Below are 55,941 nucleotides of genomic sequence, written 5' to 3' on the forward strand. Positions count from 1 at the left end.
TGCCAGGGGATGAAGTGGTGGTGGAAGTGCAAGGCGTCGGCCGCCTGGTCAACCGAATTGTCAGCGAGGCGGACTTTTTCGCCGCCCGGAAAGAGGCTTGAACCCCATGATCAAACACTGGATCAACGGCCGTGAGGTCGAAAGCAAAGACACCTTCATCAACTACAACCCCGCCACCGGCGAGGCGATTGGCGAAGTGGCCAGCGGTGGCGCCGAAGAAGTCGCCCAGGCCGTGGCTGCGGCCAAGGAAGCCTTCCCCAAGTGGGCCAACACCCCGGCCAAGGAGCGCGCGCGCCTGATGCGCAAGCTCGGTGAGCTGATCGAGCAGAACGTGCCGCACCTGGCCGAACTGGAAACCCTGGACACCGGCCTGCCGATCCACCAGACCAAGAACGTGCTGATCCCACGGGCTTCGCACAACTTCGATTTCTTCGCCGAAGTCTGCACGCGCATGGACGGCCACAGCTACCCGGTGGACGACCAGATGCTCAACTACACCCTGTACCAACCGGTAGGTGTGTGTGCGTTGGTATCGCCGTGGAACGTGCCGTTCATGACTGCCACCTGGAAGACCGCACCGTGCCTGGCCCTGGGCAACACGGCGGTACTGAAGATGTCCGAGCTGTCGCCTTTGACTGCCAACGAACTGGGGCGCCTGGCCCTGGAAGCGGGGATTCCCAAGGGCGTGCTCAACGTGATCCAGGGCTACGGCGCCACCGCCGGCGATGCCCTGGTGCGTCACCCGGATGTGCGGGCGATTTCCTTTACCGGCGGCACCGCCACCGGCAAGAAAATCATGCAGACCGCCGGCCTGAAAAAGTACTCCATGGAGCTGGGCGGCAAGTCACCGGTGCTGATTTTTGAAGACGCCGACCTCGAACGGGCCCTGGATGCCGCGCTGTTCACCATCTTCTCGCTGAACGGCGAGCGCTGCACCGCCGGCAGCCGGGTGTTCATCCAGCAGAGCGTGTACCCGCAGTTCGTCGCCGAGTTCGCCGCCCGCGCCAAACGCCTGATTGTCGGTGACCCGCAAGACCCGAACACCCAGGTGGGCTCGATGATCACACAAGCCCACTATGACAAAGTCACCGGCTACATCAAGATTGGCCTCGAAGAAGGCGCCAACCTGGTGGCAGGCGGCCTGGAGCGGCCGGCGAACCTGCCGGCGCACCTGGCACGCGGGCAGTTTATCCAGCCGACCGTGTTCGCCGACGTCAACAACAACATGCGCATCGCCCAGGAAGAAATTTTCGGCCCGGTGGTGTGCCTGATTCCCTTCAAGGACGAAGCCGAGGCCCTGCAACTGGCCAACGATACCGAATATGGCCTGGCGTCCTACATCTGGACCCAGGACATCGGCAAGGCTCATCGCCTGGCCCGTGGCATCGAGGCCGGTATGGTGTTTATCAACAGCCAGAACGTGCGCGACCTGCGTCAGCCGTTCGGCGGGGTAAAGGGCTCGGGGACCGGTCGCGAAGGCGGCCAGTACAGCTTCGAAGTATTCGCAGAAATCAAGAACGTGTGCATCTCCATGGGCAGCCATCACATCCCGCGCTGGGGCGTGTAACTGTGGAAGCGGGCTTGCCCGCGATGCTCGTCAACGATAACGCTGACTTTCAGGGTTAACGCGCTGACCTTGGGTTTTTCGCGAGCAAGCTCGCTCCTACATAGTCCATAGCGCACCAACAAGAATAATGAAATCAGGAGAATGATCATGGGTGAAGTAGTCCTGGCGGCGAAAATCTGCCACGTGCCTTCCATGTACCTGTCGGAACTGCCGGGCAAGCACCACGGTTGCCGCGCCGCAGCGATTGCCGGGCACAAGGAAATCGGGCGCCGCGCCCGTGAATTGGGGGCCGACACCGCCGTGGTATTCGACGTGCACTGGCTGGTCAACAGCGGTTACCACGTCAACAGTGGCGAGCGATTCCAGGGCACCTACACCAGCAACGAACTGCCGCACTTCATCAAGAACATGGAATACGCCTACCCCGGTTGCCCGCAGCTGGGCGAGCTGATTGCCGCCGAAGCCAACCTGGCCGGGGTGCGCACCATGGCCCACAACATCCCGAGCCTGGAGCTGGAATACGGCACCCTGGTGCCCATGCGCTATATGCACATGGACGTGCCCCAGGAGCAGAAATTCAAGGTGATCTCCATCGCCGCCTGGTGCGCCTGGCATCGCCTGGAAGACAGCTTCGCCTTCGGTGCCGCCGTGCGCCGGGCCATCGAGAAGAGTGATCGCAAGGTGCTGGTGCTGGCCTCCGGCTCCCTGTCGCACCGCTTCTCCGACGACCGCGAAGCCGAAGCCAACATCCACAACTGGACCCGCGAGTTCGACAAGCAAGTGGACATGCACGTGGTGCAGATGTGGCGCGAAGGCCGCTTCAAGGAGTTCTGCGCGATGCTCCCGGACTACGCCGAACACTGCTTTGGCGAGGGCAAGATGCACGACACCGCGATGCTCCTGGGTTTGCTCGGCGGGCCTGAGTACAACCGCCCGGCAGAGATCATCACCGAGCCGTTCGGCAGCTCCGGCACTGGCCAGATCAACGCCATTTTCCCGATTTAACACGGTAGGAGCCGGCTGCCGGCGATCGCGGTGTGCCTGGCACCCACGCGCCTGCAGTCCGGCCGCCATCGCCGGCAAGCCGGCACCTACAAGGAGAGCAAAATGCCGCATTTCATCGCCGAATACACCGACAACCTCGAACACCAGGCCGACCTGCCGGGGCTGTTTGCAAAGGTCCACCAGGTGCTGGGAGACAGCGGCGTGTTCCCCCTGGGCGGCATCCGCAGCCGCGCGGTGCGCCTGGACACCTGGCGCATGGCCGATGGCAAGCACGACTACGCCTTCGTCCACATGACCCTCAAGGTCGGCCACGGTCGCGACCTGCCTACCCGTCAGGCGGTGGCTGAAGCCCTGTTCAGGGTGATCACCGAGCACTTCGCCGTCCTGCAGGCACAACGGCTGCTGGCCCTGTCCTTCGAGATGGTCGAGTTGCACCCGCAGTTGAATTTCAAACAGAACAACGTCCACGCGTTTTTAAGCAACCAGGCGGGTTGACCCCGCCTCCCCCAACGGCCTCTCAGACAAAAAGTACAACATCATGAGCACAGCCAATACCGCCCACAGCGTCACCCTTGCCGAGCATGATCGCACCCACAGCACCGTCACCTGGCGCCTGATGCCGTTGCTGCTGATCTGTTACCTGTTTGCCCACCTGGACCGGATCAACATCGGGTTCGCCAAGATGCAGATGAGCAGCGACCTGCACTTCAGCGACACGGTGTATGGCTTCGGTGCCGGTCTGTTCTTTATCGCCTACGCGCTGTTCGGCGTGCCCAGCAATATCGCCCTGGACCGCGTCGGGCCACGGCGCTGGATCGCCTGCCTGATGGTGGTGTGGGGCATCCTGTCCACCAGCATGCTGTGGATCGAAAGTTCCACCGGCTTCTATGTCCTGCGTTTTTTGCTGGGCGTGGCCGAGGCGGGTTTCTTCCCGGGGATCCTGGTGTTTCTCAACCGCTGGTACCCGGCGCGCCGACGCGCGCAGATCACCGCCCTGTTCGCCATCGCCGTGCCCATGGCCGGGGTGATTGGCGGGCCGCTCTCGGGGGCGATCCTGGAAAACTTCCACGACTTTGGCGGCATGCGCGGCTGGCAGTGGATGTTCCTCATCGAAGGCGCCCCCGTGGTGCTGCTGGGCCTGGTGGTGCTCAAGTACCTGCCGGACAGTTTTGAAACGGTGAAGTGGCTGGAGCCTGCGCAAAAGCAACAATTGCGCGAGCAACTGAGCACCGAGGAAAAGCGCAAGTCCATCACCTCCTTCGGCGGCATCCTGCGCGACCCGCAAGTGTGGCTGCTGGTGGCGATTTACTTTGCGGTGATGCTGGCGGTCAACACCCTGGCGTTCTGGATGCCCACCCTGATCCATGGCGCCGGCATCGGCCGCGACAGCCAGGTCGGCCTGCTGAGCGCCGTGCCGTATCTGGCCGGCTGCTTCTTCATGATCGGCTGCGGGCGCTCTTCGGACCGCAACCGCGAACGCCGCTGGCACTTGTGCGTGCCGCTGCTGATGGCCGCCGCCGGGATTGCCGTAGCCGGCCTGGCACCGGGCAACTCGCTGGTGGTGATGGGCGGCCTGATCGTCGCCGGCATGGGCGCCAGCGCCGCGCTGCCGATGTTCTGGCAACTGCCGCCGGCCTTCCTGTCCAACTGCACCCAGGCGGCCGGGATCGCCATGATCAGCTCGTTTGGCAGCATCGCCTCGTTCCTTGCGCCCTACCTGATCGGCTGGATGCGCGACACCACCCAAAGCGCCAGCCTCGCCCTGTACGTGCTGGCGCTGTTTATCGCCCTTGGCGGCCTGCTGGTGTTGCGCACCAACGCCGCCATCGTCAACCCTCAGTAAGAGACCCTTGTCATGCTCGATCCACAGCTCATCCTGCAAGCCGCTGCCCAACTGGACCATGCCGAACGCAGCCGCGAACAGGTACGCCAGTTTTCCCTCGATCATCCGGCGATCACGATCGAGGACGCCTACGCCATCCAGCGCGCCTGGGTCGCCCAGAAGATCAAGGGCGGGCGCAAGCTGGTCGGGCACAAGATCGGCCTGACCTCGCGGGCGATGCAGGTGTCGTCGAACATCACCGAACCGGACTACGGTGCGCTGCTCGATGACATGCTGTTTGAGGAAGGCACCGACATTCCATTCGAGCGCTTTATCGTGCCGCGGGTCGAGGTCGAACTGGCCTTCATCCTCGGCAAGCCGCTCAAGGGCCCCAACTGCACGATTTTCGATGTGCTCGACGCCACCGAGTGGGTGATCCCGGCCCTGGAGATCATCGACGCGCGCATCCAGCAGGTCGACCCGCACACCAAGGCCACGCGCAAGGTGTTCGACACCATCTCCGACAACGCCGCGAATGCCGGCGTGGTCATGGGCGGCCGCGCGGTGCGGCCAACCGAGATCGACCTGCGCAAAGTGCCGGCGGTGCTGTATCGCAACGGCGTGATCGAAGAGTCCGGGGTCTCGGCCGCCGTGCTCAACCACCCGGCCAAGGGCGTGGCGTGGCTGGCGAACAAGCTGGCGCCCTACGACGTCACCTTGCTGCCAGGGCAGATCATCCTCGGCGGCTCGTTTACCCGGCCGGTGGCGGCCAGCCCGGGCGATACCTTCCATGTCGACTACGACATGCTCGGCTCGATTTCCTGCCGATTCGTCTGACACCTGGAGGACTGATTCATGGACATGCCTGTCAACCGCTTCAAACAGCGGCTCACCTGCGGGGAGCCGCAGATCGGCCTGTGGCTGGGCCTGGCGCACGCGTACTGCGCGGAACTGGCGGCCAATGCCGGTTTCGATTGGCTGCTGATCGACGGCGAACACGCCCCCAACGACTTGCGCGGCATGCTCGGCCAATTGCAGGCCGTGGCGCCCTACGCCAGCGAGGCGGTGATTCGTCCGGTCCTTGGCGACACCGCATTGATCAAGCAGGTGCTGGATATCGGCGCGCAAACCTTGTTGGTGCCGATGGTCGAAAGCGCCACCCAGGCCCGGGAACTGGTGCGCGCCATGCGCTATCCACCCCAGGGCATCCGCGGCGTGGGCAGCGCCCTGGCGCGGGCTTCACGCTGGAACAGCATCGACGGCTACCTGGACCAGGCCGACGCACAGATGTGCCTGCTGGTGCAGATCGAAAGCTTGCAAGGGCTGGCCAACCTCGACGCGATAGCGGCTGTCGAAGGCGTGGATGGCGTGTTTATCGGCCCGGCGGACTTGAGTGCATCCATGGGCCACCGGGGCAATCCGGGGCACCCTGACGTGCAAGCGGCAATCGAAGATGCCATTGCGCGGATCCGCCAGGCGGGCAAGGCGGCGGGGATTCTCAGTGCCGATGAGAAACTCGCCCGGCGGTACATCGAGCTGGGCGCGGGGTTTGTCGCAGTGGGGGTGGATACCACGGTGCTGATGCGTGGGTTGCAGGGGTTGGTGGGCAAGTTCAAAGACAAACCCGCGCCAGCGAGCACTGGCGGCGTCTACTAATCACCTTCAAACGCCGCAGGACCCGATGTGAGAGCGGGCTTGCTCGCGAAAGCGGTGTGTCAGTCAATATATTCGGTGACTGAACCACTGCTTTCGCGAGCAAGCCCGCTCCCACATTTTGGATGTGTGGTGTTTGAGAGATCGTGTTTCAGCGCCTGATGTTTTTCAGCTCATCCAACAACCCCAGCAAGGTCTGCAACTTTTCCTCCCCCAACTGCTCCTGCAAACGCTGGTAGTTGGCCTCCATGCACTGGCTCATGGACGCAAAACTCGCCCGGCCCTTGTCCGCCAGGGTCACCAGTACCCGTCGCTGATCCTGCTCGGCCTTGCGCCGATGGATCATCCCCGCCGCTTCCATGCGTACCAGCACGCCAGTCATGCTCGGCTTGAGGATGCAGGCCAGTTCCGCCAGTTGGTAAATCTCCAGTTCGTCGTGTTGATTGAGGATGCGGATCACCCGCCATTGCTGCTCGGTCAGGCCGTGTTCGTTCAGCGAGGGGCGGAAAAAACTCATGGCCGCTTCGCGGGCCTGTAACAGGGTGAGGGTCAGGGACTGCCGGGGTTTGAGCATAGAGTCAGGGTCACGTGATATTTAGTTAATGTTTTAACGAAACTCTAACATCCCCGCTCCACGCTCGCGCTATAACTTAAGGGTCGCGCACGTCCATGGCGCGCTGAATCAAAAGCCCCGGCAGGCAGGATCAAGACATTGATCGCGCCAAGGCCCCTAATGAAGACATCTGCTTTAGAGCCTTCCTTCACTTTTCAGGCTGCGCCATGATCACTATTGAAACCCCCACGTATTACACCGCTACCAAGAAGTACAACCTGAGCTTTCCCACCCTGGAACAGGACATCGAGGCCGACATCGTGGTAATTGGCGGCGGCTTTTCCGGGATCAACACGGCTCTGGAACTGGCAGAAAAGGGCATCACCAATATCGTCGTACTGGAGGCGCGCTACCTGGGTTTTGGCGGCACCGGGCGCAATGGCGGGCAGATCATGGCCGGCATTGGCCACGACCTCGAGAAGATCAAGCAAGACGTCGGCGAGGATGGCCTGCGCCAGGTGTTCGAGATCAGCGACCTGGGCGCCGACATCATCAAAGACCGGATCGCCAAGTACAACATCGATGCCGACTTTTGCCACGGCTACGGCTATATGGGCTTCAACGCCCGCCAGGAAAAAACCCTGCGGGCCTGGGAAAAAGACTTCAAGTCGATCAACAGCAAGCACGAAATCCGCTTCCTCGGCGGCTCCGACGTGAAGCAGATCATCGGCTCCGACGCCTACGGCAGCGCCCTGCTGCATATGGGCGGCGGGCATGTGCATTCGCTGAACCTGCTGCTGGGCGAAGCCAGCGCCCTGGCTGGCCTTGGCGTGCGGATCTTCGAGAACAGCCCGGCGCTGGAAGTCAGCTATGGCGAGCGCATCACCGTGCGCACCGGACGCGGCTCGGTCAAGGCCAGCAAGCTGTTGTGGGCGTGTGACAGTTTTCTCAACAAGCTGGAGCCGGAGCTGCATCGCTCGACCATCAACACCTACGCGTTCCAGATGATGACCGAGCCGTTGAGCGAAGAGCTGATCCAGCGGATAAGCCCGATTCGCGGGGCCTACAGCGATATCCGCCCGGTGATCGACTACTACCGCGTGACCAATGAAAACCGCCTGCTGTTCGGCGCCGCCACGCCATTGGTCGAGCACATTCCCGGCGATTTGAAAGCCTGGAACCGCAAGCTGATGCTGAAGATTTTCCCCTACCTCAAGGACGTGAAGATCGACCTCGCCTGGGGCGGCCCGATGGCCTGCAGCCCCAACCTGTTCCCACAGATCGGCACCTTGCCGGGGCGCAGCAATGCGTTCTTTGTCCAGGGTTACTCGGGCTTTGGCGTCACCCCCAGCCACATCATCTGCAAGGTCCTGGCCGAAGGCATGAGCGAAGGCTCGGCGCGCTATGACCTGGTCAGTTCGATCCACCGTCCGACGATCATCGGCAAGGACGCAATCCGCCCCTTGCTGCTGACCGCCGGCAAATCCTGGCACCAACTGTCCGGTTACTGGAATGGTCGCCGCTAACCCCGTTTTTATCCCTATGGAGCAACTGCCATGACCCTCGTCACCCTCAAGAAAGATATCCAACTGTCTGAACTCGATGCCTGGGGCACCGTTGCCGATCTCGGCAGCGAAATCCTCGCCGGCGAACTCAAGGCCTTCGGCAAAATGACCTTCGGCGCGCCGACCGACCCGGTCAGCAGCGCCTACTTCGGCACCACCCAGGGCACGTTCCGCATGGTCTACCCCTTTAACGAACAGGCCACCGTGGTCACCGGCGAGGTGCGCCTGACCGACGAGTCCAGCGGCCAAACCACCACCTATAAGGCGGGCGACAGCTGGTTCGTGACCAAGGGCACGCCAGTGCTGTGGGAAGTGCTCAGCGCAAGTTTCGTCAAACACTACTTCGCGGTCGTATGAACGGAGGCCGGTGATGACTCACCCATCTGACTGGATCACCGTCGGCGCCCTCGCCGACGGCTTTGCCCCCCAGGCCTTTATCCTGCCCAACCTGGCAGACCTGGACGGCAAGACGTTCACCCTGCACTTCGCCAATGGCTGGCAGATAGCGCATCATTTCGCTCAGCAGAGCCTGTCCTGGAGCGCCCTGGACGGGCACTCCAGCGGCACGGCGCCCTACCGTGCCACGTCGATCCGCCCCGGCCTGTACCTGGTGGACTTCATCAAGCATGAAGGCGGGCAGGACTGGTCCATCAGCCTGGTGCTCGACACCCACAGTGCCTCGTTCACCGCCGTCATCGGCCGCCTGCCCTCCCCGGCAGACACCGCCGAGGGCCTGTACAGCCGCGCCCTGGCGGGCAAGCCGTTAACCGCGGTGGCCGTGGACTTCCTGCATGGCAGCCTCGACCGCCCGTGGCAGGAAGGGTTGTGCCCCCACACGCCGACACGCGAGTTGGTGGGCCTGCGCAACCAATACCGCTACAGCCCGAGCGAGGTCTACGAGCACCTCTACCTCAACGACCAGTTCTATGCCTGGCAGTGCCTCAAGGGTGTCGAGCAAGGCCTGTGCGACACCGATCGCTGCCATTACTACAAGATTGCCGATGAGCTGTACCTATTTGTCTGGCGCGAAAAAATCATTCCCACCCTGGGCCTGGTGCTGATTGACCTGCAACAGCACCGCAGCGACGGCAAGATCTTCGGCTACGCCGGTTCCTCGTTCGATGCGCTGTCGAACTTCCCCATCAGTTCCTATTGCCAGGTGCTCAACCGCACGGAGTATGCCGATGACTGAGCCACGCACGGTGCTGATCACCGGGGCCGGCACCGGTATCGGCGCCGCGTGTGCCCGGCTGTATGCGGGCGAAAAGACACAACTGGTACTGATCGGCCGGCGTCGCGAACCGCTGGAGCAGGTGGCCGCAGACACCGGCGGGCTGATCCTGGTGGGCGACGCGGCCTGCCCCGTGACCTGGGAAGGGTTCATCACGCAGATCCGCCAGCGCTATGGGCGTCTCGATGTGCTGCTGGCCTGCGCCGGCGGCCATGGCGTGGGCAGTGCCACGCAAACCCCACCGGCCACCTGGGAAGCAGCGTTGCGCGGCAATCTCGACAGCGCCTTCTACAGCGCGCGGGCCTGCCTGCCGCTGTTGCTGGAAAGCGCTGGCAATATTGTGCTGATCGGCTCCATCGCCTCACTAGCGGCAGGCCCCGAGGTGTGCGGCTACACCACCGCCAAACATGCGCTGCTGGGGCTCAACCGCTCGTTGGCCCGGGATTACGGGCCGCGCGGGGTGCGGGTCAATGCGGTGTGTCCGGGCTGGGTGCGCACGCCCATGGCGGATCAGGAAATGCAGCCGTTGATGCAGGCCTATGACGAGAGCCTGCAGCAAGCCTATGCCCGCGTGTGCGCCGATGTACCGCTGCGCCGCCCGGCCAGTGCCGACGAGATCGCCAAGGTCTGTCGCTTCCTGGCATCGGCTGACGCGTCGATCATCACCGGCGCAGCCCTGGTGGCCGACGGCGGTTCAAGCATTGTCGATGTGCCGACACTGGCCTTCGCCCATCTGGAGCCCACTCATGCCCCATGACCTGGACTTCAGCGGCCAAGTGGTTCTGGTCACTGGCGGCGCCCAGGGCATCGGTCGTGGGATTGTCGAAGGGTTTGCCAGGCGCGGCGCCCAGGTGCTGATTGCCGACCGACAAATCGCCACGGCCCAGGCCCTGGCTGACGAACTTATAGCCCATGGTTGCCAAGTCGCGGCCGTTGGTATCGACCTGGCGGATGCCAGCGCGGTGTTCGCGCTGATGCAACGCCAGGAACGACTCGACGTACTGGTCCACAACGCCGGGTATTTCCCGCTGACCTGCTTTGAGGACATCACCCCGGCCATTCTCGAGCGCACCCTGGCGGTGAATCTCTCGGCCCTGTTCTGGCTGACCCAAGGCGCCCTGCCGATGTTCCGCCGCCAGGGCCGCGGCTGTGTACTGGTGACTTCATCAGTGACCGGCCCCAGGGTGGCGTACCCCGGGCTGAGCCACTATGCGGCGTCCAAGGCCGGGGTCAACGGCTTCATTCGCAATGCTGCGCTGGAACTGGCGGGGTTGAATGTACGGGTCAACGGGGTTGAACCGGGCATGATCGCGACACCGGCAATGAGTAACCTGGGAGATGGCCAACTCAACGCCAGTATTGCCAGCCGCGTGCCGTTGGGACGCTTGGGCAGCGCCGCCGATATCGCCGGGGCCATGCTGTTTCTGGCTTCGGGGCTGGCCACCTATATCACCGGGCAAACGCTGGTGGTAGATGGCGGCTCAACCCTGCCGGAAGTCTGAAACCCAACCTGTAGGAGCCGGCTTGCCGGTGATGGCAGTCTGTCAGCCGGCTCCTACGTTCCATCTACTGGGCGGGTCAGATCCTGTTCAGGCCATTCGGCTGGATCGAAACGCCTTGGGTGACTGCTCGAACTGCTTCTTGAACGAGCGGCTGAAATGCGCCGAATCGGTAAAACCCCACTTATAGGCAATCGAGGTAATCGATTCGCTACGCAGGAACGGGTTGGTCAAGTCATCGGCGCTGCGCTTGAGCCTTGCGCGCTGGATGTAGCGGCAGACGCTGTCGTCCTGTTCTTCGAACAGCCGGTACAAATGGCGTACCGAGATGTTCAAGCGGCTGGCCAGGCCGACGGGGCTCAGGCCAGGCTGGCTGAGGGACTCATCAATGACCTTCTGCACGTAGCTGCGCAGGTTGTTACCTTGCAACGCGCCGGTGTCATCGCGCGCGTCGTCGTCCTGCTCCAGGGCGGAGCCCAGCAGCGACACAAAGGCACACTGCAACGCCTCGACCTCATCCTCGGCACCTTCGCCGCCCTTGCACAATTGGTCCATCAACACATGCAGCATGCGCCCACAGGCTTTGCTGGAGGAAATCTTGCCAAAGGTTTTTGCTTGGCTGCCCATCTGCTTGCACACCTGGGCGCGCGGCAACGACAGCGAGATATGTTCGATCAAGCCGAACGGGGTGATTTCAATGGAGCCCACCGAGTCCATCAGCAGCAGTTCGCCAGGGGCCAGTTGCACGCGCTGGCCGTTCTGCACGACCTGCGAATAGCCGCTGCGCTGGCTGACCAAAAAGCAATCCTGGTCATTGTCATGGTCGGGGTTGCTGACCTGGCGCTTGATCAGGCCGGCGTTGGTACGCAGGCTGGCCAGGGGCAACCCGCCGTTTGAAAGCATGGAAAACTCGCCGATAAACAGCGAACGATTAAAGGCCAGTTCGGTGTCGAAGTGGCCGCACATCGCACGCAAGTCGCGGTTCCAGGTGTCGAGCCCCTGTTGTGCACTCTGTTGGATACCCATGGGTGTCTCCACAATGGCTTATTGTTTTTGTCGGGCAATAGTTAACATGTTATCTATATGCGCGCAACAAGTACCTGTCCACCCTTGTGTTTGCACTAATGATGCCAATCAGAGCGTGCGCAATACGCGCTGCAAGCCGAGCAGCGCTGCCAGCAGCACGTCCCGCTGTTCGCGGCTCAGGGCGATGTAGCGGCGAAAGGCAGGCATGCGGTTGACCACCTCGCTGCCGCCCATGTGTTCCAGGCGCACGTGCCAGTGCCGGGCGTGCAGTTCAATGTGCAGGTGCTTGAAATCCAGGGGCATCAATGCCTGGTGCAAGGCACTGTCCTGTTGCAAGCGCACCTGCAGCTGCCCCAGCAATGCACCCTCGCCCGAGCGTTGCCGGCAGCGGATCCCGGTACGTCGAACGGCCCCGCCATGGTGCAATTCAAAGCGTGCCGCGCCCTCTGTCGAGGCGGGCAGGCACAAGCTGAACTCGGTCATGACCAGGTGCATCAACAGCTGCGATTCGGTGCGCTCGCGGATTTCCAGGTGCAGGCTGCCATCGTCCAGGGCAGCCCGCGCCAAGGTCGGCGACACCTGCTCGAAACGCGCCAGCCCCAAATTGCGCCGCAGTTGCCCCAGGGTGCGCCCCGGCTGATAGCCCGCTGGCGCCCGTTGTGCGCTGAACAGCTCAGACAGCTTTTGCCGCAGTGCTGACATAGCCGTTGTGAGAGTGACCCGGTTCATTGGCAAACTCCTTGGCCAGCACGTCTTCCACCGACGCCGGCGTGAATGGATTGACCTTCTGCACCACCAGGGTCCAGAACAGCGCATACACCGCAGTGCCGCCCAGCATCACGCCGAACGGGACATAAATATCCGCCGGGTCCATCCCCGGCGGTGTGATAAACCACATCCCCAGCAGGATGCCGGCGCTGGACAGCAGCTGCGGCAGCGGGAACCACGGCGAGCGGTAGGCCCGTGGCAAATCGGGGCGACGAATGCGCAGGATCACCACCGACACCGTGACCAACAGGTAAGCGAAACTCCACGCACACACCGCCGCCAGCACCAGGTGCATGATGTTGTCGGTGTTGCCGCCCAGGTACAGCGCGTGCAGGCAGGGAATCAGCATCGCCACCAGGATGCACAGCACCGGGGTCTTGAAGCGTGGGTGCAGGTAGGTGAACACCTTGGGCAACGCGCCATCCACCGCCATGCCGTAGAGAATCCTTGGCACGCCGGCCATCAAGGTATTGATGGTGGCGGCGCCGGCAAACAGAAAGCCGATCCCCAGCCACAGCGGCCCGACCTGCCCCATCACCTGCTCGGCAAAGCGTGGAATGGCCATGGGCGTATCCAGCAAATGCACGCCGCTGGCCGCGTCCAGCACTACGTTTTGCACCTGGCGCTTCATGGCCGCGCCGTAGATGAACATGCACGTCGCCACCCCCATCAGGCCGAGCATCATCGCCCGCGGCATGACCTTGGCCGACTGGCGCAGGTCCGGCGCCAGCGGGGTGACGAATTCGCAGCCGACAAACATGAACATCGCCATGCCCACCAGGGACAACACCGTCACCAGGTCGCTGCCCACCATGGACTGGCCAAACCAGCCGTCCAGTTGTACCGCTGGCGCGGCGATCAGGCCGAGCACGCCAAACACCATCAAGGTGGTCCACATGCCGAAAGTGAGGATGATCTCGGCGCGGCCAAAGGCACTGACGCCAAACACATTGAGCAGGCCGAACACCAGCACGAAGCCCACCCCCAGCAACCAGGAGCCACCGGCGGATTCGGCCAGGGTATTGAGGTGTTCAAAGTTCACCAGGGCCATGACCCCGGCCAGGATGGTTTCAGCGGTGCCGGCAAACACGTGCACGATCAAATAGGCCGACAAGGTGCCGGTGATCGCAAAAAAACGCCCCATGCCGCAATTGATGTAGTCGTACACCGAGCCGGTGGTGGGCAGTATCGAGGCGGCCTCGGCGAAGGTCGTGGCCTGGGCCAGCATCATCACCACGGCAATCAGCATGGCCAGCGCAAACGCGCTGCCGCCGATGCCAAAGCCCATGGTCGCGGTAAGGATCACCGGGCTTGCCATGATCAGGCCAATGGTGCTGGCCAATGCGGTGGGGAAACCCACCGTACCCCGGTTCAGGTGCGCGGTGAGTCTGTCATTGATCGACATGGTGCAGATCCTCGAAAGGGATTTTTTAGAAGTGTTTGCACTGTGCGCCCCGCCCAACCTGATCGTCTTGCCCCTGGCTGCCGCCGGTTTTGTTGCTCCCTGCCAGGGCCTGCGGCCTGGCGGCCAGGATCAATTGCCTGGCACGCAGGTGAAAGACTTGCGCCGCCGACGCTCGCCCTAATGTGCCCTCAACTTAACCCTTGGGGACTATAACAATGGAGCACACACTAAAAACCCGCCACCTGCGCCCGGCTGTCGGCCTGGGTCTTGCGCTGTTGATCGGCCAACCGGCGGCCCAGGCGATTGAACTGTATGCCGACGACGACACCACCGTCACCGGCAACTTCCTGGCCGTTTACGGCATGTTCAATAGCCGCAAGAACTACGAAGGCAGCCAGGGCGGTTCGACCTGGCGTGAAGGCTTCATCAAGTACGGCTTGAGCATCGACCAGACCCTGGCTGGCCTGGGCAGTGTGTACGGCACCGCCAACCTGGTGAGCTCCGGCACCTGGGGCGATGGCGATGCCTCCCGCGTGACCGACGGCAGCGAGCGCACCACCAAGTTCGAGGAAGCCTTTGCCGGCTGGCGCTCCGGGGACCTGTTGCCAGCACTGGGCAAGGATGGCCTGGACCTGTCGTACGGGCGCCAGATCATTACCGTGGGCGACGGTTTTATCATCAACGACGACGGCCCGAACCTGGGCAATGGCGTGGCCGACGGTCAGTTCGACCGCGGCGGGGCCTATTACATCGCGGCCCGGCATGCCTTCGACAAGGCAGCCGTGGTACGCCTGGGCGGCAAGGACGGCCTGCACGGCAGCCTGATGTGGATCGAGTCCGACAACCGCGCCCAGGCCCTGACCGAAATGGCCATCGGCACCCTGGAGTACAGCGCTGCGCCAGGCACCCTGGGCCTGACCTACCTGCATGGCATCGATGTGGATGAGCGCTTTGCCAACGACCTGCAAAAGCAACGCAAGGGCATGAATCTCTACAGCCTGCGCGGCACCGGCAACGCCGGGATCGACAACGCGCACTTCTCGTTCGAGTACGCCTGGCAAGACAAAGACCCCGGCCCGGAAAAAGCCTGGTACGCCGAGGCCGGCTACACCTTCGCCGACCTGCCCTGGTCGCCGGACCTGACCTACCGTTATGCGCGCTACTCGAAAAACTGGGACGCGCTGTTCGCTGGCTTCAATCGAGGGTTTGGCACCTGGGTCCAGGGCGAAGTGGCGGGCAACTACTCCGGGCCCTACAACAGCAACACCTCGGTGCAGCACGTGGCGCTCAAGGTCAAGCCGCTGGACAACCTGACCCTCGGCGCGCTGTTCTTCGACTACCAGACCGTCAGCAAGCGCAACATGCTCGACCTCGATGGCCGCGAGCTGGACCTGTATGCCGAATGGGCGGTGAACGAGCACCTGATCATCACGCCATTGATTGGCCTGTACCAACCGGACAAGGACCAGGACACCGGCGGCAACCAGGTCGGTGGCAACGGCACCAACGTCTATAGCCAGTTGGTGGTGGCGGTGCCGTTCTAAGACCTGGGTTGCCCCTGAACCACCGCACTTCCCCTGTAGGAGCGGGCTTGCCCGCGATAGCGGTAGTTCATCCGCCGAATGTATCGACTGACACTCAGCCATCGCGGGCAAGCCCGCTCCTACAGGGGATCCGCGCTTAACTGAATGGCATAAGGCCGGCCCGCTCCTACAGGGGCATGGCAGCCACAGACATACGCCCCGGCAGGCACAGTCAAGCTCTAGCTACCCGCGTTGGTTAGCCTCGGGTTTTCCTTTCTGATCAGGAACACCCCCATGAGCGATATCGCGCTGCTGCCCACCGTCGAAGCCTTCTTGCGTCGAGACCACGGCCTGTTTATCGACGGTGGCTACGTCCCCAGCCAGTCCAGCCAGACCCTGGAGGTGATCAACCCAGCCACCGGCCAGGCCATCGCCACGGTCGCCGATGCGCAAGCCAGTGATATCGAGCGGGCCGTGGCCTCGGCGCGGCGCGGCTTCAAACAGTGGTCGCAGACCGCTCCGGCGGTCCGTGGCAATGTGCTGCTCAAACTCGCCGACCTGCTGGAGCGCAACCGCGAGGAACTGGCGCAGATCGAGACCTGCCAGTCAGGCAAGATCATCCAGATTTCCCGCGCCTTTGAAGTGGACCAGGCCGCGCATTTTTTGCGTTATTACGCGGGCTGGGCAACCAAGATCAGCGGCCAGACCCTCACCCCGTCACTGCCCTCGTTTGCCGGCGAGCGCTACAGCGCCTTCACCCTGCGCGAACCGGTGGGCGTGGTGGTGGGCATCGTGCCGTGGAATTTCTCGACCATGATCGCCATCTGGAAACTCGCCTCGGCCCTGGTGACCGGTTGCAGCATCATCATCAAGCCCAGCGAATTCACGCCGCTGACCCTGCTGCGCATTGCCGAACTGGCGGTGCAAGCCGGCCTGCCCGCTGGGGTACTGAACGTGCTGACCGGCGGCGGCCAGGTGGGCAAGGGGCTGATCGAACACCCAGGCACTGACAAGGTGTCGTTCACCGGCTCGGTGCCCACCGGCATTGCGGTCGGCCGCGCGGCCATGGGCGCCGGCCTGACGCGCGCGACCCTGGAGTTGGGTGGCAAGAACGCGGCGGCGTTCCTGCGCGATGTGAAGCTGGAAACCGCCGTCAACGGCATTATCGAAGCGGGTTTCCTGCACTCGGGGCAAATCTGCGCGGCGGCCGAGCGGTTTTTCGTCCACCGCTCGCAGATCAACCCGGTCATGGAAGCCCTGGCCCAGCGTTTGAGCCGCCTGAATATCGGCTCGCCACTGGATGAGCGCACCGAGTTTGGCCCGGTTACCCATCGCCAGCACCAATTGAAGCTGGAAGGTTTTTTTGCCACCGCCCGCGCCGAAAACAACACGATCATCCACGGCGGCCAACCGATGGAGCGGCCCGGTTGCTATGTGCAACCCACGATCATTCTCGCCAACAGCATCAACGACACGCTGCTCACCGAAGAAACCTTCGGCCCCATCGCCACGTTCCTGCCCTACGACGACGAGGACGAGTTGCTGGCGTTGATGAACCACACCGCCAGCGGCCTCAGCGCCAGCCTGTGGACCAACGACCTGGGCAAGGCCCTGCGCATGGTCCCGGCGATCAACGCCGGCACGGTGTGGGTGAACATGCACACCCTGCTCGACCCCGCCGTGCCGTTCGGTGGCAACAAGTCCTCGGGGATTGGCCGGGAGTTCGGCAGCGCCTTTATCGAGGACTACACCGAGCTCAAGTCGGTGATGATGCGTTACTGATCACTGCGGGATCAGCGCCTCCGCCTCGATCTCGATCAACCATTCAGGCAGCGACAAGCCGCTGACGATGATCCACGACGAGGGCGGCGGGTTTTCGGGAAACCGCTCGCGCAACGCGGCAGCGATAGGCTCCTGCTGATCGCGGGCGGACTCGACGATATACAGGCGCAGCATGATCACATGGGACAGATCGCCCTCGGCCGCCGCCAGGACTTTTTCGATATTGTCCAGGGCGGTCGCGGTCTGTTCGGCGATGCCAGGGCCGACGGTACGCTCGTCAGCGTCCACGCCCACCTGGCCGGACAGCAGAATCCGCCGACCATCGCGCACTTCCATGGCCTGGCTGAAACCGTATTGCAGGGAGTTGAAGACGGTCGGAGGGTTGAGGGTTTTTCGCTGCATGACGACTCCTTGTTATCTGTAGGAAACAAGGCTACCCCAAGGGTTTTGCCAACTCCTGGAGAAACTGCACATTTCAACATCCAGAAACAGAACGCCTTGCAATCAACCGTGCAAGGGCCGCGCCCAGGACATGCCTGCAGACCTCATCACCACGACTCCCAACCTTAAAGCGCGCAAGGTTTGTGCAAGCAGATCGTGCCCGGCCACTTGCTGACGCGGGCGTGCCAACCTGGCGAGGCTAACGCCCCTGGCTGAGCATCTGCAGGGTATAGCGCAAGGACGCCGGCAACATCGGCCCATGCCCCAACCCGGCAAAGGTCAGGTGGCGCACCTGTAGCCCATCCACCTGATGCAGTGTGCCCAGCAGCGCCTTGAATGCCGTGTCACTGGCCTCTTTGGCCGGCGCCGCGGCGGCCGGGCTGGCCGGTTCCTGGTCGCCACGCATCAGCAGCAAGCGGGGCTGGCTGCCCCGCAGGCGTTGCGCCAGGCCGTGGGCCTCTGCCGTCACCACCCCTCGGTTCCACCACAACGAAGGGCTCGCCGCCGCGTAGTCATCAAAGGCATGCGGGCGTGTCATCAACGCATGCAGCACCAGCAAACCACCGTAGGAGTGGCCCCACAGCAATTGCCGCTGCGGGGTGATGCCCAGGCGCTGATTGACCAGCGGGCGAATGTTCTGCGTGAGCAAGTCAAGAAACACATCCGCACCGCCACTGGGCACCGCAGTCAACGGGTCCCGTTGTTCCACGGCGCTGCCGACGCTTGGCGTGTAGTCAAAGGTGCGCGCCGTGCGCTCGATCCGCAGTGGCGTGGCATAGCCCACGGCAACCAGCACCGGCGGCGCCACACTGTGCGCCAGTTGCTCCAGGCCCTGGTGGTCCAGCGCGGCCATCGCGGCGTTGCCATCGAGCAAGTACGCCACCGGGGTGGCCGCACTCACGGCAGGCGGCTGCCCCAGCCAGATCCGGTAATGGCGCGCGCCATCGGCCGAATCCAGCTCCAGGGTGCTGAAACTATAGGCGCTGGCTTCGCGCAACACCTTCGCATCCATCAACTGGTCCGGCGCAGGCCGGGCGACGGCGGCCTGGGCGATCAACAGCAGCGCCAGGCTGATTAAGCGCCCCATCAGAAGGATGCCGTCAGGCTGGTGTACAAGGTACGGCCGGACTGGTTATAGGTCGCAGCCCCCGCCCCTTCGATATTGGCCACGCCCTGGGCGTTGCCTTCACGCCACAGGCGTTTGTCGAACAGGTTATCGACGCCGGCCGTCAGACTCAGGTTCTTGCTCAAAGCGTACGTTCCGCTGACGCCGGCGATGGCATAGGGCGACAACTGGTTATTGCCCGAACCCGTCACGCGGTTGCCGTGGTAATCGTATTTTTTCGGGGTTTGCTTGCCGTACCAGGCCACGCTCATTTGCAAGGACAGGTCATCTGTGGCCTGCCAGTCGAGCATCGAGTTCAGGGTGTACTTGGGCGCGACGGACAGCACATCGCCGGTCTGCTTGTTTTTCGATTGCAGCATGTAGGTGAAGTTGTTGGTCCAGTTCAGTTGTTCGGTCAGTGGCAGGGCCAGGGTGCCTTCCAGCCCTTCGACCAGAGCCTTGGGCACGTTCTCCCAGCGGAAGATGCTGGCGTTGGCCGTGCTGCCGGTGCCGCCGCTGGCGTTGCCGACCGGGGTCAGGCCCGACTCGATTTTGTTTTTGTAGTCATTACGAAAGTACGTCAGGCCGGCCACGACCCCGTCATTGCGGTACTCGATCCCCAGTTCCTTGTTGACGCTGGTTTCGGCGTCCAGCTCGGCGTTGCCTTGCAGGTAGCAACTGGTGGTTTGCCCGTAGCAACCCTGGCCGTTGCTGTACAGCAGGTAGTTGGGGTTGAGCTGGTAGAGGTTGGGCGCCTTGTAGGAGCGGGCGATCCCGGCTTTCAGGGTCAGGGTGTCGGTGAGCACCTGGGACAGGTTCAGCGACGGGCTCCAGTTGTCGCCCACGATGTCGTGGTGATCCAGGCGCAGGCCGGGGGTCAGGCGTGTGCCGGGGCGCAGTTCGATATTGTCCTCGACAAATACCGAGAAGATCCGCGCCGAGGAAGAGCTGCTGCGGTTGGTCCCGGCAAGCCCGGCGACGTTGCCGCCGGCAGTGGTGGTTTGCCCGTTGGAACTTGGGTCATCGAGTTGCTGCTCGACCCACTCGGTGCCCACGGTCAGCACCTGGTCCACCCCGGCATGCAACGGCAGACTGACTTCGCCATGGGCGGTCAGGTCGCGCAACACCGTGGTGTTGAAATTGCTGCTGGAGAAGATCCCTTCGGTACCGCCCGCCAGGCCCTCGCTGATCCGGCTGTTGCGGGTCTTTTCGTATTGCAGGTAGGCCAGGCTGGTGCCCAGCTCCCAGTCGCCGCGATGGGTCACGGCGTAGGTCTCGCGGTACAGCACATTGGTCTCGTGGCCGAGCAGTTTTTTCACGTTGGCGTTGCTGTTGGTGTTCTGCGTATCGCCGGTATAAATGTTGCCCTGGCGGCTGAAACCGGCTTCCAGGTCGAGGGTTTGTTCGGGCGTGATTTTCCAGCTCAACAGGCCGTTGATGTCCTTGTTGCGCACCCCTTCGCGCCCCGCAGGCAAGGTGCCGATCTGGTTCCCGGTGCGTCTGGATTCATGGCCGCTGTTGATATCGGCGTCGTCGGCATTGGTTTTCGCCACATTGCCGTACACCCGGTAGCTGAGGGTGTCGGTGAGCGGGCCGTTCAGGCCGAAGTTCATGCGCTCGGTCTCGCCTTCGGCGCTGTGCTGGGCGAAGTTGTGATAGATCGTCGCCGAGCCGTGGGTCTCGGTGCCGGGTTGCTGGGTGATGATGTTCACCACGCCACCGGCGGCGCCGTTACCGTAACGGGCGGCAGCCGGGCCACGGATGACCTCGATACGCTCGACCTGGTCGGCGGGCACCCAGTTGCTGTCGCCACGGCTGTCACGCTCGCCGCGCCAGCCATAGCGCACGGAGTTGCGGCTGCCCACCGGCTTGCCATCGATGAGGATCAGGGTGTTTTCCGGGCCCATGCCACGGATATCGATCTGCCGGTTGTTGCCTCGCTGGCCGCTGCTGGAATTGCCCGTGAGGTTGACGCCGGGCATGGTGCGGATGATGTCCGACAGGTCGTTGGCCGGTGGGCGCTTCTTGATGTCTTCGGCGGTGATGATCGACACACCGGGCGCCTGCTTGATCTCTTCCTGCGCCGTGCCCAGGACGGTCTGGGTTTGCAGTTCAAGACGCGCAGGGGTCTCGGGCTCGGCAGCAAAGCCGCTGGCGGGCAGCAGGCTGCAAATACTCAGGGCAAGCAGGGACAGGGGCGGCAGGCGGTGCATGAGGTATCTCCGAAACGTCAAGCCCACCGATAGCGGTAGGCCAGCAAAGATCGCAGATGATAATCAGATGCAATTGCGAGTAAAGAACATTAACTTTCTAAACATTTGCCGCCGCCACCCGCAGGTTCATGCGCAAACCCTGCGTGCCGTGGCTGGCCCATAGCTGCCCGCCCTGCAACTGGAGGGCGCGGCGGGCAATGCTCAAGCCCAGGCCAAAGCCAGTGCCGGGTGCGCCGTCCAGGCGCAGGTAGGGTTCAAAAATCCGCTCCAGATCGGCTTCATCGACGCCCGGGCCCTGGTCCTCGACGGTCAACAGCCACGTATCCCCTTCACGCTCGCCGCTCAAGCGGATGACGCCCCCTGGAGGTGAATGGCGGATCGCGTTGCGCAAGACGTTTTCCAGGGCCTGGGCGAAACTGTTGAGATGGACCCTGATTTCACAATCACCGCCGACTTCGCACACCAGCGCCTGCAATGGCCAGTCCGTTTCGAAATGCGCGTCCTGCACCAGCGCTTCCCACACCGAGGCCACCCGCACGTCCTCAGACTGCAACCGGGGCTTTTCGGTATCCAGCCAGGCCAGGTTGAGGGAGTCATCCACCAGGCGCCGCATCTCCTCGACTTCCCGCGCCAGCCGTTGCTCCAACTGCTGGCGCGCCAGGCCGCTTTCGCTGGCGATTTTCAAACGGGCCAAGGGCGTGCGGATTTCATGGGACAGGGTGCGCAGCAGTTGGCGTTGCTGCTGCAGGCTCTGGCGCAGGCGTTCGGCCATGTGCTCGTAGGCTCGCGCCAACTCACCCAGCTCATCGCCGCGTCGGGTCACCGAACTGCTGGCCAGCGGCGCCAGGTCACCGGCACTCAGGGCGTTCGCGCGCTCGCGCAATTCGTTCAATGGCAACACCAGGTGGCGATACAGCAACAGCCCCAGGCCCAAGGCCAACACCACCGGCACCACGCCGTGGGTAAACAGGTGCGTCCAAGGCGTGAGCCCCGGTGGCAGCAAGCGCTCGGGCAACTGCATGACCAAACGGCCGCGCTCCGGGTGCTGGGGGAAGGCGATGCTGACATAGGGCAGTTCATCCTCCAGACGCTTGCTCATGGGCCAACTGGGCTTGCGCATAAAGGTCAGGTGACTGACTTCGGCCGCCGTCAGCGGTTGGGTGCCGAGGCTTTGCAGGAACGGATCGAGCACACCGACCCAGGTCTGCTCGCGCTGTTGCAGGGCGAGTCGCCATTGCTCCACGGCCCGGGCATCGCCGGTGGCGGCCACCTCTTCGGCCTGGGCGGCGTAGGCACTCAGGGCATCGCGGTCGGGTTGTTCAAGAAAGTAAGTACTGCGCTCGACCTGCAAGCCCCAGCCCCACACCAACCACACCAGCAGCAGGCAGAAACACACTTGCAGCAGTGCCATTTTCCACAGCAGTGGGTGCCGGCGCTGCATTAGCTCAAGCCTTCGCACAGCAACACATACCCCTGATGCCGCACCGCTTCGATGCGCACCCCTTGCAGGTTGATCGCCGCGAGCTTGCGCCGCACATTGCACACATGCACATCCAGGCCGCGATCCAGCCGGGTATAGGCGCGGTGCAACACATGCTGGTACAGGAACGCCTTGGACAAGGGTTCGCCGGCGTGTTCATGCAGGGTGCACAGCAAGCGGAACTCCGAACCGGTCAGGCCTGCCGGGCAGCCGTTGAACATGAGATCCCGGGCGCCTGCATCCAGGTCCAGCAATGGCGGCCTGCTGGCGGGTGCGCCGCGATCAAGTGCCACACGCCGCAGCAACGCGTCGATACGCACATCCAGTTCGGCGAGGCTGAAAGGCTTGGGCAGGTAGTCGTCCGCGCCCTGGCTGAAACCGGTGATGCGATCCTGCTCGGCGCCCAGTGCCGACATCAGAATCACCGGCGTACCCCGCTCGCTGCGCAAGCGCGCCAGTACTTTCAGGCCGTTTTCGTTGGGCAGCATGATATCCAGCAGGACCAGCTCGACCGCTGGATCCAGGGCCATGCTCAAGCCTTCATCGCCACGATGAGCACTGCTCAAAATGAAGCCGCGCCGGCTCAGATGGCTACAAAGGTGGGCGCACAGTTCGACGTCATCCTCGATGACCAGGATGCGTGCGGAAGAAGATGGTTTAGGTAGTGGATGATAACTGTTCACAATTAGGCCAGTTTCTCATCCGGAGAAACATTGCGCAACGAACGTTGCGTGTTGAGCTGCTTGGGCGCGGATTATCAATAATTTGAAGAAACTGAATCCGTGGAACCTGGGCTTTTTCAGTTAAACACCAACAATCAAGCTATCTCCTCGTTAGGTCACTTCACCGGATGCAGGAGAATCATCATGTCCAAAGCCACCGTCAGCCAGTTCATGCACACCCTCCATCAACGTCTCACCGAGTTGTGGGATACCTGTGCCCGCGCAGGGGGCGCTCGCTCATGACCCGCTTGCTGCTGGGCGCAGCGATGCTGGCACTGCTTGCCGGGTGCAGCACCGTCAAACAGCCCGAGCTGGACGTTGCGGTCCAAAGCTCCGGGCAGATCTGGAACGCCGTAGCGCACTACAGCGGCCGCACGTTTCTCTCTGGGCCACGCTGGACCGGGACCCAGGGGCCACAACTGACGGCAATCGACCAAAATGGCCAGCGCGCTGCCTATCCAAGCGGCGCCTGGAACAGCTGGGCGCCAGGGCGGGATGCTGCCAACGTCTTCGTGAACATCAATGCCCTGCGCCTGGAAGGCGACAAACTGTGGGTCGTGGACACCGGCTCGCCCGAGTTCGGCGGCAACCCCGTCAGCCAGGGTGCGAAACTGGTGTGTATCGACCTGCGTACCAACCAGGTGGTTCGCACCTACTTCTTCGGGCCGGATATCGCCATAGCGGGCAGCTACGTGGATGACGTCCGCTTCAGCGCCGGTAAGGCCTTCCTCACCGATGCGGGCAATGCCGGCATTATTGTCGTCGACCTGGAGACCGGCGCGGCCCGGCGCGTGCTGGACCAACACACCTCAGTGGTCGCCCGGCCTGACCGGGACTTGATCCTCAGCAACCAGGTGGTCAAGGCCCCCGACGGCCAACCCCTGCGCGTCAACGCCGACCCGCTGGAAGTCAGCATTGACGGCGTCTGGCTGTATTACGGCGCGCTGCAAGGCCCGTGGTTCAAGGTGCGGATCCAAGACCTTACGAACCCGGCCCTGCCCCCGGAACAACTGGCTGCACGGGTGGAGTTCTTTGCCGACATCCCGGCAACCGGCGGGTCGGTCATGGATGCACAGGGCAACCTGTACTTTTCCGACCTGGCCCACGACGCCATGCGGGTACGCCGACCTGACGGACAGATCGACACCCTGATCGTGGACGAGCGCCTGCATTGGGTTGATGCGCCCTTCCTGGACAAGGATGGGACGTTGTGGCTACCCACCCCACAGATGGACCGGGTAGCGCTGTTCAACAAGGGTAAATCCCTGGTGCAGTGGCCAGTGGCGGTTTATCGCTTATCGACACAGCGCTGATCGCCTAGCGCTTTCACATCCCTTTCACAGTCGGGCGCCTAGGGTGGTCCCAGCTCCTAGTGAAACCCTTTAAGCCCGCACTCCCCATCGCGGGCTTTTCTTTGTCTGTAGGGTTTGGCTGAAAGCTGGGTGAACCGTCGCCGGCATGGGCCAGCCTGGCGGTGACTACCTCGCTGTAGATTGCACAAAACTCACCGATCACCATCAACCCTAGCGCAAAAACTCCGAGTAGTTCTTTGGACATATCAAAAACTCCTTCGTATTCAGCGCAATGTTTTTCAGCTCCCAGCGCGCGATGCCGCTCACCAGGGAGTTGTTGCAGTGATACGAAGCAGCCTTGAACAGGCCTGGAATTACCGAAGTGCTTTTCCATGCCCATGTCCTTCAACGGGTGTGAGTCGGCGCAGCCCTAACAAAGGACGGCTGGCTCAGCGATCATACGTTCCGTTGAACGGCGTGAACAACCAGCACTAGAGCGCCTATAGCGGTGAAGCTGCAATCGCCAGGGCCAGTTGTGCGTCGGACATCAGCGGTGGCGTGTAGGTCGAGCGGTAAAACCTGCACGCCTGCTCGAACTGTGCCCCACGGATCTCGCCATCGGAGCCGATGAACGCCAGGGCATCGCTTTTGGATGATTTGAAAAGCTCTGGAATGTATGAAGTTCCTGCGGTGGCACCCGAGGTAATCACGAAGGGCGCTACCGAGGTGAGCATAAGCGCCCCCTGGAACGGGTTGTTGTTTTCCGCGGCTACCGCCAGATTGCCAACCGATGCCAGGAGGACGATTGCCAGGGATTTGCGCAAATGCATGGGTGATTGCTTCCTTGCGTTCAGAGGGGCGCCACGATAACAGAGTTGGGCCATCCACCACGCAGGTGTCGCAGGAGCATGCCCGGGAACGTGTACGACACGCCCCCGGGCACGCTAGGTCACGGCTTGAGTTCAAACAACGCCGGCATCGGCGGCCATTCGGAAGGCACCTTGCGAAAGTGGCTGAACCCGGCGGCTTGCGCCATTTGCCGTGCGCGCTTCTCGCCCATGAACGCCCCCAGCCCTGCCCCGCCGTGGGACAGTGAACAGGTCATGCAGTACAGGGTGCTCTGCGGGTACATCACTCGACCGAACAGGTTCATGTTCTCGTGAAGCTCATCGGACAGGTTGAGCTCAACCATCAGGTAGGTGCCGTCTTCGGCCGTCGCTGCGCGCAGGTCCTTGAGCATCTGCTGGGGATCGGTGGCATCGTGGATCACCACAAAGGTGGTCACAAAGTCGAATTGCTGGCCTCGCAGGGCATCCGAATCGTTCACTTCAAATTGCACCCGGTCACCGACCCCGGCGGCCTTGGCGTTGGCACGTGCCAGTTCGATGGAAGGCAGGTGGAAGTCGCAGCCGACAATACGGGCCTCGGGGTACGCCTTGGCCATGGTGATCGCCGCCAGGCCAGCACCACAGCCGAAATCCAGCACGCTGCCGCCGGTCTTGAGTTTTTCTTCAACGCCGTCCAGGGAGGGAATCCAGTGTTGGACCAGGTAGTGCTTGTACCAAGGCATGGTCATGCGTTCCATGCCTTTCCAGGTTTCCAGCGGAAACGCCTCTTCGGCGCAACCACCGCCATGGCGAAAGGCTTCGATGACCTTGGGTGCCATGCTCACGAACGGCACACTCAGCTGGATGATCCCCCCGGCAAAATACGGCGAGTCTTCGTCGGCGAGTACCGGCACAAACTCGGCGGGCATCTGGTAGCGGCGGGTTTGCGCGTCGTACGTCACATAATTGCCGGTAACCATGCTGCCCAGCCATTCGCGCAAATAGCGTTGGTTGTAGCCACTCTTTTGCGCCAGTTGCTCCAGGGTCACGGCCTCGCCGTCGGCCAGTGTCTTGAACAAGCCAAGCTGGTCGCCGATGTAGAGCATCGCACCGCGCAGCGTGTTGCCGTAATCCTCCATGATCCGTGCGGAAAACTGCTGGACCTTGGATTTATCAACTTCCATAACGTTTGACATCTGTCTCTCCTTGATAAGATTGCAAGCCTTCTCAGTAAGCAATAGTCAGCGGGCCGTCACGTTGGACAGCACGTTATCGACAATGCGTTCGGACATCCCCAGATGGCTTCGGGGCTCGAACAGCCGCGCCAGGACGCCCGCATCCATGACAGCGACAACCCGGGCATCGGCCTCGATCGCCGTGCGGATCGACACGTGATCGCGCTGGCTCGCCTGGGACACTTCGAAGATGATCTGGTAGGCACTGCTCTTGCCGAGCTTGCGGGCCATTTCGAACACCACGGCTTCGGTGCAGATCGCATCGCCATAGGCCTGGGCGGTGCATTCCATCTTCTTGACGTTAACGGTCAGCCCGTCGATGGTCTCGGTCAGGATCGAGAGTGCCATCAACGCATAGTGCGAAACGTCCGCCACCGCACACCATTCCAGGCGTGTGCCACGGTAATCGCGCTCGTGTTCGAGGATCATCGCATCCAGCGCCAACATGACCTGGGCCTTGGCCAACCGCGCCAGGACCACGACCTGCTCGCAGCCTTCGGGGTTGCGCTTGTGGGGCATGGTGCTGCTGCCAATCTGCTGGTCGCTCCAGCCCACTTCAACTTCGCCGATTTCCCAGCGATTGAGCGTGCGGATTTCGTCGGCCACGCGAGCCAGCGATGCCGTGACCATGGCCAAGGTGCTGACGAACTCTGCGACACGGTCTCGGGACACATGCCATCCCGCCAGGGGCACTTGCAGCGACAAGCGCTGCGCGAAGCGCTCAAGCATAGGCATCGCGTGCGGACCAAACGCTGCCATCGTGCCCACCCCACCAAACAGCTGCACCACCAGCACTCGCTGGCGGGCCTCGGCCAGGCGCTGGCGGTGGCGCAACAGTTCGTCGATCCAGCCGGCGACCTTGAGTCCGAAGGTGGTCGGCAACGCAGGGATCGAATGGGTCCTGGCGACCATCAGCGAATCCCGGTGCGCATCGGCCAGCGTCGACAGTTTGCCCAGCAAGGTCTCCAGGGCCAGGTCCATCGCGTCGAGGACGTCGCGCATTTCCAGGGACTGGGCGGTGTCCTGGATGTCCTGGGTGGTGGCGCCGTAGTGCACGAATTCACGGGCACTCGGGCTGCAGTTTTTTTGCAGGGCGCTCAGCAATGGCATCAGCGAATGGCCGGTGGCAGCCACGCCCTCGGCCAGCTGGCGCACATTGATACCCGACAGCAAGGCGGCTTTTTCGATTTCCAGGGCCGCCTCGCGCGGGATGATATTGACATCGGCCTGGGCCATGGCCAGCGCGGCTTCCACATCCAGCCAGCGCTGCAAGCGGCAGTGACTGCAGAAAATCTTGCGGCTCTGCGGGCCGGCATAGCCTGAGCCATGGGTTTTCGAGTCGAGAATGTGGCTGTGTTCGTGGCGGCATTGCTCGCCGTCATGACCAAGGCCGAGGTGTTCAGAACGTGCGGTGCAAGACGCACGGGCTGCCATTTCCATCGTTTGCGAATCCATCACATACCCTCCATCGCGTACTGGGGCTGACCGGGGTTTCCTTGGGGTGCCATCACCGCTTCAAGGCCTTCGCTTGAACAGCGGGGTATTGCTTTGTTCGCCACCAGGTCGACCATCTGTGCTGCAAGCCCGGTGTAGGTGGTCGGGTCAAGCAGGTCGTCGAGCGCTTGGCGGGTAAAACAGCCGTGCAGACGCTTGTCGTTGAGCAGGGCCTGGCGAAAAGAAGCGCCCGCGCCCTGGGCCTGCTGGGCGATTTCGTGGACCAGGTGATGGGCCGTCTGCTTGCCCAAGCGAGGCGCCAGCGCGAGCATCACCCGTTCCGACAGGATCAGCCCGCCCAGCAAATCCAGGTTGCTGCGCATGCGCGCTTCGCGTACATCCAGCCCGGCCAGCAGCACGCCCTCCATACGGGCGAGCAAGGCACCGGCGTAGATGAACAGCTCCGGCAAGGCCGCCCATTCGATGCGCCACGTGGTGCCGTCGCGTTCATGCAGTTGGAACGCCGCATCGGTCAGCGCGAGCATCTGTGCGCGCACCAGCCGCGAAAGCGCGCTGATCAGATCCACCGTCGACGGGTTTTGCTTGTGGGGCATGGTGCTGCTGCCCACCTGCCCTGCCCGGCGGCCTTCGCGCACTTCATCAATCTCGGTGCGCTGCAGGTGGTAGATCTCATTGGCGACCCGGCCCAAGGTCGCCGAAGCCTGGACCAGCAGCCAGGCCGCCTCCAGGATCCGGTCGCGGGCGCTGTGCCAACTGCTCAACGGCGCCCCCAGGCCAAGGCTTTCCAGGGTCCGGCGCTGCACCTCAAGCCCCTGTGGGCCAAACGCCGCCAGGGTGCCCACCGCGCCGGTCAGGTTGCCCACCATTACCCGGGCATAGGCCTCATCGAAGCGCTCAAGGTGTCGATCGATTTCATCGACCCACACCGCGACCTTGTAGCCGAACGTGGTGGGCAGTGCTTGCTGCCCGTGGGTCCTGGCGACCATCGGAGTGTGCTTGTGCCGCAGGGCGAGCGTGAGCAAATGCCCACGAATCCCCCGCAGGCGCTGCAACACCAGGCCCCAGGCATCGCGGACCTGCAAGATAAGCCCGGTGTCGAGGATGTCCTGGGTGGTCACGCCGTAATGCACGTACTCACCCAAGCCATCGGCACACAAGGCCTCCAGGGCGCGAATGGTCGGCACCAGGATGTGCCCGGTTTCCATGCTCTCGCGCCCCAAGGCGTCAAGGTCGAGCAGCTCCACACTGGCCACCCGGGCGATTTCCCGTGCCGCTTCGTGAGGGATGATGCCCATCTGCGCCTGGGTCGCCGCCAGCGCGGTTTCAACATCGAGCCACTTCTGCACCTGATTGGCATCAGAGAAGATCGCGGCAAATTCCGGGGACGAGTAAGCGCCCCCGTGGATACGGGACTCTGTTATATGACTCGGCATGTCTGGGTACTCGCGTTGTCCAGGGAGGGCTACTTAACGCGCTGCACGTGTGCCCAGACAGCGTCGTAATAAGCCCTCTCGAGCCGGAAATGCTGGGCCAGGGAGGTCAGGAATGAATTCTGGAACGCGAGGTCCGGAATACGCCGTGAGATCAGCGCCCACTCACGCTTGGCCCGCGGCGGGACCAGGCTGATATGCACCTCGTAGTACTCCGCGTCGTCCTGGCTCAGGCCAGCGTTGCGCAAGGCGTTGTACAGCTTGCCGTGATTGCCGGGGACCACCAGTTCGGTGATGTAGAACACCGCCAGGCCCCAGCCGACATCCGGGTTGCGAAAGCATCGGGCCCGGTTGTTCAGGTAGGCGACTTCCTCGGGCATGGTCGAGATGGCCTCGAAATCGGCAGACAAGCCCACGGCGCCGAGGAGCTTGGCCAACAGCCGGGGGTGGGAGCGCTGCTCGTCCTCTTCGCCCAGCTCGCCGTACAGGTAACGGCCAAGCGCGGCCGCCTCGTCCACGTCGGTCAGGTTGACCAGCAGGTCTGCGGCATCGCGGTACAGGCGGAAGGTGCGGAACCACTGGTGATGCAGGAACACCTGCAGTTGATCACGGGAGGCCTTGCCTTCAAATATGTACTGCGACATCGGGTGGTTTTCCCGCGACTGCGCGGCGATCTCTTCTTCCAGGCGCTGCTGGAAACCGGCTTCGGACAGGGGCGATGCCAGGTCCGCAGACGGCATGAAGCGCTCTTGCACGCTATAGATGGCATTGGCCAGCCAGCGCCGGGTCGAGGCTGTCGCAACGTCATCGCTCAGCGACAGGATGTACAACAGTTGCTGGCACTGCGCGGCGTTCGCAGCATCGCCCTGGTGGCCCGATTCACACAGGGCGCGCAGCATATTGGCAGCGATTTCGATGCGGTTGAACGTCGCATCGGGTTTGAGCGCCTCGGCCAACAGGCGGGCTTCAGCGGTGTGAATATTCTGCAATTGCGGCAACGAGAAATTACGTGGGCTCATCATGTGCTCCATTTTTTTGTTCTGGGGTCGCTGGGAGGATCACGCGGACAGGCGTTGTGCCTGCATCTGCTGCCACAGGCTGTCGAAGTAGGCCTTGTTGATCTCGAAGTGACGCTTGAGCGCACGCATGAACGTGCGCTGGAAGCCGTCATCGCTGGCGAACTTGGCAATCAGAGCCCACATTTCCTCGGTATCGATCTCATCCTGGGTGCCGTGCAGGCGGTGGAATTCACTAGGCCCCTCTGGCGCATCGAGGCGCTGCAACAGCTCATAGATGCGCCGATGGTTGACGCAACTGACCGACTCGACGGCGTACAGCAGCGCCAGTCCCCAGGCCACATCGGTGTGGCGCACACAACGAATGCGATTGTTCAGGTAGGCCTTTTCCAGGGGATGCAGTGCCGGGAAATCGATTGCCAACGGAATATCGAAATACTCCATGAGGTGGGCCAGCATCGCCGGGTGCGAGCGCTCAGGTGTCTCCGCCCCCGCTTCGCCGTAGAGGTTGCGGTAAAACACCGAGGCGTCCTCGATGGCTTCGAAGCGAAAGGCCAGTTCCGCCAACAGGCTGTAGAAGTTGTAGGAGCGGGTCCAGTGGTGTTCCAGGAAGAAACGCACGTCTTGCGCAGGCGGCGTGCCCTGGAACAGGTGCAGCGACATGGGGTGGTTGACCCGGCTGCGAGCGGCGATTTCAGCGTCGACCTGCTTGCGGAACTCATCCACCGGCAGCGCGGTGAAACTTGGCAGGTCGGCGGCGAACTCATCTTCGACGCGGTACACCTCACTGGCCATCCAGCGCCGGGTCGGCTCGGTGCGCGGATCGCCGGGAATGTGCAGTTGCAGCAGTGCTGACTGGTAGTGGGCGTAGGCGCCGGTGTCTCCCGACAGGCCTTGGCGGGTCAGGGCGAGCAGCGCGTCCAGCGCGCCAGTGACTTGGGCGTATTGCGCGCCGGGCTTTAAAGCATCAGCCATCAGCGCCGAAGCGTTGTTGCACTGATGGGCGTCCGAGCGTTGTTGCAGGGTAGCAGTATCCATTGATAACCCCTTGATCCTTGTTTTTATGATTTTTTGCGTACTCGAAAAAAAAGCCTAAAGGTTCCTCCAGTGGCAAGGTCAATACCTGTAGGACAATTCTTTTTAATAGAGTTGAAACAGCCAGCATCCATTGGTGATTCACTCGCCGATGGCTGACCAACGGCGAGGTGAACAGGCTTCAGGACGCCGCGGGAACCGTCACAAGAAATGGCACGGTACGAATCTGGTCGCCGCCCTTGAATTGAATCCACAGGGCGTAAGGGCCCGCATGCGCAGGTTTGGCATGCAGCATCAACTGCGCCGACACCGCGCCTGGCTCGCCATGCCCGGCGTGGGCGGCCTGCCCTGGCATTGGCGCCGCCATGGCATGCGCGTGCACGTAGTCCAGCTCATCGGTACTGACGAACACCGCATGGGCCGCCACCCCCAGGTAGGTGTCCAGGTCCTGGGCCGGCTTGCCATCCTTGAGCACCGTCAGCGACATCATGCTTTCGCTGCCGGCACGCAGGGCCGAAGTGTCCAACTTGACCGTGTAGGGCCCATCGCTACCTTGCTCCGGTTTGGCCGGCGCCTGGGCCACCGCCTCGGTGGCGCCCTGCACCGGCACCTCGAAGCGCACCACCTGCTGGCCGAGCCCGCTCGGTACGGCATCGGCATAGACGTAATAGGTGCCCGGCCGAGGAAACTTCATCGCGACCTTGAAACGACCGTCAGCGCCCAGCTTGGCCGCATGCTCATGGATAAAGCTGGTGAAATGGCTGTCGGTCGCCAGCACATGAAGGCGCTGGGTCAGTTCTTCGTCAAACTGCACAATCGGTTGCCCGGTGGCCTTGTCGGTAAAGGCGATCGACAACTCACGTGTCAGCGGCCCGGTTTCCTTGACGATCAGCGCTCCCACGGCCTTTTCACTCTCGCCGGGCAAGGCGAACGTGCCTTTGATACTTTCCTGGGCAGCCATCGACGGCATTGCCGCCGCGCCTAGCACCGCCAGGCCAACGGTCAGAACCTGCTTGGTATCCATATGGGTAACTCCTCATTCGATAAATGGTGGCTTGCGCCAGGAAATCTGCCGCCTCGCCGTCCTTCGCCGAACACCGCAAGCACAGCGCTTGCGTACAACAACGGCGTCTAACGCAGCGCCGCAGCGCCGCTGCACACCTGCCCCGCCTGCTCGCAGATCTGCCAGCCACCGCCGAGCGCCTTGTAGATGCCGACCACCGCCAAGCGCTGCTCGGTGCGCGCCACGGTCAGTGCGCGGCGGCTGGTGAAGTCCGCGCGCTCTGCCTCCAGTACGTCCAGGTACACCCCCTCACCGTCCGTGAAGCGCGTGCGGGCCAACCTCGCCGCCTCGCGATTGGCCGCCGCCTCCAGCAGTCGCAGGCCCAGGGTGCTGCCCGCCGCACTGTTGGCCTGGAACGCGTCATCGGTTTCCTGCAGGGCGCGTAATACGGTCTGGTCGTAGCTGATCAATGCCGCCTGGGTGCGCGCCTCGCTGGCGGCAATCCGCGCACGTACGCGCCCAGTGTCCAGCAGCGACCAGCGAATGACTGGTGCAATAAAGTTCGACTGCATGCCCGAATCGCCCAAGGCGCCGAGGCTTCCGGCCAGCAGGCCGATGGAGCCCTGCACCTGGATGTCCGGATACAGACCGGCTGTTTCCACGCCGATCTGCGCGGTCTCGGCCGCCAGCACACGTTCGGCTGCGGCGATATCGGCGCGCCGGGCCAGCAAGCCGGCCGGGTCACCCACCTGCAGGGTGCGCAGGTTCAAGGTCTCACGACCGGGCCTGGCCTGCGGTGGCTTGAACCCTTGCGGCGCCTGCCCCAGCAAGACCGCCAGTGCATTGGTAGTGGTTGCGCGACGCCGCTCAAGGCCGGGGGCGACCGCCTCGACATTGCGCAGCAAGGCCTCGGCTCGCAGCCGATCGAACTCGGTGGCGGCCCCCACACTGACCAAGTGCTCCACCAGGCCCAGGCTGTCGCGCTGGCTTTGACTGATGTCCGCCACCACCGCCTGCTCGGCTTCGACCCCTTGCAGCTCGAACCAGGTCGCGGCAACCGTGGCGGCAACGCTCGCCTGTACGCTGCGCAGCAACGCCTGGCGCGAGCCCGCCTGGGCCTGCGCGGCCTCCACCGAGCGCCGGACGCGGCCAAACAAGTCGATTTCCCAGGCGGCATCCAGCGCTGCGCGCGTGGTTTCAAGGGAGCGCTGCTGGCCGGACGGCGTCTCGACTTCGCTGCGCTGTCGGTGCTCATACCCTAACGCGGCACCGCCGCTGGGCAAGAAGCCCTGGCGGCTCTCGCGCAGCATCGCCTTGGCTTCGTCGAGCCGCGCGGTGGCGATGCCGATATCGTGGTTGGCCGCCAGCGCCTGCTGGATCAGTTGGCTGAGGGCCGGCTCATCGAACACACGCCACCACTGCACCTCGACATCGCCCGTACCGAGACCGGCGATGGGTGCGCCGAAGCTCGCCGGCCGTTGCGCGGCGGGCAGCACCGGCGCGGAATAATCGGGCCCGACTGCGGTGCAGCCAGTCACCAGGAGCGACGACAACAGAAACGCTTGATAGGCCAATCTCATGACGCGCTCTCCTCCAATTGCAGCTTGGGACTCGCGCCCTTGCGCTGCAAACGCAGGGCAAGGCTGCGCATCACCACATAGAACACCGGCGTCAGGAACAGACCGAACAGCGTCACCCCCAGCATCCCGGCAAACACCGCAACCCCCATGGCATGGCGCATCTCGGCCCCGGCTCCGCTGGCAAATACCAGCGGCACCACGCCAGCGATGAACGCCAGTGAGGTCATCAGGATCGGCCGCAAGCGCAGTTGGCACGCGTGGATAACCGCTTCCAGCGGGCTGGCGCCTTCGGCTTCAAGGCTGCGGGCAAACTCGACAATCAGGATCGCGTTTTTCGCCGCCAGCCCCACCAGCACCACCAACCCGATCTGCACGAACACGTTGTTGTCGCCGTCCACCAACCAGACGCCAATGATCGCGCTGAGCAGACACATGGGCACAATCAGCAAGACCGCCAGGGGCAGCAGCCAGCTGTTGTACTGCGCGGCCAGGATCAGGTAGGCCAGCAACACACACAGCGGGAAAATAAACAGAGCCGATGACCCGGCGAGCTTTTGCTGGTAGGTCAAGTCCGTCCATTCAAAGGTCACGCCCTCGGGCAGCACCTCCTGCGCCAGGCGCTCCATGAGCGCGACGGCCTGCCCCGAACTGACCCCCGGCATCGCTCCGCCGGAGATGTCGGCCGAGGGGTAGCCATTGTAGTGAATCACCCGATCGGGTCCGGAACTCGGTGTGACGGTGACAAACGCCGACAACGGCAGCATGTCCCCGGCCGCGTTGCGCACCTGCAGGCGGCCGATGGCTTCGGCCTGCATGCGGTGGTCCGCGTCGGCCTGGGCCGTCACCTTGTAGGTGCGGCCGAAACGGTTGAAGTCGTTGACATACAGCGAACCGAGGTAGACCTGCAAGGACTCGAACACATCGGCCAGCCGCACCCCCTGGCTCTTGACCTGGGTGCGGTCGATATCGACATTCAACTGAGGCGCGTTGACGTCAAGGCTGGTCATCAACCCAGCGACCTGGCCCGACTCGGTGGCTTTGGTCATCAGCACCTGGGTCTGCTGCACCAGAGCCTGGAGCCCGACCCCGCCACGGTCCTCGACCTGCAGCTTGAAGCCGCCGGTCACCCCAAGGCCGGGCACTGGCGGCGGTGGGAATACGCCGAGGAAACCGTCGGGAATGTTCGCGAACTTGGCTTGCAGGCGCCCGGCGATGGCAACCGCCGCCATGTCCGCAGAGGTACGCTCTTTGAACGGATCAAGCATGATGAACATCACGGCGGCATTCGGTACGTTAACGAAGCCGTTGACCGACAACCCAGGGAATGCCACCACGCTTTCGACCCCTGGTTCATCCAGGGCGATTTTCGACATTTGCCGCACCACTGCGTCGGTACGATCCAGGGAGGCCGCGTTGGGCAATTGGGCGATGCCTACCAGGTAGTACTTGTCTTGCATCGGTACGAAGCCCGCCGGTACAGCACTGAAGCCGAACCAGGTCAGCGCCAGCAACCCACCATAAACCAACAGCGCCACGCCGCGACGGCCCACCACCTTGCGCACCGTGTTGCCATACGCCTGCGGTGCCCGCTGGAACGGCCGGCTCAGCACCTGCACCATGTGCGCGGCGCGACCGCGCAGGCTACGCGGATCATGTACCACGGCGGCACCGCGCGGGCGCAGCAACAGTCCGGCGAGTGCCGGGCTGAGGGTCAGGGAGTTGACCGCCGACAGGATCGTGGAAATCGCGATGGTCAGCGCGAACTGCCGATAAAACTCACCTTGCAAGCCACTGAGGAAGGCCGTGGGGATGAACACCGCAGCCAGTACCGAGGTGATCGCAATGATCGGCCCGGTCACCTCGCCCATCGCTCGTCGCGCAGCCTGCGTCGGCTCCTCGCCGTTCTCGATATGCCGCTCGACGTTCTCCACCACCACGATTGCATCGTCGACCACGATCCCGATGGACAGCACCAGGCCGAACAACGACAGGGTATTGAGGGAAAAGCCCATCAGATGCATGACCGCAAAGGTGCCGATAATCGACACCGGCACGGCCATCAACGGGATCAGGGATGCGCGCCAGTTACGCAGGAACACCACCACCACCAGGACCACCAGTAGGATCGCTTCCATCAGGGTGATGGCCACTGACTCCAGCGATGCACGCACAAACACTGTCGGGTCATAGGCAATCCGCGACACCATCCCCTCGGGGAAGTTGGCCTCCAGGCGCTGCATGGTATCGCGCACCGCCTGCGCCACATCGAGCGCGTTGGCGCCCGGGCTCTGGATGATCTGCAAGGCAACGGCCGGCTCGCCATCCAACAGGCTGCGCAACGCGTACGCATCGGCGCCCATTTCCACACGGGCCACATCGCGCAGGCGCGTCACCTGGCCGTTATCGCCGGTGCGGATGATGATGTCGCCAAACTGCTCCTCGTCCGTCAGGCGCCCGAGGGTATTGACCGTGACCTGGAATGCCGCACTGGAGTCAGGCGCCTGGCCGACCGAGCCGGCCGCCACTTGCACGTTCTGCTCACGCACGGCGCTGATCACGTCGCCTGCGGTCAAGCCACGGGCGGCGATCAGGTCCGGGTCGAGCCACAGACGCATGCTGTACTCGCCCGCACCCCACACCAGCACGTCGTTGATCCCCGGAATCCGCGACAGCTCATCGCGCACCTGGAGGTAGGCATAGTTGGAGATATAGAGCGGGTCATAACGTTGGTCAGGCGACAGCAGGTGGACCACCATGAGGATGTCCGGGGAGGTCTTCTGCGTGACCACGCCGAGGCGCTGTACCTCTTCGGGCAAACGCGGCAGGGCCCGCGAGACGCGGTTTTGCACCTGGATCTGCGCCATGTCCGCGTTGGTGCCCTGGGCAAAGGTTGCGGTCAGGATCATGCGGCCGTCGGTCGCCGATTGCGACGTCATGTACAGCATGCCCTCGACCCCGGTGATCACCTGCTCAAGTGGCGCCGCCACCGTCTCGGCGATCACCTGGGGGTTGGCGCCCGGATAGGATGCGGTCACTTGCACGGTGGGCGGCGTCACGGCGGGGTATTCGCTGAGCGGCAAATGAAAGAAGGCCACGATGCCAGCGATCATCATCAACACCGACAGCACGATGGCGAAGATCGGCCGGTCAATGAAAAAGCGTGGGAAGCTCATTGCACGCCCCCCATGACCAGCGGTGCATCCAACGGCGCGCCGTCGATGTTGGCGGCCAGCGGCGTCACCTGCATGCCGGGGCGCACCAGCCCCTTGACCACAATGCGCTCACCCGGCTGCAGGCCCTGCTCAATCACCCGCAGGCCGTTGGCCATCGGCCCCAGCTCGACGGGGCGGTATTCGGTCTTGTCGCCTGCGCCGACCACCAATACATAGCGGCGACCCTGGTCAGTGCCGATGGAGTGGTCGGCCACCAACACCCGGGGTTGCGGCGCGCCGGTGTCCAGCTTGACCTTGGCGAACAGCCCCGGCGTCAGGCGCCCGTCGGGGTTATCGACCACTGCACGCGCACGCACTGTGCCGGTCTTGCGGTCGGCCGCATTCGCCAGGAAGTCCACCCGCCCGGCCCGCGCATAGTTTGCGTCGTTAAGCATCGCCACCATGACCTTGGCGGCCTTTTCCCCCTTGGACGCGGCATCCTCCCGAGTCGCGGCGAGCGAGCGCAGGTAGGTGCGTTCATCGACATCGAAATACACATGCAACGGGTCAATGGAGACGATCGTCGTCAGCGGCGTCACCCCACGGGTGACGTAGTTGCCCTCGGTGACAAGGGCACGGTCCACGCGACCGCTGATGGGCGCGGTGACACGGGTGTAACTCAAATCCAGTTGGGCGGCGTCCAGCGCTGCCCTGGCGGCATCAACCTGGGCCCTGCCGGCGTTCAGCGAAGCAATGGCAGTGTCGAGCCGATCACGCGCCACCACTTTTTTGGCGAACAGTTGCTCGGCTCGGCCATGCTCGGCCTGGGCCAGCAATGCGTTGGCCTGCGCCTCACGCAAGCGCCCCTTGGCAGCGTTCAGCGCGGCCTGGAATTCCCGTGGGTCAATCACAAACAAAAGACTGCCCTTGGCCACGGATTGGCCTTCGGGCACGCTGACCTGCTGCAGGTAACCACTGACACGCGGGCGCAGCTCAACCTGCTCAATCGCGGTCAAGGAACCGGTGTATTCGACAAACGGAGTCACCGGCTGCGCAACCACCTCGGCCACCGGCACACCAGGCGGCTTGGCGGCATCAGCCACAGGCGCGCTCTCATTACAGCCACCCAACGTGAACACGACAGCTATCGCCACGGCGCCCAGGGTTATTCGCTTGCCGTACATCGTGTACCTCCTTGTAATTTTCAGGACAAACCAACACTTGAGGTTTTATCCGGCTTGCCATGAGGGGAAGGTCAAGTGTTATGAAAATGACAGGTGGGGTTTGTTTGAGGCTTGAGCGTGCGGGGTGATTTTCGAGCACATGCAATCTCGGGTGCGCGGCTGCGGGGGCTAGACGCAGATCGATGAGAGATATCTGACGCGCGCGCTCAAGGAGGATCGGGAGGAGGCGGTTGTTATAAGGGATGGAAGGCTCAAGAGATGCCGGATAGTTTTGCGCGGGTTTTGTGCAGGCACAAAAAAGCCGATCTAGCTGATCGGCTTAAGTGTCTGACTTTAGTCAGGAAATATGGTCGGGACGGAGTGATTCGAACACTCGACCCCTAGCACCCCATGCTAGTGCGCTACCGGACTGCGCTACGCCCCGACTAGGCGTGAAACTGGGTTCGCTTCATAACGAAGCGATCAGGAATATACCGCAAGCATTTGAAATGTGGAAGTATTTTAAAGGCTTGTTTCACTTTTTCAAAACCACCAGTACATCTTCCAATTCGGAGATCATCTGGCGTATCAGTTGCTTGTATTGGGTGGTGTCGTCTTTGGCTTCATCACCGGACATACGCTGGCGTGCGCCGCTGATGGTGAACCCCTGGTCGTACAGCAACGCGCGGATCTGTCGGATCATCAGCACATCCTGGCGCTGATAATACCGACGGTTCCCGGTGCGTTTGACGGGGTTGAGTTGAGGAAACTCCTGCTCCCAATAGCGCAACACATGCGGTTTTACCGCACAGAGTTCGCTGACTTCACCAATGGTGAAGTAGCGTTTGCCTGGGATGACGGGTAGCTCGTCGTTATGACTTGGTTCCAGCATAAGCCTCAACTCGGGCCTTCAACTTCTGCCCTGGACGAAAGGTGACCACACGGCGAGCCGTGATCGGGATTTCTTCTCCCGTTTTTGGATTGCGGCCAGGCCGCTGGCGTTTGTCCCGCAGGTCAAAATTGCCGAAACCGGACAATTTGACCTGTTCGTTGTCTTCCAGAGCGTGCCTGATTTCTTCAAAAAACAGCTCGACCAATTCCTTGGCCTCGCGCTTGTTCAGACCCAACTCTTCGTACAGACGTTCCGCCATCTCAGCTTTCGTCAAAGCCCCCATACGTCACTTCCTTAACGTGGCGTTCAACCTTTGTTCGAGCGAGGTGAGGATATTTTGCGTCGTGGTATTCACCTCATCGTCATTAAGAGTGCGCGATGGATGCTGCCAGGTCAAGCCAACTGCAAGGCTTTTTCTATGCGGATCAATGCCTTTACCCTGATAGACGTCAAATAGCCTGAGGTCCGTCAGCCATTCGCCTGCATTTTCTCGGATTACTTGCAGCACGGCGCTGGCCGCGACATCACGATCCGCCACCAGGGCCAGGTCACGACGCACTTCCGGGAAACGCGACAGCTCGCTGAATTTAGGCATCTTGCCCGCAGCGACTTCAGCCAACACCAGCTCGAAGACGAACACAGGACGGTCGAGACCGAGGGTTTTCGACAGTTCAGGGTGGATCGCACCGACGAAACCGACCAGGCGACCTTCGCGCTCGATGCGCGCAGTCTGGCCTGGATGCAAGGCCGGGTGGCTGCCAGGGACAAACGCGAAGGCATCCAGCGCGCCGGCAAAGCCCAGCACCGCTTCCACGTCCGCCTTGACGTCAAAGAAGTCCACTGGGTCGCGACCCTGCGCCCAACCTTCCGGCAAACGGCTGCCGCAGACCACACCAGCCAGCATCGGCTCTTGCTTCAGGCCGTCCAGTTGGCCGACAAAGCGCAGGCCGCTTTCGAACATGCGCACGCGGTCCTGCTGACGGTTCAGGTTGTGGGAAAGTGCTTTCACCAGGCCTGGCCACAGGGACGAGCGCATGGCTGCCATGTCGTTGGAGATCGGGTTGGCCAGCAACAGCGGCTCGACACCCGGGGTGAACAGTTCGAACTGCTTGGGATCAATGAAGCTGTAGGTCACCGCTTCCTGATAACCACGGGCGACCAGCAGGCGACGCAGCTCAGGCAGGTGTGCACGGGCTTCGGTCTTGGGTTGCGGGGCCAGGCGCGCTTGCGGGTAACGAACCGGAAGGCGATTGTAGCCGTACAGACGGGCCAGCTCTTCGATCAGGTCGACTTCAAGGCTGATATCAAAGCGATGGCTTGGCACTTCTACACGCCATTGCCCTTCCCCATCAGCGCTGACGCCCAGGCCCAGACCGGTCAGCAGGCGCACGATTTGCGCCTCTTCAATCACCAGGCCGAGCATTTGCTCGACGCGCTGAGCGCGCAACGTCACCGGTGCAATCGACGGCAAATACTGCTCGCTGACCGTCTCGGTGATCGGGCCAGCTTCACCGCCGGTGATTTCCAGCAGCAGGCCGGTGGCGCGCTCCATGGCTTCACGGGCCAGTTGCCAGTCCACGCCACGCTCGTAGCGGTGCGAGGCATCGGTGTGCAAGCCGTAAGAACGAGCCTTGCCCGCCACAGCGATCTGGTCGAAGAACGCGCTTTCAAGGAACACGTCACGGGTCGTCGCGGACACACCACTGTGCTCACCGCCCATCACACCGGCAATGGCCAGGGCGCGGGAATGATCAGCAATCACCAGGGTATCGCTGCGCAGGGTGACTTCCTGGCCATCGAGCAAGACCAGCTTTTCGCCTTCCTCGGCCATACGCACGCGGATCCCACCGTTGATCTCGGCCAGATCGAAGGCGTGCAGCGGTTGACCCAGCTCCAGCATCACGTAGTTGGTAATGTCGACAGCGGCATCAATGCTGCGCACGTCGGCACGACGCAGGCGCTCGACCATCCACAGCGGGGTCGGCCGGGACAGGTCGACATTGCGGATCACACGACCCAGGTAGCGCGGGCACGCGTTTGGTGCCAGCACTTCGATGGAACGCACTTCGTCGTGGACTGCTGGGACCGCTGTCACTACCTGACGCGTGACAGGCACGCCGTACAGCGCACCGACTTCACGGGCCAGGCCAGCCAGGGACAGGCAGTCGCCGCGGTTCGGAGTCAGGTCGACTTCGATGCTGGCGTCTTCCAGGTCCAGATAGACACGGATGTCCTGGCCTACTGGCGCATCAGCCGGCAGCTCCATCAAGCCATCATTGCCTTCGCCAACCTGCAACTCCGCCTGGGAGCACAGCATGCCGTTGGACTCGACGCCACGCAGCTTGGCTTTCTTGATCTTGAAGTCACCGGGCAGCTCGGCACCGATCATCGCAAACGGGATTTTCAGGCCCGGGCGCACGTTTGGCGCACCGCACACGACCTGGAAAGTTTCCGCGCCATTGCTGACCTGGCACACACGCAGCTTGTCGGCGTCCGGGTGCTGCTCGGTGCTCAGCACCTCGCCCACTACCACGCCACTGAAAACACCGGCGGCCGGCGTAACGCTATCGACCTCAAGACCGGCCATCGACAGACGAGCAACCAGCTCATCGCGATTTACCTGCGGGCTTACCCAACCACGCAGCCATTGTTCACTGAATTTCATCCTGCTCTCCTAAAGGTTCGTTACGACTAGCGAAATTGCGCGAGGAACCGCAAGTCGTTGTCGAAGAACAGGCGCAAGTCGTTCACGCCGTAACGCAGCATGGCCAGACGCTCGACGCCCATGCCGAAGGCAAAGCCCGAGAATTCTTCTGGATCGATCCCGGACATGCGCAGCACGTTGGGGTGAACCATGCCGCAGCCCATGACTTCCAGCCAGCCAGTCTGCTTGCAGACCCGGCAGCCTTTACCGCTGCACATCACACACTCCATATCAACTTCGGCGGATGGCTCGGTGAACGGGAAGTAGGACGGGCGGAAACGTACCGCCAGCTCTTTTTCGAAGAACACCCGCAGGAATTCTTCGATGGTGCCTTTGAGGTCGGCGAAATTGATATCGCGATCAACCAGCAGGCCTTCGACCTGGTGGAACATCGGCGAGTGGGTGATATCGGAGTCGCTACGGTACACACGGCCTGGGCAGACGATGCGGATCGGCGGCTGCTGCGATTCCATGGTGCGGACCTGTACCGGCGAGGTATGGGTGCGCAACAGCATGTTCGCATTGAAATAGAAGGTGTCGTGCATCGACCGGGCCGGGTGATGGCCTGGGATGTTGAGCGCCTCGAAGTTGTGATAGTCGTCTTCGACCTCAGGGCCTTCGGCAATGCCGTAGCCGATGTGGGTAAAGAACTGCTCGATACGTTCCAGAGTCCGGGTAACCGGATGCAGACCGCCAGAGGTCTGGCCGCGGCCAGGCAGGGTCACGTCAATGGACTCGGCGGCGAGCTTGGCCGCAAGATCGGCCTCCTCGAACAACGCCTTGCGCGCATTGAGAACCTCTGTGACACGCTCCTTGGCAACGTTGATCAGCGCGCCGACTTGCGGGCGCTGTTCGGCCGGCAGATTGCCCAGGGTCTTCATCACCTGAGTCAATTCACCTTTTTTGCCAAGGTAGTGAACCCGGATTTGCTCCAGGGCATTGATATCTTCAGCGCTTTGCACAGCCTCAAGAGCTTGAGCGACCAGCGCGTCCAGGTTTTCCATGTACAGACTCCAGATACAAAATAGGGGAAGAGCTTGAAGGCTCTTCCCCTATTTATGACGTTTACCACCTTGGACTACGGCGTAGCCCAGGGTGACTGTCGGGGGTACTTAAGCCAAGGTGGCTTTAGCTTTCTCGACAATCGCAGCAAACACCGCTTTTTCGTTCACGGCCAGTTCAGCCAGAACCTTACGGTCGATTTCGATGGACGCTTTTTTCAGGCCAGCGATGAAACGGCTGTAGGACAGACCGTTAACACGAGCACCAGCATTGATACGAGCGATCCACAGAGCGCGGAACTGACGTTTTTTCTGACGACGGTCACGGTAGGCGTATTGGCCTGCCTTGATTACCGCTTGCTTGGCAACACGGAATACGCGTGAACGCGCGCCGTAGTAGCCTTTAGCGAGTTTCAGAATTTTTTTGTGACGCTTACGGGCAATGACGCCACGCTTTACACGAGCCATGAGTTACTTCCTCTATTCTTGATCCAAAATTAACGAAGGCGCAGCATGCGCTCGACTTTTGCCACGTCAGACGGATGCAGCAAGCTGCTACCGCGCAGTTGACGCTTACGCTTGGTCGACATTTTGGTCAGGATGTGGCTCTTGAAAGCGTGCTTGTGCTTGATACCGTTAGCAGTTTTCAGAAACCGCTTAGCAGCACCACTTTTAGTCTTCATCTTTGGCATGTTCGGATACTCCGCATTCAGTTGATAAACATAATCAGAAGGCCTGCCGTGCCCTATTGATTACTTCTTCTTTTTCGGGGCGATGACCATGATCAGCTGGCGTCCTTCCATCTTAGGATGCTGTTCGACGGAACCGTACTCCAGCAGGTCAGCTTCAACCCGCTTGAGGAGTTCCATACCCAGCTCCTGGTGGGCCATCTCACGGCCGCGGAATCGCAAGGATACCTTGGCCCTGTCCCCATCACTCAGGAAACGTACCAGGTTGCGCAGTTTTACCTGGTAATCCCCTTCCTCCGTCCCTGGACGAAACTTGATTTCTTTAACCTGGATCTGCTTCTGGTTCTTCTTGGCTGCGGCAATCTGCTTCTTCTTTTCGAAGATCGATTTGCCGTAGTCCATCAGCTTGCAGACAGGAGGTACAGCATCGGCGGAAATCTCCACCAAATCGAGCTTGGCTTCTTCAGCCTTAAGAAGCGCGTCTTCAATTGACACAATCCCAAGCTGCTCACCCTCAGCCCCAATTAACCGAACCTCGCGTGCCGAGATATTCTCGTTGATCGGGGCTTTCGGTGCAGCTCGTTTATCTTGTCTCATTTCACGCTTAATAATAATTACTCCGAATCTGGGCGACCACGCCGGGAAACCGCTTGCGCGAGGAACTCAGCGAACTGGGCGACGGGCATCGAGCCCAGGTCAGCACCTTCACGAGTACGCACAGCGACAGTCTGCATCTCGACTTCCCGATCTCCGATAACCAAAAGATAGGGAACCTTGAGCAAAGTATGCTCGCGGATTTTAAAGCCGATCTTTTCATTTCTCAAGTCGGACTTGGCACGAAATCCGCTTTCGTTGAGTGTTTTTTCAACTTCAGCGGCAAAATCGGCCTGTTTATCAGTGATATTCATGATCACTGCCTGGGTCGGAGCCAACCACGCAGGGAAAGCGCCCTCGTAGTGCTCGATCAGGATCCCGACGAACCGTTCGAACGAACCGAGGATCGCCCGGTGCAGCATAACCGGGTGTTTACGGCTGTTGTCTTCGGAGACGTATTCGGCTCCCAAACGGATCGGCAGGTTAAAATCGAGCTGCAAGGTACCACATTGCCAGACACGGCCAAGGCAATCTTTCAGCGAGAACTCGATTTTAGGACCGTAGAACGCGCCCTCGCCCGGCTGCAGATCGTACGCAAGGCCCGCACTGTCTAGCGCTGCGGCCAGTGCAGCTTCGGCGCGATCCCACAGCTCGTCGGAGCCAACGCGTTTTTCCGGACGAGTGGACAGTTTCATTTCCACTTCGGTAAAGCCGAAATCGCGATAAACGTCCATGGTCAGCTTGATGAACGCGGCGGACTCGGCCTGCATCTGCTCTTCAGTGCAGAAGATGTGGGCGTCGTCCTGGGTGAAGCCGCGCACGCGCATGATGCCGTGCAGCGCACCTGATGGCTCGTTACGGTGGCAGGCACCGAATTCGGCCAGGCGCATCGGCAGCTCGCGGTAGCTCTTCAGGCCCTGGTTGAACACCTGCACATGGCACGGGCAGTTCATCGGCTTGATGGCGTAGTCGCGGTTTTCCGACTGGGTCGTGAACATGTTGTCGGCGTAGTTGGCCCAGTGCCCGGACTTTTCCCACAGGCTACGGTCAACGACCTGCGGAGTCTTGATCTCCAGGTAGCCGTTTTCGCGCTGAACCTTGCGCATGTATTGCTCAAGCACCTGGTACAGGGTCCAGCCGTTCGGGTGCCAGAACACCATGCCCGGCGCTTCTTCCTGGAGGTGGAACAGGTTCAGGCGCTTGCCGATCTTGCGATGGTCACGTTTTTCGGCTTCTTCGATGCGCTGGATGTAGGCAGCCAGCTGCTTCTTGTCAGCCCAGGCAGTGCCGTAGATCCGCTGCAGTTGCTCGTTCTTCGCATCGCCGCGCCAGTAGGCACCGGACAACTTGGTCAGTTTGAACGACTTGAGGAAGCGCGTGTTCGGCACGTGCGGACCCCGGCACATGTCGACATATTCTTCGTGGTAATACAGGCCCATGGCCTGCTCGTCCGGCATGTCTTCCACCAGACGCAGCTTGTAGTCCTCGCCACGGGCGGTGAACACGTCGATCACCTCGGCGCGCGGCGTGACTTTCTTGATGACGTCGTAATCTTTCTCGATCAGTGCGTGCATGCGCTGTTCGATGGCTGCCAGGTCGTCCGGAGTGAAAGGACGCTCGTAGGCGATGTCGTAATAGAAGCCTTCGTCGATGACCGGGCCGATCACCATCTTCGCGGTGGGGTACAGCTGCTTGACCGCATGGCCAATCAGGTGCGCGCAAGAGTGGCGAATGATCTCCAGCCCCTCTTGATCCTTGGGCGTGATGATTTGCAGGCTGGCATCGGAGGTGACCAGGTCGCTGGCATCAACCAGCTTGCCGTCGACCTTGCCGGCCACGGTGGCCTTGGCCAGGCCTGCACCGATGGATGCGGCGACCTCGGCTACGGAAACCGGATGATCGAATGAACGTTGACTGCCGTCGGGAAGAGTAATAGTTGGCATGGCGCCTCCTCTCCTAGTGGTGACCCCTACCAAAGGTCACGTGGGTTGGGATGAGCCAGTACAAGATCCAACACCAGGCCGCTCATTGCTGAGCGCCTGCCTTACAGCGGCAGGAGCCTTTCGGCCAACCGATAATCGAACCAGAGTGACTGGAGTTAAACAAAAGAAGCCTGGCATGAAAAAAGCCAGGTCGTGGATGCTAGCACAGATGAACGGTCATGGCGCTGCCCTACCGCCTTGTAGCGACAAACTCCAGGCTTTTGCAGCCAAAAGTGAACTTGGGCTGTACGACGGGCCTCAAACACACTGAAAATCGCCGTTCGTCATATCGACTCAAGGAGCATCTAACCATGCGCAGCACCTCGATCTTCGCCCTTGCCGCTTCCCTGGCCCTGTTCTCCATCGGCGCACAAGCCGCCGCGCCCTCCAACTGGCCTGCCGGCGCCCGGGACAGCTTTGTTCAGGACTGCAGCGCTGCTGCAAGCCAGAACGTTGATGCCAAAACCGCCAAAGCCCATTGCGAATGTGGCGCGGACAAGATCAACGCAGAATTGAGCACTGCGGAAATCAAGGAGCTGATGACCAACCAGAACGCCAGCCCAGAGCTTAGAAACAAAGCAGTCGCGGCTATTTCGTCCTGCAAGGTCGTAAAGAAAAAGTAAGCACGACGAGAATTCAGTCCATCAAAAAGACCTGAAAACCCTGTGAAAACTGCTATTTCGCACAATTTACACAGCTTTTACGGCTTTTTTTACTAGCGGATATTTCGTGCTAAAGCCCCGTAACCCGGGGCTTACAGCCAGCCAGGGCACTGAAGAAAACGCGATTGATTAGCAAACAGTGCCTTGGGGGGGCTCCCAAGCCGAACATTTCGACTATGATAGCCCAGTGTGCCCAGTTGGCCTGAGCAGCACAGTACTACTGAAAATATATGTTTCTTGGAGATACACCATGTCTAATCGCCAAACCGGCACCGTTAAATGGTTCAACGATGAAAAAGGCTTCGGCTTCATCACTCCTCAAGGTGGCGGTGACGACCTGTTCGTACACTTCAAAGCTATCGAAAGCGACGGTTTCAAAAGCCTGAAAGAAGGCCAAACCGTTTCCTTCGTGGCTGAGAAAGGCCAAAAGGGTATGCAAGCTGCACAGGTTCGCGGCGAGTAATTCTCCGCTGAGCTAAAAAACCCCGTCCATGTGACGGGGTTTTTTATGGGCGATACAAAAGCGCTGCGTTATCAGCCGCAGTTGACGCGGGTGATCACCAGGTTGTCATCGGTATTGAGGTTCAGGCGATCGGAGCGGTATTCAAGGGTGATCATATCGTTGGGCTTGAGAATGCGTGCATTCTGCGCACCTGCGCGGGTACGGGCCTGCTCCAGCAATTGCGGCGAGGCTTTCTGCCCGATTGCAAACTCCGCAGCCTTCGATTCACAGCGTGTATGAACAGCCGCAGCCGTGTCTTTGGCCGGCTCAGAGGTACCCGAAGTGCTGCAGCCCGCCAGGACGGTTGCCGCCAACAAAGTACCGAATGATGCGAGCTTCCAAGGCATGAAGCCTCCTATGATAAAAATGGACAGAGATCGTGCGACCGTGATTTGGCCAATTGGTTTCAGAATTGTCACAATTGGCCGTAAGCGAGTCTGCCTGACTCGGCCCTACGGCCGGATGAATCATTCGTCACCAGATATGAACAAGTGTCAGTAGACGTCGATGTAGTCAAACGGCGGATTCGGCCAATTCTGTTTCAGCGCGTTATAAATCTGTGTCACCCATACCTCATCACTGGCCGCTATCCGGCCCACATAGCCCGACCCTGCCGCCCAGGTCTCCAGGCGAAACAACAGGCCATTGACGTCCATCCCGCCCACCACGCAGGAGGAGATATAGGCGATACCAGCCTTGGTCACCCGCAATTGGGTGTGCTGGTCGTCGCTGGCACTGGCAATCATTTGGCGAACGGCTTCCAATGTGAGGCTCTTGGGGTTGGTCAAATCGATGTGCACGTGGCTTGTCCTGGCAATTAAACAAAGTACCAGTGTCGCACAGCCCTCCCCTCATGCCTAAGTAGCAGTGCCAAACGCGGCGCAAGATGGTTAACTCTGCAGGCCATTCCAGCCTTTGCGAACCGCGAGAACCCGATGACCATCGTTACCATCAATGCCGATATCAAAGCCAAGTGGCCCCAAGGGCAAAGCTCCTACAGCCCAGGCAGCCCGGAAGAATTGGCAATCATCGGCATAGACCTGCTGGTCAAGGAACTGGGCACCCAGGCCGCACAAGCCTTTATCGGCCAGATATTCGAAAAATACCCGGCCGACCATATGGGCGTCGAAGACCCCCAGCGCGAATAGAAACCCGCCAACAGGCCGCTTACTTCAGGCGCGCCAGGCGTTCGGTGAGCAGGTCGAAGAAGCCCTGGGCATCACCGCTTTCCACCCAGAACACGTTCTTGTCGTGCTTGAGGCCATCGTACCAATCGACGATGGTCTGGCCGAACGTCGGGCCTTCGCGGCTATCAACCACCATATTGGCCTGGCGCCCGGTGAACAGCTCAGGCTTGAGCAGGTAGCCGATCACGGTGGCATCATGCACCGGGCCGCCGCTCATACCGTAGTGCTCCATATCGCCTTTGACGTATTCATTGAGAATATCGCCCACCACTTTGCTGGCGTTGTTGTTCAGGTCGGCGATCTTCTTCAGGCGCGCGTCGCTGGTGAGTATCTTGTGGGTCACGTCCAGCGGCAGGTAGGTCAGCTTGACGCCACTTTTGAGGACAATTTCAGCAGCCGCCGGATCGGCAAACAGGTTGAACTCGGCCACCGGGGTAATGTTGCCGCCATTAAAATGCGCGCCGCCCATGACCACCACCTCCTTGATGCCCTGGGTGATTTGCGGCGCCTGGGTCAGTGCCAGCGCCAGGTTGGTCTGCGGGCCGAGCATGGCAATGGTGATGCTATGGGGCTTGGCGGTGCTCAGGGTCTTGATCAGGTAGTCCACCGCATTGCCTTCGGCCAGGCCTTTTTTCGGCTCATGCACGGTGACCCCGGAAATGCCTTCCTTGCCATGAATATTCTCGGCATAGATCGGCGTGCGCAGCAGCGGCTGCGGCGCGCCGGCATACACCGGAATCTCTTCACGGCCCGCCCACTCACGGGCCAACCGGGCATTGCGTGAGGTCTTGTCCAGGCGCACGTTGCCGGCCACGGTGGTCAATGCCCGGATATTCAGTTCCTGTGGCGACGCCATCGCAAACAGCAGCGCGACCACATCGTCTGCGCCCGGATCGGTATCAATGATCAGGTCGATTTTTTCCGCCGCCTGGGCGCTTGCAGCAGTTAGTACGGACAAAAGCAGCACACTCCGAAACAGGTGTCGCAGGGTTGGGGTTCTACGTTGCATGACGCACTCCTTGTCATTGTGGGAAATGCTAGAAAGTCACGCCAGACACCAGCGCGATATTACAGTAGGGCTGGCACTCGCCTGTACGCACCACCGCGCGTGCCTTGTGGCTGAGCAACTTGAATTGTTCATGACTGAGCAGGCGACGCTCACCCAGGCCACCCTGGTCGAGCGCGTTGAGATCCGCCAGCGCCGGCGGCTGCTTGAGCAGGATTTCCTCGGCCAATACGTGGCTTTCAACCTGCATCTCGCTGAGCACCACGCGCAGGGTGCTGATGAAATCGGGAATGCCCTGGGTCAGCGCCAGATCGATCAGTTCCACGCCCGGCGGCACTGGCAGACCGGCATCACCGATCACCAGGATGTCGCCGTGGCCAAGAGAGGCAATCAGCCGCGACAGGGCAATGTTGAGCAATGGAGTCTTTTTCATGGGCGAGCAACGCCTTGAACGTCATGCAGTGTAGGAATGGAGGGTTGCGCACCGGCACGGGTGACCGACAGGGCCGCCGCGACCTGGCCGAAACGAATGGCCTCGGCCTCACCCTGACCATTGGCCAGTGCCGCGGCAAAACCACCGACAAAGGTGTCGCCCGCCGCTGTGGTATCCACGGCCTGCACCTTGGGCGCCAGCAAATGCTCGAAGCCCTGGCCATCGGCGAACAGTGCGCCCTGCGAGCCAAGGGTCACAATGACCTTGCCTGCCCCGGCTTTTAGCAAATGGGCAGCCGCGACCTTGGCTGTTTCCAGCGAGTCCACCGGCACACCGCTCAAGGCCGACGCTTCACTCTCGTTGGGGATCAGGTAATCGATCGCGGCGTACCAGTCTGCCGGTAACGGGCCACTGGCGGGCGCGGGGTTGAGGATTACCGTCTTGCCCAGTTCACGACCGCGCTTGAGGGCATACCCCACGGTATCCATCGGCACTTCGAGCTGGCAGACAATCACCTGCGCCGCCTGCAGCACGGCGTCGAACGCCAGCAGCGACGCGGGTGTCAGTTGGCCGTTGCTACCAGCGACAATCACAATCGCATTCTGGCTGCTGTCATCGACCACAATCAGCGCGACGCCACTGGAGCCCTGCACCTCACTGACCGCCTGGCAGTCGATACCCTCCACCACCAGCGCATCGCGCAGTTGGGCGCCGTAGGCATCACTGCCCACACAGCCAATCATCGCAACGTCAGCCCCCAGACGCGCCGCAGCGACCGCCTGATTGGCGCCCTTGCCGCCCGGCACGGTGGCAAACGACTGGCCCACCAGGGTTTCACCGCCGCGAGGCAGCCGGCTGGCCCGGGTCACCAGGTCCATGTTCAAACTGCCTACTACCACTACTGTTGCTGGCATACATCAATACTCGTCAATTCGTTCAGCGGTTTGAGGCAAACACGCCAGCCAACGGCGCCGTTGACTCACGCAAGACAATGCTCGGCGTGACAATGCGCTGGTCAGCCGGCAATTGTGGTGTCGCAATCCGTCGCAATAACAACTCCGCCGCCGTTTCCCCCAATTGCAGGATCGACTGGCCCACGGTGGTCAACGCGGGGTACACATAGCGGCTCATTTGAATGTCATCAAAACCAATCACCGACAGCTCGGCAGGCACCCGCAGGTTGCGCTCGGCGGCCGCGCGCAGCACACCGAAACCGATCATGTCGTTGCCGGCGAATATCGCGCTGGGCGGTTGGTCCGCCAACAACTGCACCGCCGCCGCATAGCCGCCGGTACTGGTAAAATCGCTCTCCAGCACGCGACTGGCAGACACGACAATCCCGGCCTCCTGCAACGCACGCTGGTAACCGGCCAGGCGCATCTGCGCGACACGCGTGTGCGCGGGCCCACCGATACAGGCGATATCCCGGTGCCCCAGCTCCAGCAAATGCCGGGTTGCCAGGTACGCGCCCTGCTCGTGATCGATGCGCACCAGATCCACATCAACGCCCTCCAGGCCCCGGTCGACAATGACCATGGGCGTGCGCACCGCCTTGAGGCCCGTGGCCAGGCCACTGTCATCGCCGCCGACCGAGGTGACGATCAAGCCGTCGACACGCTTCTCCAGCAGCACCCGCAAATAGTTGCGCTGCTTCTCGGCGTTATCGTCGGAATTGCACAGGATCACGCAGTAGCCATTGCGCTCGCAGTAGTCCTCGATGCCCCTGGCCAGCTCAGCGAAATACGGGTTGAGGCTGTTGGGCACCAGCAAGCCGATGGTCGCGGTGGTCTTGGCCTTCAGCGAGCGGGCGACCGCACTGGGTACATAGTCCAGCTGCTTGATCGCAGCTTCGACCTTGAGCCGCACGGGCTCGCTGACCGGACGGGTCCTGTTCACCACATGGGATACCGTGGTGTAGGAAATGCCCGCCAGCGCCGCCACATCCTTGATGGTTGCCATGGCTCAGCCCCGCCGACTGGCGCGTTGACTGCGGTAGGTGTCGAGCACCACTGCAATCACGATCACGGCGCCGGTAATGATGCGCTTGGTCGGTTCGGTCGCGCCGATCTGCGCCAGGCCGGCCGCCAATACCGAAATGATCAGCACCCCGAAGAACGTGCTGATCACCGAGCCACGCCCGCCCATCAGGCTGGTGCCGCCGATCACCACTGCGGCAATCACCTGCAGCTCCAGGCCGGAGCCCGCATTCGGGTCAGCCGCTTCCAGGCGGGAAATCTGGAACAATGCTGCCACCCCAGCCAACAGCCCCATCAGGCTGAACACCAGGATCTTGTAGGGTTTTGGATTGATCCCCGCCAGACGCACCGCTTCTTCATTGGTGCCGATGCCGATCAGGTAGCGCCCAAAGACGGTACGCGTCAGCACTGCCTGGGCGACGATAATCACCAGCAGCGCAATGATGAATGATGGTGAGATACCAAAGGCCACCGGGTTGGACAGCCAGGCGAAAGAGTCGCCGATATAGGCAGTGCGCGACCCGGTCATCTGGTAGGCCGCGCCACGGGCCATTTCCAGCACGCCCAGGGACACAATGAACGACGGAATCCGCCAGGCCACGGTGATCGAGCCGGTGATGGTCCCCGCCAGTGCCGCGCAACCCATGCCGAGCAGCGCTGCCGGGACCACGCTCCAGCCCCAGCCGAGGATCGCCACGCTGACCGCAGACGCGGCCAGGGCCAGCACCGAACCCACCGACAGGTCGATGCCGCCAATGATCAGGATGAACGTCATGCCCACCGCCAGCACCATCAGGTCGGGAATCTGGTTGGCGATGGTGCTGAACGTGTCATAGGACCAAAAGTGGCTGCTCAGAGCCGAGAACAGCGCGATCATGGCCAGCAAGGCGCCGGCCAGGCCCAGGTAAGTGCCCAGGCCGTAGAAATTACCGCCGGCTTTTGCGGTTGGAGTAGCTGTTTTCATGGGGTTGTCCTGGGCGCCGCTTCATTGAGCAGCGCATCACGTTTCTGATAGCCGGCAAATGCGGCGGCAAGCAATTCGTCCTGGGTCCAGCTGTCCCGCTCAAAGGTCTCGATCAGGCGCCCGGCAGACAGCACCCCGATGCGGTCGCAGATCAGCATCAGCTCGCGCAGGTCACTGGACACCACCACCAGCGCCTTGCCCTGGCGGGTCAAGTCGCCAAGCAGCGCATAGATATCGAACTTGGCGCCCACGTCGATGCCACGGGTCGGTTCATCAAACAGCATCACCGCACAATCGCGCTCCAGCCAGCGGCCAATCACCACCTTTTGCTGATTGCCGCCCGACAACTCGGACACCAATTGCGCCGGGCTGGAACTGCGGATACGCATCGCGTCGATCTGGCGCTTGGCCAGGGTCGCTTCATCGCGGCCATTGACCAGGCCGGCGCTGGACACTTTGGCCATATTGCCCAGGGCCGTGTTGGCGCTGATGGACTGGCTGAGCAACAGGCCCTCGCCCTTGCGATCCTCGGTGATCAGCGCAATGCCATGCCCCACCGCGTCCACCGGCGAGCGAATGCTCACCACCCGCGCCGGCGAGCCAAGGGCGACCGTGCCACTGTCGGCCAGGTCGGCACCAAAGATCAGGCGCAGCAACTCAGTACGGCCGGCGCCGATCAACCCAGAGATGCCGTAGATTTCACCGGCCCGCACTTCAAAGGACACATCACGAACCTTGTCCGAACGGGTCAGGCCCGTCACCGTCAAGGCCGGCGCGCCGATGGTGCGCGGGCCGAGGTCGATGTGCTCGCCCAGTTCGCGACCGACCATCAACGTGACCAGTTGCTCGCTGTTGTAATTGGCCATCGGCTCGACACATACCAACTGGCCGTCACGCAGCACCGCAATGCGCTGGGCTACCCGCGCCAGTTCTTCCAGCCGATGGGAAATATAGATAATTGCCACCCCCCGGGCCTGCAGGCGGGTGATTTGCTCGAACAGCATCTCGACTTCACGGGCGGTGAGCATCGCCGTCGGCTCGTCGAGGATCAGTACATGACAGTCGCCGATCAGGTTACGGGCGATCTCGACCATCTGTTGATGGCCGATGCCCAGGCTGCCGACCAGGGTGTCTGGATCGATGGCATCCAGGCCCACTTGCGCCATGGCCTCGATCGCGGCCTTGCGCAGTTGCTTGCGGCTGATCCAGCCACCACGGCTGGGCAGGTTGTCGAGGAACAGGTTTTCGGCCACGGTCAGGGTCGGCAGCAGGTTGAGCTCCTGCATCACCATGCGAACCCCCTGCTTTTCTGCCTGGGTGCGGCTGGCCGGGGCATAGTCCTGGCCGTTGAACTGCATCTGCCCAGTGGTTGGCGTGACCAGGCCGCCGATGATCTTCGACAGGGTGCTTTTGCCCGCGCCATTCTCGCCGGTCAGTGCCAGCACCTCGCCGCGATTGAGCGTCAGGGTGATGTCGGACAGGACGGGCTGGGCATAGGTCTTACCGATACCGCTGACCGAGAGGACAGTGGCCGGTGCGGAAGATGACATAGGAAAATCTCCAGGCGCCCGCTCGACCTGAGCGGGCGCTGTAGTGCGCAGCCAGGGATTATTGCTTGAGGACGAGTTCAACCGGTGTTTCGATCACACCGTCCACGGACTCGACTTTTTCACCCTTGACCAGCTTCAGCGCATTCTGGATACCAAACACTGCTTGTTGTGCAGCCGCCTGGTCGGCGGTAGCCAGGACGCGACCGTCGTTGAGCATCGGCTTGATCGCGGCAATGTTGTCGTAGCCAACCACCTGCACCTTGCCCGCCTTGCCCGCCGCACGCACCGCAGAAACGGCGCCCAAAGCCATATTGTCGTTACCGGCCAGCAGTGCCTTGAGGTCCGGGTATTCGCTCAACATGGCCGCCGCGACCTTGTTGCCCTGGTCAATTTCCCAGTTACCGGACTGCACGGAGACAATCTTCATGCCGGCCGCATCCATCGCATCCTTGAACCCGGCGGTGCGTTGCTGGGCGTTGGTGGTGGTCGGCACACCTTCGATGATCCCAACCTTGTCACCGCTCGCCAGTTGCTTGGCCAGGTACTCGCCGACCAGGCGCGAACCCTTGCGGTTATCCGGGCCGACAAAGGGAACGTCGAGGTTTTTGCTTTTCAGCACTTCAGGGTCGAGGCGGTTATCGATGTTGACCACCTTGATCCCGGCGTCGGAGGCTTTCTTCAGCACGTTGACCAACGCCTTGGAGTCGGCGGGCGCGATGACGATGGCGTTGACTTTGGCGAGAATCATTTGGTTGACGATATCGATCTGCGCCGAGGTATCGGTTTCGTTCTTGATGCCGTTGGTGATCATGTCGAAATCAGCGGCGTGGGCTTTCTGATAGTCCTTGGCACCGTCTTGCATGGTGACGAAAAACTCGTTGGCCAAAGACTTCATCACCAGGCCGACCTTGGGTTTGACGGCGGTGTCATCAGCGAATGCAGAGGAGAGAGGCAGGGCAGCGGATGCGGCAGCCAGCACAGCGGCAGCCAGTAAACGTCCAGCGAATGGCAGCTTCATGGGTTCACTCCGATCTTATGATTATTGTGAGCAACGCCTGCACCTTCACCTCACTCATGGAGTGCTCGTGAAACAGCTCGCAAACGTTTGCGCTAAACAAACTATGCGAAGACTGCTGAATTTTGTCAACGAGAGAAATGTGCTTTTCCTGCGCAGGCTCTAGCGCCTGCCTTACAACTTGACCGCGTGCGGGCTAAACATTCGGGTTGGGTAATCGTTCTCCAAAACGACAG

At 61.8% G+C, this 55,941-nt stretch carries 56 protein-coding genes and 1 tRNA gene (1 of these 57 cut by a window edge); 19 read left to right on the forward strand and 38 right to left on the reverse strand.

Going from position 1 to position 55,941, the window contains the following annotated elements:
* The 7 genes from HBO05_RS26945 to hpaI all read left to right on the forward strand — a co-directional run.
* Positions 1 to 101 carry the end of a fumarylacetoacetate hydrolase family protein gene (locus HBO05_RS26945; protein WP_169956879.1) on the forward strand. 670 nt of this gene lie to the left of the window's left edge, so 101 of the gene's 771 nt are visible here — the last part of the coding sequence; the start codon falls outside the window, past its left edge; its stop codon occupies positions 99 to 101.
* Positions 102 to 106: 5 nt separating this feature from the next.
* The gene (gene hpaE, locus HBO05_RS26950; protein ID WP_169956881.1) at positions 107 to 1,567 is read left to right on the forward strand and encodes a 5-carboxymethyl-2-hydroxymuconate semialdehyde dehydrogenase; all 1,461 of its coding nucleotides are present in this window, start codon (positions 107 to 109) and stop codon (positions 1,565 to 1,567) included.
* A 147-nt stretch (positions 1,568 to 1,714) separates the two neighbouring features.
* The gene (hpaD, locus tag HBO05_RS26955; protein WP_169956882.1) at positions 1,715 to 2,572 is read left to right on the forward strand and encodes a 3,4-dihydroxyphenylacetate 2,3-dioxygenase; all 858 of its coding nucleotides are present in this window, start codon (positions 1,715 to 1,717) and stop codon (positions 2,570 to 2,572) included.
* 102 nt (positions 2,573 to 2,674) lie between these two features.
* Positions 2,675 to 3,067, forward strand: coding sequence for a 5-carboxymethyl-2-hydroxymuconate isomerase (locus HBO05_RS26960; protein ID WP_172314715.1), 393 nt, complete (start codon positions 2,675 to 2,677; stop codon positions 3,065 to 3,067).
* A gap of 43 nt (positions 3,068 to 3,110) precedes the next feature.
* Positions 3,111 to 4,415 carry an MFS transporter gene (locus HBO05_RS26965; RefSeq protein ID WP_169956109.1) on the forward strand — a complete coding sequence of 435 codons (1,305 nt, stop codon included), beginning with the start codon at positions 3,111 to 3,113 and terminating at the stop codon, positions 4,413 to 4,415.
* A 12-nt stretch (positions 4,416 to 4,427) separates the two neighbouring features.
* The gene (hpaH, locus tag HBO05_RS26970) at positions 4,428 to 5,231 is read left to right on the forward strand and encodes a 2-oxo-hept-4-ene-1,7-dioate hydratase (protein WP_169864354.1); all 804 of its coding nucleotides are present in this window, start codon (positions 4,428 to 4,430) and stop codon (positions 5,229 to 5,231) included.
* Between the two features lie 18 nt (positions 5,232 to 5,249).
* Positions 5,250 to 6,050, forward strand: coding sequence for a 4-hydroxy-2-oxoheptanedioate aldolase (gene hpaI, locus HBO05_RS26975; protein WP_172314717.1), 801 nt, complete (start codon positions 5,250 to 5,252; stop codon positions 6,048 to 6,050).
* A 148-nt stretch (positions 6,051 to 6,198) separates the two neighbouring features.
* On the opposite strand, the gene hpaR is transcribed toward hpaI, so the two are convergent.
* On the reverse strand, positions 6,199 to 6,621 hold the full coding sequence (hpaR, locus tag HBO05_RS26980; RefSeq protein WP_057441661.1) for a homoprotocatechuate degradation operon regulator HpaR: 423 nt from the start codon (positions 6,619 to 6,621) through the stop codon (positions 6,199 to 6,201).
* A 206-nt stretch (positions 6,622 to 6,827) separates the two neighbouring features.
* On the opposite strand from hpaR, the gene HBO05_RS26985 reads away from it, so the two are divergent.
* Genes HBO05_RS26985 through HBO05_RS27005 form a run of 5 tightly spaced genes read left to right on the forward strand, consistent with a single transcriptional unit; the run spans position 6,828 to position 10,898 of the window.
* Positions 6,828 to 8,126 (forward strand): FAD-binding oxidoreductase, encoded by a 1,299-nt coding sequence (locus HBO05_RS26985; RefSeq protein WP_172314719.1) that lies wholly within the window; start codon positions 6,828 to 6,830, stop codon positions 8,124 to 8,126.
* Between the two features lie 30 nt (positions 8,127 to 8,156).
* Positions 8,157 to 8,522 carry a cupin domain-containing protein gene (locus HBO05_RS26990; RefSeq protein ID WP_170057854.1) on the forward strand — a complete coding sequence of 122 codons (366 nt, stop codon included), beginning with the start codon at positions 8,157 to 8,159 and terminating at the stop codon, positions 8,520 to 8,522.
* Between the two features lie 13 nt (positions 8,523 to 8,535).
* Positions 8,536 to 9,357 carry a molybdenum cofactor biosynthesis F family protein gene (locus HBO05_RS26995; protein WP_169956101.1) on the forward strand — a complete coding sequence of 274 codons (822 nt, stop codon included), beginning with the start codon at positions 8,536 to 8,538 and terminating at the stop codon, positions 9,355 to 9,357.
* The gene (locus tag HBO05_RS27000; protein WP_172314721.1) at positions 9,350 to 10,153 is read left to right on the forward strand and encodes an SDR family oxidoreductase; all 804 of its coding nucleotides are present in this window, start codon (positions 9,350 to 9,352) and stop codon (positions 10,151 to 10,153) included. Before HBO05_RS26995 ends, HBO05_RS27000 begins: the two co-directional genes overlap by 8 nt.
* Positions 10,143 to 10,898, forward strand: a complete 756-nt coding sequence (locus tag HBO05_RS27005; protein WP_172314723.1) for an SDR family oxidoreductase — start codon at positions 10,143 to 10,145, stop codon at positions 10,896 to 10,898. The genes HBO05_RS27000 and HBO05_RS27005 overlap by 11 nt, the downstream gene beginning before the upstream one ends.
* A gap of 87 nt (positions 10,899 to 10,985) precedes the next feature.
* Here the strand turns inward: HBO05_RS27005 and feaR are convergent, their stop codons facing one another.
* The 3 genes from feaR to HBO05_RS27020 form a co-directional block, all read right to left on the reverse strand.
* Complete coding sequence (feaR, locus tag HBO05_RS27010; protein ID WP_172314725.1) at positions 10,986 to 11,921, reverse strand: transcriptional regulator FeaR; 936 nt, start codon at positions 11,919 to 11,921, stop codon at positions 10,986 to 10,988.
* Positions 11,922 to 12,029: 108 nt separating this feature from the next.
* Positions 12,030 to 12,650, reverse strand: coding sequence for a DUF3156 family protein (locus HBO05_RS27015; protein WP_172314727.1), 621 nt, complete (start codon positions 12,648 to 12,650; stop codon positions 12,030 to 12,032).
* Positions 12,595 to 14,094: an APC family permease gene (locus HBO05_RS27020; RefSeq protein WP_170043509.1), complete on the reverse strand. Its 1,500-nt coding sequence runs from the start codon at positions 14,092 to 14,094 to the stop codon at positions 12,595 to 12,597. Before HBO05_RS27020 ends, HBO05_RS27015 begins: the two co-directional genes overlap by 56 nt.
* Between HBO05_RS27020 and HBO05_RS27025 the strand changes: the two genes are divergently transcribed.
* From HBO05_RS27025 to HBO05_RS27035, 3 genes are all read left to right on the forward strand, one after another.
* The gene (locus HBO05_RS27025) at positions 14,072 to 14,275 is read left to right on the forward strand and encodes a hypothetical protein (protein ID WP_346266499.1); all 204 of its coding nucleotides are present in this window, start codon (positions 14,072 to 14,074) and stop codon (positions 14,273 to 14,275) included. The genes HBO05_RS27020 and HBO05_RS27025 overlap by 23 nt on opposite strands.
* A 34-nt stretch (positions 14,276 to 14,309) precedes the next feature.
* Positions 14,310 to 15,638 carry an alginate export family protein gene (locus HBO05_RS27030; RefSeq protein WP_169956088.1) on the forward strand — a complete coding sequence of 443 codons (1,329 nt, stop codon included), beginning with the start codon at positions 14,310 to 14,312 and terminating at the stop codon, positions 15,636 to 15,638.
* Between the two features lie 273 nt (positions 15,639 to 15,911).
* Positions 15,912 to 17,399: an aldehyde dehydrogenase family protein gene (locus tag HBO05_RS27035; protein WP_172314729.1), complete on the forward strand. Its 1,488-nt coding sequence runs from the start codon at positions 15,912 to 15,914 to the stop codon at positions 17,397 to 17,399.
* On the opposite strand, the gene HBO05_RS27040 is transcribed toward HBO05_RS27035, so the two are convergent.
* The 5 genes from HBO05_RS27040 to HBO05_RS27060 all read right to left on the reverse strand — a co-directional run bounded on the left by HBO05_RS27040 (position 17,400) and on the right by HBO05_RS27060 (position 23,321).
* Complete coding sequence (locus tag HBO05_RS27040; RefSeq protein ID WP_169956084.1) at positions 17,400 to 17,801, reverse strand: Rid family hydrolase; 402 nt, start codon at positions 17,799 to 17,801, stop codon at positions 17,400 to 17,402.
* A 238-nt stretch (positions 17,802 to 18,039) separates the two neighbouring features.
* A complete protein-coding gene (locus HBO05_RS27045; RefSeq protein WP_169956082.1) occupies positions 18,040 to 18,927 on the reverse strand; it encodes an alpha/beta hydrolase-fold protein in 888 nt (295 codons plus the stop codon).
* Entirely contained in the window at positions 18,927 to 21,158 is a 2,232-nt protein-coding gene (locus tag HBO05_RS27050; RefSeq protein ID WP_169956080.1) for a TonB-dependent siderophore receptor, read from the reverse strand. The genes HBO05_RS27045 and HBO05_RS27050 overlap by 1 nt, the downstream gene beginning before the upstream one ends.
* A 97-nt stretch (positions 21,159 to 21,255) precedes the next feature.
* Complete coding sequence (locus tag HBO05_RS27055; RefSeq protein WP_169956078.1) at positions 21,256 to 22,599, reverse strand: sensor histidine kinase; 1,344 nt, start codon at positions 22,597 to 22,599, stop codon at positions 21,256 to 21,258.
* Positions 22,599 to 23,321, reverse strand: coding sequence for a response regulator transcription factor (locus HBO05_RS27060; RefSeq protein WP_169956075.1), 723 nt, complete (start codon positions 23,319 to 23,321; stop codon positions 22,599 to 22,601). Before HBO05_RS27060 ends, HBO05_RS27055 begins: the two co-directional genes overlap by 1 nt.
* 278 nt (positions 23,322 to 23,599) lie before the next feature.
* Here HBO05_RS27060 and HBO05_RS27065 point away from each other — a divergent pair, with 278 nt between their 5' ends.
* Positions 23,600 to 24,673, forward strand: coding sequence for an L-dopachrome tautomerase-related protein (locus tag HBO05_RS27065; RefSeq protein ID WP_172314731.1), 1,074 nt, complete (start codon positions 23,600 to 23,602; stop codon positions 24,671 to 24,673).
* Between the two features lie 13 nt (positions 24,674 to 24,686).
* On the opposite strand, the gene HBO05_RS27070 is transcribed toward HBO05_RS27065, so the two are convergent.
* From HBO05_RS27070 to thrS, 20 genes are all read right to left on the reverse strand, one after another.
* Complete coding sequence (locus HBO05_RS27070) at positions 24,687 to 25,046, reverse strand: hypothetical protein (protein ID WP_169955973.1); 360 nt, start codon at positions 25,044 to 25,046, stop codon at positions 24,687 to 24,689.
* Positions 25,047 to 25,152: 106 nt separating this feature from the next.
* Positions 25,153 to 25,482, reverse strand: coding sequence for a DUF2388 domain-containing protein (locus tag HBO05_RS27075; RefSeq protein ID WP_169956072.1), 330 nt, complete (start codon positions 25,480 to 25,482; stop codon positions 25,153 to 25,155).
* Positions 25,483 to 25,601: 119 nt separating this feature from the next.
* On the reverse strand, positions 25,602 to 26,675 hold the full coding sequence (locus HBO05_RS27080) for a class I SAM-dependent methyltransferase (RefSeq protein WP_172314733.1): 1,074 nt from the start codon (positions 26,673 to 26,675) through the stop codon (positions 25,602 to 25,604).
* Positions 26,676 to 26,720: 45 nt separating this feature from the next.
* Complete coding sequence (locus tag HBO05_RS27085; RefSeq protein WP_169956068.1) at positions 26,721 to 28,169, reverse strand: adenylosuccinate lyase family protein; 1,449 nt, start codon at positions 28,167 to 28,169, stop codon at positions 26,721 to 26,723.
* Positions 28,169 to 29,602, reverse strand: coding sequence for an adenylosuccinate lyase (gene purB / locus HBO05_RS27090; protein ID WP_172314735.1), 1,434 nt, complete (start codon positions 29,600 to 29,602; stop codon positions 28,169 to 28,171). Before purB ends, HBO05_RS27085 begins: the two co-directional genes overlap by 1 nt.
* 29 nt (positions 29,603 to 29,631) lie before the next feature.
* On the reverse strand, positions 29,632 to 30,618 hold the full coding sequence (locus HBO05_RS27095) for an HOASN domain-containing protein (protein WP_169956064.1): 987 nt from the start codon (positions 30,616 to 30,618) through the stop codon (positions 29,632 to 29,634).
* 39 nt (positions 30,619 to 30,657) lie between these two features.
* Positions 30,658 to 31,653 (reverse strand): HOASN domain-containing protein, encoded by a 996-nt coding sequence (locus HBO05_RS27100; protein ID WP_172314737.1) that lies wholly within the window; start codon positions 31,651 to 31,653, stop codon positions 30,658 to 30,660.
* 178 nt (positions 31,654 to 31,831) lie between these two features.
* Positions 31,832 to 32,674, reverse strand: a complete 843-nt coding sequence (locus tag HBO05_RS27105; RefSeq protein ID WP_169956060.1) for a hypothetical protein — start codon at positions 32,672 to 32,674, stop codon at positions 31,832 to 31,834.
* A gap of 107 nt (positions 32,675 to 32,781) precedes the next feature.
* Positions 32,782 to 34,233 carry an efflux transporter outer membrane subunit gene (locus HBO05_RS27110; RefSeq protein ID WP_170043469.1) on the reverse strand — a complete coding sequence of 484 codons (1,452 nt, stop codon included), beginning with the start codon at positions 34,231 to 34,233 and terminating at the stop codon, positions 32,782 to 32,784.
* Complete coding sequence (locus HBO05_RS27115; protein WP_172314739.1) at positions 34,230 to 37,406, reverse strand: efflux RND transporter permease subunit; 3,177 nt, start codon at positions 37,404 to 37,406, stop codon at positions 34,230 to 34,232. The genes HBO05_RS27110 and HBO05_RS27115 overlap by 4 nt, the downstream gene beginning before the upstream one ends.
* A complete protein-coding gene (locus HBO05_RS27120) occupies positions 37,403 to 38,569 on the reverse strand; it encodes an efflux RND transporter periplasmic adaptor subunit (protein ID WP_169956054.1) in 1,167 nt (388 codons plus the stop codon). Before HBO05_RS27120 ends, HBO05_RS27115 begins: the two co-directional genes overlap by 4 nt.
* Positions 38,570 to 38,916: 347 nt before the next feature.
* Positions 38,917 to 38,993: transfer RNA gene (locus HBO05_RS27125), tRNA-Pro, on the reverse strand.
* A 90-nt stretch (positions 38,994 to 39,083) separates the two neighbouring features.
* A complete protein-coding gene (locus tag HBO05_RS27130) occupies positions 39,084 to 39,440 on the reverse strand; it encodes a MerR family transcriptional regulator (RefSeq protein WP_003174972.1) in 357 nt (118 codons plus the stop codon).
* Positions 39,421 to 39,723, reverse strand: a complete 303-nt coding sequence (gene ihfA / locus HBO05_RS27135) for an integration host factor subunit alpha (protein WP_002553164.1) — start codon at positions 39,721 to 39,723, stop codon at positions 39,421 to 39,423. The genes HBO05_RS27130 and ihfA overlap by 20 nt, the downstream gene beginning before the upstream one ends.
* 3 nt (positions 39,724 to 39,726) lie before the next feature.
* Complete coding sequence (pheT, locus tag HBO05_RS27140) at positions 39,727 to 42,105, reverse strand: phenylalanine--tRNA ligase subunit beta (RefSeq protein WP_172314741.1); 2,379 nt, start codon at positions 42,103 to 42,105, stop codon at positions 39,727 to 39,729.
* 26 nt (positions 42,106 to 42,131) lie between these two features.
* On the reverse strand, positions 42,132 to 43,148 hold the full coding sequence (pheS, locus tag HBO05_RS27145; protein WP_169953514.1) for a phenylalanine--tRNA ligase subunit alpha: 1,017 nt from the start codon (positions 43,146 to 43,148) through the stop codon (positions 42,132 to 42,134).
* Between the two features lie 108 nt (positions 43,149 to 43,256).
* Positions 43,257 to 43,613, reverse strand: a complete 357-nt coding sequence (gene rplT / locus HBO05_RS27150; RefSeq protein WP_003174975.1) for a 50S ribosomal protein L20 — start codon at positions 43,611 to 43,613, stop codon at positions 43,257 to 43,259.
* A 29-nt stretch (positions 43,614 to 43,642) separates the two neighbouring features.
* Positions 43,643 to 43,837, reverse strand: a complete 195-nt coding sequence (gene rpmI / locus HBO05_RS27155; protein WP_002553160.1) for a 50S ribosomal protein L35 — start codon at positions 43,835 to 43,837, stop codon at positions 43,643 to 43,645.
* Between the two features lie 60 nt (positions 43,838 to 43,897).
* Entirely contained in the window at positions 43,898 to 44,449 is a 552-nt protein-coding gene (gene infC / locus HBO05_RS27160; RefSeq protein WP_169851780.1) for a translation initiation factor IF-3, read from the reverse strand.
* On the reverse strand, positions 44,449 to 46,371 hold the full coding sequence (gene thrS, locus HBO05_RS27165) for a threonine--tRNA ligase (protein WP_169953513.1): 1,923 nt from the start codon (positions 46,369 to 46,371) through the stop codon (positions 44,449 to 44,451). The genes infC and thrS overlap by 1 nt, the downstream gene beginning before the upstream one ends.
* Positions 46,372 to 46,721: 350 nt before the next feature.
* On the opposite strand from thrS, the gene HBO05_RS27170 reads away from it, so the two are divergent.
* On the forward strand, positions 46,722 to 47,033 hold the full coding sequence (locus HBO05_RS27170; protein WP_169953512.1) for a hypothetical protein: 312 nt from the start codon (positions 46,722 to 46,724) through the stop codon (positions 47,031 to 47,033).
* Between the two features lie 289 nt (positions 47,034 to 47,322).
* Entirely contained in the window at positions 47,323 to 47,535 is a 213-nt protein-coding gene (locus tag HBO05_RS27175; protein ID WP_003234260.1) for a cold-shock protein, read from the forward strand.
* A 71-nt stretch (positions 47,536 to 47,606) separates the two neighbouring features.
* Here HBO05_RS27175 and HBO05_RS27180 read toward each other — a convergent pair whose 3' ends face one another.
* Together HBO05_RS27180 and HBO05_RS27185 are read right to left on the reverse strand one after the other, a co-directional pair.
* Positions 47,607 to 47,921, reverse strand: coding sequence for an I78 family peptidase inhibitor (locus HBO05_RS27180; RefSeq protein ID WP_169953511.1), 315 nt, complete (start codon positions 47,919 to 47,921; stop codon positions 47,607 to 47,609).
* Between the two features lie 147 nt (positions 47,922 to 48,068).
* Positions 48,069 to 48,374: a hypothetical protein gene (locus HBO05_RS27185; protein ID WP_169953510.1), complete on the reverse strand. Its 306-nt coding sequence runs from the start codon at positions 48,372 to 48,374 to the stop codon at positions 48,069 to 48,071.
* Positions 48,375 to 48,509: 135 nt separating this feature from the next.
* On the opposite strand from HBO05_RS27185, the gene HBO05_RS27190 reads away from it, so the two are divergent.
* Positions 48,510 to 48,722, forward strand: coding sequence for a hypothetical protein (locus tag HBO05_RS27190; protein WP_169953509.1), 213 nt, complete (start codon positions 48,510 to 48,512; stop codon positions 48,720 to 48,722).
* Positions 48,723 to 48,741: 19 nt separating this feature from the next.
* On the opposite strand, the gene HBO05_RS27195 is transcribed toward HBO05_RS27190, so the two are convergent.
* The 7 genes from HBO05_RS27195 to HBO05_RS27225 are packed head-to-tail and all read right to left on the reverse strand — an operon-like array spanning position 48,742 to position 55,708.
* Positions 48,742 to 49,770, reverse strand: coding sequence for a nucleoside hydrolase (locus HBO05_RS27195; protein WP_172314743.1), 1,029 nt, complete (start codon positions 49,768 to 49,770; stop codon positions 48,742 to 48,744).
* A 28-nt stretch (positions 49,771 to 49,798) separates the two neighbouring features.
* On the reverse strand, positions 49,799 to 50,200 hold the full coding sequence (gene rbsD / locus HBO05_RS27200) for a D-ribose pyranase (protein WP_169953506.1): 402 nt from the start codon (positions 50,198 to 50,200) through the stop codon (positions 49,799 to 49,801).
* Positions 50,197 to 51,114 carry a ribokinase gene (gene rbsK, locus HBO05_RS27205; RefSeq protein ID WP_169953504.1) on the reverse strand — a complete coding sequence of 306 codons (918 nt, stop codon included), beginning with the start codon at positions 51,112 to 51,114 and terminating at the stop codon, positions 50,197 to 50,199. Before rbsK ends, rbsD begins: the two co-directional genes overlap by 4 nt.
* 22 nt (positions 51,115 to 51,136) lie before the next feature.
* Positions 51,137 to 52,159, reverse strand: a complete 1,023-nt coding sequence (locus tag HBO05_RS27210) for a LacI family DNA-binding transcriptional regulator (RefSeq protein ID WP_169953502.1) — start codon at positions 52,157 to 52,159, stop codon at positions 51,137 to 51,139.
* Positions 52,160 to 52,162: 3 nt separating this feature from the next.
* Complete coding sequence (locus HBO05_RS27215; RefSeq protein WP_169953500.1) at positions 52,163 to 53,140, reverse strand: ABC transporter permease; 978 nt, start codon at positions 53,138 to 53,140, stop codon at positions 52,163 to 52,165.
* Positions 53,137 to 54,690 (reverse strand): sugar ABC transporter ATP-binding protein, encoded by a 1,554-nt coding sequence (locus HBO05_RS27220; RefSeq protein WP_172314745.1) that lies wholly within the window; start codon positions 54,688 to 54,690, stop codon positions 53,137 to 53,139. Before HBO05_RS27220 ends, HBO05_RS27215 begins: the two co-directional genes overlap by 4 nt.
* A gap of 58 nt (positions 54,691 to 54,748) precedes the next feature.
* Positions 54,749 to 55,708, reverse strand: a complete 960-nt coding sequence (locus tag HBO05_RS27225) for a sugar ABC transporter substrate-binding protein (RefSeq protein ID WP_170043460.1) — start codon at positions 55,706 to 55,708, stop codon at positions 54,749 to 54,751.
* Positions 55,709 to 55,941 lie beyond the last annotated feature (233 nt).

Source organism: Pseudomonas sp. WS 5079, assembly GCF_012985465.1.
Taxonomy (GTDB): Bacteria; Pseudomonadota; Gammaproteobacteria; order Pseudomonadales; family Pseudomonadaceae; genus Aquipseudomonas.

Excerpts from the sequence above, each read along its gene's own strand:
- HBO05_RS27100 (WP_172314737.1), bottom strand. The coding sequence starts at position 31,653 with ATGGATACTGCTACCCTGCAACAACGCTCGGACGCCCATCAGTGCAAC.
- HBO05_RS27085 (WP_169956068.1), bottom strand. The coding sequence starts at position 28,169 with ATGGATTCGCAAACGATGGAAATGGCAGCCCGTGCGTCTTGCACCGCA.
- HBO05_RS27070 (WP_169955973.1), bottom strand. The coding sequence starts at position 25,046 with ATGGAAAAGCACTTCGGTAATTCCAGGCCTGTTCAAGGCTGCTTCGTA.
- HBO05_RS27015 (WP_172314727.1), bottom strand. The coding sequence starts at position 12,650 with ATGAACCGGGTCACTCTCACAACGGCTATGTCAGCACTGCGGCAAAAG.
- HBO05_RS27035 (WP_172314729.1), top strand. The coding sequence starts at position 15,912 with ATGAGCGATATCGCGCTGCTGCCCACCGTCGAAGCCTTCTTGCGTCGA.
- HBO05_RS27115 (WP_172314739.1), bottom strand. The coding sequence starts at position 37,406 with ATGAGCTTCCCACGCTTTTTCATTGACCGGCCGATCTTCGCCATCGTG.
- HBO05_RS27195 (WP_172314743.1), bottom strand. The coding sequence starts at position 49,770 with ATGCAACGTAGAACCCCAACCCTGCGACACCTGTTTCGGAGTGTGCTG.
- HBO05_RS27225 (WP_170043460.1), bottom strand. The coding sequence starts at position 55,708 with ATGAAGCTGCCATTCGCTGGACGTTTACTGGCTGCCGCTGTGCTGGCT.
- HBO05_RS27020 (WP_170043509.1), bottom strand. The coding sequence starts at position 14,094 with ATGTCGATCAATGACAGACTCACCGCGCACCTGAACCGGGGTACGGTG.
- HBO05_RS27215 (WP_169953500.1), bottom strand. The coding sequence starts at position 53,140 with ATGAAAACAGCTACTCCAACCGCAAAAGCCGGCGGTAATTTCTACGGC.
- rbsD (WP_169953506.1), bottom strand. The coding sequence starts at position 50,200 with ATGAAAAAGACTCCATTGCTCAACATTGCCCTGTCGCGGCTGATTGCC.
- rbsK (WP_169953504.1), bottom strand. The coding sequence starts at position 51,114 with ATGCCAGCAACAGTAGTGGTAGTAGGCAGTTTGAACATGGACCTGGTG.
- HBO05_RS27170 (WP_169953512.1), top strand. The coding sequence starts at position 46,722 with ATGCGCAGCACCTCGATCTTCGCCCTTGCCGCTTCCCTGGCCCTGTTC.
- feaR (WP_172314725.1), bottom strand. The coding sequence starts at position 11,921 with ATGGGTATCCAACAGAGTGCACAACAGGGGCTCGACACCTGGAACCGC.
- HBO05_RS27040 (WP_169956084.1), bottom strand. The coding sequence starts at position 17,801 with ATGCAGCGAAAAACCCTCAACCCTCCGACCGTCTTCAACTCCCTGCAA.
- HBO05_RS27055 (WP_169956078.1), bottom strand. The coding sequence starts at position 22,599 with ATGCAGCGCCGGCACCCACTGCTGTGGAAAATGGCACTGCTGCAAGTG.
- HBO05_RS26985 (WP_172314719.1), top strand. The coding sequence starts at position 6,828 with ATGATCACTATTGAAACCCCCACGTATTACACCGCTACCAAGAAGTAC.
- rpmI (WP_002553160.1), bottom strand. The coding sequence starts at position 43,837 with ATGCCAAAGATGAAGACTAAAAGTGGTGCTGCTAAGCGGTTTCTGAAA.
- hpaI (WP_172314717.1), top strand. The coding sequence starts at position 5,250 with ATGGACATGCCTGTCAACCGCTTCAAACAGCGGCTCACCTGCGGGGAG.
- HBO05_RS27045 (WP_169956082.1), bottom strand. The coding sequence starts at position 18,927 with ATGGGGCGCTTAATCAGCCTGGCGCTGCTGTTGATCGCCCAGGCCGCC.
- purB (WP_172314735.1), bottom strand. The coding sequence starts at position 29,602 with ATGCCGAGTCATATAACAGAGTCCCGTATCCACGGGGGCGCTTACTCG.
- thrS (WP_169953513.1), bottom strand. The coding sequence starts at position 46,371 with ATGCCAACTATTACTCTTCCCGACGGCAGTCAACGTTCATTCGATCAT.
- HBO05_RS27220 (WP_172314745.1), bottom strand. The coding sequence starts at position 54,690 with ATGTCATCTTCCGCACCGGCCACTGTCCTCTCGGTCAGCGGTATCGGT.
- rplT (WP_003174975.1), bottom strand. The coding sequence starts at position 43,613 with ATGGCTCGTGTAAAGCGTGGCGTCATTGCCCGTAAGCGTCACAAAAAA.
- HBO05_RS27000 (WP_172314721.1), top strand. The coding sequence starts at position 9,350 with ATGACTGAGCCACGCACGGTGCTGATCACCGGGGCCGGCACCGGTATC.
- hpaE (WP_169956881.1), top strand. The coding sequence starts at position 107 with ATGATCAAACACTGGATCAACGGCCGTGAGGTCGAAAGCAAAGACACC.
- HBO05_RS27130 (WP_003174972.1), bottom strand. The coding sequence starts at position 39,440 with ATGCTGGAACCAAGTCATAACGACGAGCTACCCGTCATCCCAGGCAAA.
- HBO05_RS27105 (WP_169956060.1), bottom strand. The coding sequence starts at position 32,674 with ATGGATACCAAGCAGGTTCTGACCGTTGGCCTGGCGGTGCTAGGCGCG.
- HBO05_RS27065 (WP_172314731.1), top strand. The coding sequence starts at position 23,600 with ATGACCCGCTTGCTGCTGGGCGCAGCGATGCTGGCACTGCTTGCCGGG.
- HBO05_RS27210 (WP_169953502.1), bottom strand. The coding sequence starts at position 52,159 with ATGGCAACCATCAAGGATGTGGCGGCGCTGGCGGGCATTTCCTACACC.
- HBO05_RS27175 (WP_003234260.1), top strand. The coding sequence starts at position 47,323 with ATGTCTAATCGCCAAACCGGCACCGTTAAATGGTTCAACGATGAAAAA.
- hpaD (WP_169956882.1), top strand. The coding sequence starts at position 1,715 with ATGGGTGAAGTAGTCCTGGCGGCGAAAATCTGCCACGTGCCTTCCATG.
- hpaR (WP_057441661.1), bottom strand. The coding sequence starts at position 6,621 with ATGCTCAAACCCCGGCAGTCCCTGACCCTCACCCTGTTACAGGCCCGC.
- HBO05_RS27005 (WP_172314723.1), top strand. The coding sequence starts at position 10,143 with ATGCCCCATGACCTGGACTTCAGCGGCCAAGTGGTTCTGGTCACTGGC.
- pheS (WP_169953514.1), bottom strand. The coding sequence starts at position 43,148 with ATGGAAAACCTGGACGCGCTGGTCGCTCAAGCTCTTGAGGCTGTGCAA.
- HBO05_RS26995 (WP_169956101.1), top strand. The coding sequence starts at position 8,536 with ATGACTCACCCATCTGACTGGATCACCGTCGGCGCCCTCGCCGACGGC.
- hpaH (WP_169864354.1), top strand. The coding sequence starts at position 4,428 with ATGCTCGATCCACAGCTCATCCTGCAAGCCGCTGCCCAACTGGACCAT.
- ihfA (WP_002553164.1), bottom strand. The coding sequence starts at position 39,723 with ATGGGGGCTTTGACGAAAGCTGAGATGGCGGAACGTCTGTACGAAGAG.
- HBO05_RS26965 (WP_169956109.1), top strand. The coding sequence starts at position 3,111 with ATGAGCACAGCCAATACCGCCCACAGCGTCACCCTTGCCGAGCATGAT.
- pheT (WP_172314741.1), bottom strand. The coding sequence starts at position 42,105 with ATGAAATTCAGTGAACAATGGCTGCGTGGTTGGGTAAGCCCGCAGGTA.
- HBO05_RS27095 (WP_169956064.1), bottom strand. The coding sequence starts at position 30,618 with ATGAGCCCACGTAATTTCTCGTTGCCGCAATTGCAGAATATTCACACC.
- HBO05_RS27080 (WP_172314733.1), bottom strand. The coding sequence starts at position 26,675 with ATGTCAAACGTTATGGAAGTTGATAAATCCAAGGTCCAGCAGTTTTCC.
- HBO05_RS27120 (WP_169956054.1), bottom strand. The coding sequence starts at position 38,569 with ATGTACGGCAAGCGAATAACCCTGGGCGCCGTGGCGATAGCTGTCGTG.
- HBO05_RS27050 (WP_169956080.1), bottom strand. The coding sequence starts at position 21,158 with ATGCACCGCCTGCCGCCCCTGTCCCTGCTTGCCCTGAGTATTTGCAGC.
- HBO05_RS27190 (WP_169953509.1), top strand. The coding sequence starts at position 48,510 with ATGACCATCGTTACCATCAATGCCGATATCAAAGCCAAGTGGCCCCAA.
- HBO05_RS27110 (WP_170043469.1), bottom strand. The coding sequence starts at position 34,233 with ATGAGATTGGCCTATCAAGCGTTTCTGTTGTCGTCGCTCCTGGTGACT.
- HBO05_RS26990 (WP_170057854.1), top strand. The coding sequence starts at position 8,157 with ATGACCCTCGTCACCCTCAAGAAAGATATCCAACTGTCTGAACTCGAT.
- HBO05_RS27075 (WP_169956072.1), bottom strand. The coding sequence starts at position 25,482 with ATGCATTTGCGCAAATCCCTGGCAATCGTCCTCCTGGCATCGGTTGGC.
- HBO05_RS26960 (WP_172314715.1), top strand. The coding sequence starts at position 2,675 with ATGCCGCATTTCATCGCCGAATACACCGACAACCTCGAACACCAGGCC.
- HBO05_RS27180 (WP_169953511.1), bottom strand. The coding sequence starts at position 47,921 with ATGCCTTGGAAGCTCGCATCATTCGGTACTTTGTTGGCGGCAACCGTC.
- HBO05_RS27030 (WP_169956088.1), top strand. The coding sequence starts at position 14,310 with ATGGAGCACACACTAAAAACCCGCCACCTGCGCCCGGCTGTCGGCCTG.